General features: G+C 65.2%; 52 protein-coding genes, 1 pseudogene and 1 riboswitch (1 of these 54 cut by a window edge). Of the genes and pseudogenes, 28 read left to right on the forward strand and 25 right to left on the reverse strand.

The features are described 5' to 3' along the window. Positions 1 to 233 precede the first annotated feature (233 nt). Positions 234 to 782, reverse strand: a complete 549-nt coding sequence (locus tag PVZ72_RS12025) for an adenine phosphoribosyltransferase (protein ID WP_273862013.1) — start codon at positions 780 to 782, stop codon at positions 234 to 236. Positions 783 to 990: 208 nt separating this feature from the next. Here PVZ72_RS12025 and PVZ72_RS12030 point away from each other — a divergent pair, with 208 nt between their 5' ends. From PVZ72_RS12030 to rbsD, 6 genes are read left to right on the forward strand one after another with little or no spacing between them, the layout of a single operon-like run. Further along, positions 991 to 1,947 (forward strand): sugar ABC transporter substrate-binding protein, encoded by a 957-nt coding sequence (locus tag PVZ72_RS12030; RefSeq protein ID WP_133860613.1) that lies wholly within the window; start codon positions 991 to 993, stop codon positions 1,945 to 1,947. Between the two features lie 16 nt (positions 1,948 to 1,963). Further along, positions 1,964 to 3,520, forward strand: coding sequence for a sugar ABC transporter ATP-binding protein (locus PVZ72_RS12035; RefSeq protein ID WP_273862014.1), 1,557 nt, complete (start codon positions 1,964 to 1,966; stop codon positions 3,518 to 3,520). Further along, positions 3,517 to 4,494 (forward strand): ABC transporter permease, encoded by a 978-nt coding sequence (locus PVZ72_RS12040; RefSeq protein WP_273862015.1) that lies wholly within the window; start codon positions 3,517 to 3,519, stop codon positions 4,492 to 4,494. The genes PVZ72_RS12035 and PVZ72_RS12040 overlap by 4 nt, the downstream gene beginning before the upstream one ends. Then, complete coding sequence (locus tag PVZ72_RS12045; protein WP_187979350.1) at positions 4,494 to 5,513, forward strand: LacI family DNA-binding transcriptional regulator; 1,020 nt, start codon at positions 4,494 to 4,496, stop codon at positions 5,511 to 5,513. Before PVZ72_RS12040 ends, PVZ72_RS12045 begins: the two co-directional genes overlap by 1 nt. Then, on the forward strand, positions 5,503 to 6,411 hold the full coding sequence (gene rbsK, locus PVZ72_RS12050) for a ribokinase (protein ID WP_273862016.1): 909 nt from the start codon (positions 5,503 to 5,505) through the stop codon (positions 6,409 to 6,411). Before PVZ72_RS12045 ends, rbsK begins: the two co-directional genes overlap by 11 nt. Next, the gene (rbsD, locus tag PVZ72_RS12055; RefSeq protein WP_273862017.1) at positions 6,408 to 6,812 is read left to right on the forward strand and encodes a D-ribose pyranase; all 405 of its coding nucleotides are present in this window, start codon (positions 6,408 to 6,410) and stop codon (positions 6,810 to 6,812) included. The genes rbsK and rbsD overlap by 4 nt, the downstream gene beginning before the upstream one ends. Here rbsD and PVZ72_RS12060 read toward each other — a convergent pair. Next, positions 6,809 to 9,673, reverse strand: coding sequence for a sensor domain-containing phosphodiesterase (locus PVZ72_RS12060; protein WP_273862018.1), 2,865 nt, complete (start codon positions 9,671 to 9,673; stop codon positions 6,809 to 6,811). The genes rbsD and PVZ72_RS12060 overlap by 4 nt on opposite strands. A 352-nt stretch (positions 9,674 to 10,025) precedes the next feature. Between PVZ72_RS12060 and PVZ72_RS12065 the strand changes: the two genes are divergently transcribed. The 3 genes from PVZ72_RS12065 to PVZ72_RS12075 all read left to right on the forward strand — a co-directional run bounded on the left by PVZ72_RS12065 (position 10,026) and on the right by PVZ72_RS12075 (position 12,239). Further along, positions 10,026 to 10,538, forward strand: a complete 513-nt coding sequence (locus PVZ72_RS12065) for a ferritin-like domain-containing protein (protein WP_187979352.1) — start codon at positions 10,026 to 10,028, stop codon at positions 10,536 to 10,538. A gap of 39 nt (positions 10,539 to 10,577) precedes the next feature. Then, entirely contained in the window at positions 10,578 to 11,477 is a 900-nt protein-coding gene (locus tag PVZ72_RS12070) for a manganese catalase family protein (protein ID WP_273862019.1), read from the forward strand. Positions 11,478 to 11,816: 339 nt separating this feature from the next. Continuing rightward, the gene (locus PVZ72_RS12075) at positions 11,817 to 12,239 is read left to right on the forward strand and encodes a hypothetical protein (RefSeq protein WP_273862020.1); all 423 of its coding nucleotides are present in this window, start codon (positions 11,817 to 11,819) and stop codon (positions 12,237 to 12,239) included. 46 nt (positions 12,240 to 12,285) lie between these two features. On the opposite strand, the gene PVZ72_RS12080 is transcribed toward PVZ72_RS12075, so the two are convergent. After that, complete coding sequence (locus PVZ72_RS12080; RefSeq protein WP_273862021.1) at positions 12,286 to 12,885, reverse strand: glutathione S-transferase family protein; 600 nt, start codon at positions 12,883 to 12,885, stop codon at positions 12,286 to 12,288. A gap of 1 nt (position 12,886) precedes the next feature. Continuing rightward, positions 12,887 to 14,056, reverse strand: a complete 1,170-nt coding sequence (locus PVZ72_RS12085) for an aminotransferase-like domain-containing protein (protein ID WP_273862022.1) — start codon at positions 14,054 to 14,056, stop codon at positions 12,887 to 12,889. 80 nt (positions 14,057 to 14,136) lie between these two features. On the opposite strand from PVZ72_RS12085, the gene PVZ72_RS12090 reads away from it, so the two are divergent. The 5 genes from PVZ72_RS12090 to PVZ72_RS12110 all read left to right on the forward strand — a co-directional run bounded on the left by PVZ72_RS12090 (position 14,137) and on the right by PVZ72_RS12110 (position 18,660). After that, positions 14,137 to 14,616: a MarR family winged helix-turn-helix transcriptional regulator gene (locus PVZ72_RS12090; RefSeq protein ID WP_273862023.1), complete on the forward strand. Its 480-nt coding sequence runs from the start codon at positions 14,137 to 14,139 to the stop codon at positions 14,614 to 14,616. 87 nt (positions 14,617 to 14,703) lie between these two features. After that, positions 14,704 to 15,309 carry a LysE family translocator gene (locus PVZ72_RS12095; RefSeq protein WP_133860624.1) on the forward strand — a complete coding sequence of 202 codons (606 nt, stop codon included), beginning with the start codon at positions 14,704 to 14,706 and terminating at the stop codon, positions 15,307 to 15,309. Between the two features lie 9 nt (positions 15,310 to 15,318). Further along, positions 15,319 to 16,506, forward strand: a complete 1,188-nt coding sequence (locus PVZ72_RS12100) for a benzoate/H(+) symporter BenE family transporter (protein WP_273862024.1) — start codon at positions 15,319 to 15,321, stop codon at positions 16,504 to 16,506. Positions 16,507 to 16,561: 55 nt separating this feature from the next. Beyond that, positions 16,562 to 17,563 carry an NADP-dependent oxidoreductase gene (locus tag PVZ72_RS12105; RefSeq protein ID WP_273862025.1) on the forward strand — a complete coding sequence of 334 codons (1,002 nt, stop codon included), beginning with the start codon at positions 16,562 to 16,564 and terminating at the stop codon, positions 17,561 to 17,563. Between the two features lie 173 nt (positions 17,564 to 17,736). Beyond that, a complete protein-coding gene (locus PVZ72_RS12110; RefSeq protein WP_187979358.1) occupies positions 17,737 to 18,660 on the forward strand; it encodes a GGDEF domain-containing protein in 924 nt (307 codons plus the stop codon). Positions 18,661 to 18,690: 30 nt separating this feature from the next. Here the strand turns inward: PVZ72_RS12110 and rluB are convergent, their stop codons facing one another. The 4 genes from rluB to zwf form a co-directional block, all read right to left on the reverse strand. After that, the gene (gene rluB / locus PVZ72_RS12115) at positions 18,691 to 19,752 is read right to left on the reverse strand and encodes a 23S rRNA pseudouridine(2605) synthase RluB (RefSeq protein WP_133860628.1); all 1,062 of its coding nucleotides are present in this window, start codon (positions 19,750 to 19,752) and stop codon (positions 18,691 to 18,693) included. A 294-nt stretch (positions 19,753 to 20,046) separates the two neighbouring features. After that, positions 20,047 to 20,685, reverse strand: a complete 639-nt coding sequence (locus tag PVZ72_RS12120) for a bifunctional 4-hydroxy-2-oxoglutarate aldolase/2-dehydro-3-deoxy-phosphogluconate aldolase (protein ID WP_187979359.1) — start codon at positions 20,683 to 20,685, stop codon at positions 20,047 to 20,049. A gap of 20 nt (positions 20,686 to 20,705) precedes the next feature. Then, a complete protein-coding gene (gene pgl, locus PVZ72_RS12125) occupies positions 20,706 to 21,416 on the reverse strand; it encodes a 6-phosphogluconolactonase (protein WP_273862026.1) in 711 nt (236 codons plus the stop codon). Next, the gene (zwf, locus tag PVZ72_RS12130; protein ID WP_027602213.1) at positions 21,403 to 22,872 is read right to left on the reverse strand and encodes a glucose-6-phosphate dehydrogenase; all 1,470 of its coding nucleotides are present in this window, start codon (positions 22,870 to 22,872) and stop codon (positions 21,403 to 21,405) included. Before zwf ends, pgl begins: the two co-directional genes overlap by 14 nt. A 164-nt stretch (positions 22,873 to 23,036) precedes the next feature. Between zwf and PVZ72_RS12135 the strand changes: the two genes are divergently transcribed. Beyond that, a complete protein-coding gene (locus PVZ72_RS12135; RefSeq protein ID WP_133860632.1) occupies positions 23,037 to 23,906 on the forward strand; it encodes a MurR/RpiR family transcriptional regulator in 870 nt (289 codons plus the stop codon). 36 nt (positions 23,907 to 23,942) lie between these two features. On the opposite strand, the gene PVZ72_RS12140 is transcribed toward PVZ72_RS12135, so the two are convergent. The 8 genes and pseudogenes from PVZ72_RS12140 to PVZ72_RS12170 form a co-directional block, all read right to left on the reverse strand. Then, complete coding sequence (locus PVZ72_RS12140) at positions 23,943 to 24,992, reverse strand: AI-2E family transporter (RefSeq protein ID WP_017640512.1); 1,050 nt, start codon at positions 24,990 to 24,992, stop codon at positions 23,943 to 23,945. Between the two features lie 106 nt (positions 24,993 to 25,098). Then, positions 25,099 to 25,854: a methyl-accepting chemotaxis protein gene (locus PVZ72_RS24230; RefSeq protein ID WP_410003733.1), complete on the reverse strand. Its 756-nt coding sequence runs from the start codon at positions 25,852 to 25,854 to the stop codon at positions 25,099 to 25,101. Between the two features lie 102 nt (positions 25,855 to 25,956). Then, a pseudogene (locus tag PVZ72_RS24235) lies at positions 25,957 to 26,901 on the reverse strand (cache domain-containing protein); the annotation flags it as partial. Continuing rightward, positions 26,843 to 28,180, reverse strand: a complete 1,338-nt coding sequence (locus tag PVZ72_RS12150; protein ID WP_273862028.1) for an ATP-binding protein — start codon at positions 28,178 to 28,180, stop codon at positions 26,843 to 26,845. The gene PVZ72_RS12150 and the pseudogene PVZ72_RS24235, both read right to left, overlap by 59 nt. After that, positions 28,177 to 28,842, reverse strand: coding sequence for a response regulator transcription factor (locus PVZ72_RS12155; protein WP_133860635.1), 666 nt, complete (start codon positions 28,840 to 28,842; stop codon positions 28,177 to 28,179). Before PVZ72_RS12155 ends, PVZ72_RS12150 begins: the two co-directional genes overlap by 4 nt. Beyond that, entirely contained in the window at positions 28,843 to 29,118 is a 276-nt protein-coding gene (locus PVZ72_RS12160) for a PepSY domain-containing protein (RefSeq protein ID WP_133860636.1), read from the reverse strand. A gap of 20 nt (positions 29,119 to 29,138) precedes the next feature. Next, entirely contained in the window at positions 29,139 to 29,447 is a 309-nt protein-coding gene (locus PVZ72_RS12165; protein WP_158896648.1) for a PepSY domain-containing protein, read from the reverse strand. Positions 29,448 to 29,521: 74 nt separating this feature from the next. Next, complete coding sequence (locus tag PVZ72_RS12170; protein WP_187979363.1) at positions 29,522 to 29,779, reverse strand: DUF3253 domain-containing protein; 258 nt, start codon at positions 29,777 to 29,779, stop codon at positions 29,522 to 29,524. Between the two features lie 90 nt (positions 29,780 to 29,869). Between PVZ72_RS12170 and PVZ72_RS12175 the strand changes: the two genes are divergently transcribed. The 4 genes from PVZ72_RS12175 to PVZ72_RS12190 all read left to right on the forward strand — a co-directional run bounded on the left by PVZ72_RS12175 (position 29,870) and on the right by PVZ72_RS12190 (position 33,777). After that, positions 29,870 to 30,967, forward strand: coding sequence for a DNA topoisomerase IB (locus PVZ72_RS12175; protein ID WP_273862029.1), 1,098 nt, complete (start codon positions 29,870 to 29,872; stop codon positions 30,965 to 30,967). 277 nt (positions 30,968 to 31,244) lie between these two features. Then, the gene (aztA, locus tag PVZ72_RS12180; RefSeq protein WP_187979365.1) at positions 31,245 to 31,979 is read left to right on the forward strand and encodes a zinc ABC transporter ATP-binding protein AztA; all 735 of its coding nucleotides are present in this window, start codon (positions 31,245 to 31,247) and stop codon (positions 31,977 to 31,979) included. Continuing rightward, positions 31,976 to 32,845 (forward strand): metal ABC transporter permease, encoded by an 870-nt coding sequence (locus tag PVZ72_RS12185; protein WP_064308864.1) that lies wholly within the window; start codon positions 31,976 to 31,978, stop codon positions 32,843 to 32,845. Before aztA ends, PVZ72_RS12185 begins: the two co-directional genes overlap by 4 nt. Positions 32,846 to 32,856: 11 nt before the next feature. Beyond that, positions 32,857 to 33,777, forward strand: a complete 921-nt coding sequence (locus tag PVZ72_RS12190) for a metal ABC transporter substrate-binding protein (RefSeq protein ID WP_273862030.1) — start codon at positions 32,857 to 32,859, stop codon at positions 33,775 to 33,777. A 129-nt stretch (positions 33,778 to 33,906) separates the two neighbouring features. Here the strand turns inward: PVZ72_RS12190 and PVZ72_RS12195 are convergent, their stop codons facing one another. The 4 genes from PVZ72_RS12195 to cobW are packed head-to-tail and all read right to left on the reverse strand — an operon-like array spanning position 33,907 to position 40,425. Further along, positions 33,907 to 34,551 carry a vWA domain-containing protein gene (locus PVZ72_RS12195; RefSeq protein ID WP_443218252.1) on the reverse strand — a complete coding sequence of 215 codons (645 nt, stop codon included), beginning with the start codon at positions 34,549 to 34,551 and terminating at the stop codon, positions 33,907 to 33,909. Between the two features lie 20 nt (positions 34,552 to 34,571). Then, positions 34,572 to 35,615 (reverse strand): ATP-binding protein, encoded by a 1,044-nt coding sequence (locus tag PVZ72_RS12200; RefSeq protein ID WP_273862032.1) that lies wholly within the window; start codon positions 35,613 to 35,615, stop codon positions 34,572 to 34,574. A 1-nt stretch (position 35,616) separates the two neighbouring features. Further along, positions 35,617 to 39,366 carry a cobaltochelatase subunit CobN gene (gene cobN / locus PVZ72_RS12205; RefSeq protein WP_273862033.1) on the reverse strand — a complete coding sequence of 1,250 codons (3,750 nt, stop codon included), beginning with the start codon at positions 39,364 to 39,366 and terminating at the stop codon, positions 35,617 to 35,619. A 6-nt stretch (positions 39,367 to 39,372) separates the two neighbouring features. Beyond that, positions 39,373 to 40,425 carry a cobalamin biosynthesis protein CobW gene (gene cobW, locus PVZ72_RS12210; protein WP_273862034.1) on the reverse strand — a complete coding sequence of 351 codons (1,053 nt, stop codon included), beginning with the start codon at positions 40,423 to 40,425 and terminating at the stop codon, positions 39,373 to 39,375. A gap of 103 nt (positions 40,426 to 40,528) precedes the next feature. Beyond that, positions 40,529 to 40,711: riboswitch (cobalamin riboswitch) on the reverse strand. Between the two features lie 256 nt (positions 40,712 to 40,967). Here cobW and PVZ72_RS12215 point away from each other — a divergent pair. After that, complete coding sequence (locus PVZ72_RS12215) at positions 40,968 to 41,342, forward strand: cobalamin biosynthesis protein (protein ID WP_273862035.1); 375 nt, start codon at positions 40,968 to 40,970, stop codon at positions 41,340 to 41,342. Here the strand turns inward: PVZ72_RS12215 and PVZ72_RS12220 are convergent. From PVZ72_RS12220 to PVZ72_RS12230, 3 genes are all read right to left on the reverse strand, one after another. Beyond that, positions 41,333 to 42,061, reverse strand: a complete 729-nt coding sequence (locus tag PVZ72_RS12220; RefSeq protein ID WP_273862332.1) for a segregation and condensation protein A — start codon at positions 42,059 to 42,061, stop codon at positions 41,333 to 41,335. The two genes, PVZ72_RS12215 and PVZ72_RS12220, sit on opposite strands and share 10 nt — an antisense overlap. Positions 42,062 to 42,171: 110 nt before the next feature. Next, the gene (locus PVZ72_RS12225; protein WP_158893925.1) at positions 42,172 to 42,801 is read right to left on the reverse strand and encodes an L-threonylcarbamoyladenylate synthase; all 630 of its coding nucleotides are present in this window, start codon (positions 42,799 to 42,801) and stop codon (positions 42,172 to 42,174) included. Beyond that, entirely contained in the window at positions 42,798 to 43,670 is an 873-nt protein-coding gene (locus PVZ72_RS12230) for a PHP domain-containing protein (RefSeq protein WP_208691337.1), read from the reverse strand. Before PVZ72_RS12230 ends, PVZ72_RS12225 begins: the two co-directional genes overlap by 4 nt. A gap of 60 nt (positions 43,671 to 43,730) precedes the next feature. On the opposite strand from PVZ72_RS12230, the gene PVZ72_RS12235 reads away from it, so the two are divergent. From PVZ72_RS12235 to PVZ72_RS12250, 4 genes are all read left to right on the forward strand, one after another. Next, complete coding sequence (locus PVZ72_RS12235) at positions 43,731 to 44,315, forward strand: septation protein A (protein ID WP_183629893.1); 585 nt, start codon at positions 43,731 to 43,733, stop codon at positions 44,313 to 44,315. A 4-nt stretch (positions 44,316 to 44,319) separates the two neighbouring features. Next, entirely contained in the window at positions 44,320 to 44,997 is a 678-nt protein-coding gene (locus PVZ72_RS12240; protein ID WP_133860652.1) for a response regulator transcription factor, read from the forward strand. Between the two features lie 111 nt (positions 44,998 to 45,108). Then, positions 45,109 to 45,543, forward strand: coding sequence for a Spy/CpxP family protein refolding chaperone (locus PVZ72_RS12245; protein WP_187979372.1), 435 nt, complete (start codon positions 45,109 to 45,111; stop codon positions 45,541 to 45,543). 243 nt (positions 45,544 to 45,786) lie between these two features. Further along, entirely contained in the window at positions 45,787 to 47,160 is a 1,374-nt protein-coding gene (locus tag PVZ72_RS12250; RefSeq protein WP_187979373.1) for a sensor histidine kinase, read from the forward strand. On the opposite strand, the gene PVZ72_RS12255 is transcribed toward PVZ72_RS12250, so the two are convergent. After that, entirely contained in the window at positions 47,135 to 47,701 is a 567-nt protein-coding gene (locus PVZ72_RS12255) for a nitroreductase family protein (protein ID WP_187979374.1), read from the reverse strand. The two genes, PVZ72_RS12250 and PVZ72_RS12255, sit on opposite strands and share 26 nt — an antisense overlap. A 200-nt stretch (positions 47,702 to 47,901) precedes the next feature. Between PVZ72_RS12255 and PVZ72_RS12260 the strand changes: the two genes are divergently transcribed. The 4 genes from PVZ72_RS12260 to PVZ72_RS12275 all read left to right on the forward strand — a co-directional run bounded on the left by PVZ72_RS12260 (position 47,902) and on the right by PVZ72_RS12275 (position 54,099). Continuing rightward, positions 47,902 to 49,284, forward strand: coding sequence for an adenylate/guanylate cyclase domain-containing protein (locus PVZ72_RS12260; protein ID WP_187979375.1), 1,383 nt, complete (start codon positions 47,902 to 47,904; stop codon positions 49,282 to 49,284). A gap of 1,013 nt (positions 49,285 to 50,297) precedes the next feature. Beyond that, positions 50,298 to 51,398 (forward strand): amidinotransferase, encoded by a 1,101-nt coding sequence (locus PVZ72_RS12265; RefSeq protein ID WP_273862036.1) that lies wholly within the window; start codon positions 50,298 to 50,300, stop codon positions 51,396 to 51,398. A gap of 169 nt (positions 51,399 to 51,567) precedes the next feature. After that, entirely contained in the window at positions 51,568 to 52,791 is a 1,224-nt protein-coding gene (locus PVZ72_RS12270) for an ATP-grasp domain-containing protein (RefSeq protein WP_273862037.1), read from the forward strand. A 63-nt stretch (positions 52,792 to 52,854) separates the two neighbouring features. After that, positions 52,855 to 54,099 (forward strand): ATP-grasp domain-containing protein, encoded by a 1,245-nt coding sequence (locus tag PVZ72_RS12275; RefSeq protein ID WP_187979378.1) that lies wholly within the window; start codon positions 52,855 to 52,857, stop codon positions 54,097 to 54,099. 309 nt (positions 54,100 to 54,408) lie between these two features. On the opposite strand, the gene PVZ72_RS12280 is transcribed toward PVZ72_RS12275, so the two are convergent. After that, positions 54,409 to 55,828 carry the 3' portion of a DEAD/DEAH box helicase gene (locus PVZ72_RS12280; protein WP_133860657.1) on the reverse strand. It continues 275 nt past the right edge of the window, so only the last 1,420 of its 1,695 coding nucleotides appear in the window; its start codon lies beyond the right edge, outside the window; it ends in the stop codon at positions 54,409 to 54,411.

Here is a 55,828-nt window from a genome sequence, read left to right on the forward strand (position 1 = left end):
AGGAGGCTGTCGTCGAGATACAAGGGTGGACAACGGCGCAGCCTTGTCCACGAACGGGCATCGGCATCAGGTGGAAAACGCTACGCGGTTTTCCACGCTACGGGCTGGACGCAATCGCGGCCATGGGCCGCTCCTACATTTGTTCGGTGTACCTGTAGGAGCGGCCCATGGCCGCGATAAACGAGAGTAAAGGCACAGCAGTGCGGACCGCGATGGTCGCGATCGACTGCAACTCAATACTCGGACAGCGCGAAGCTCGTCAGGGCGAAGGCGGGGATGCCGGCGGCTTCTAGGCGCTTGGAGCCGCCCAGTTCGGGCAGGTCGACGATGGCGGCGGCTTCGTGGACTTCGGCGCCCAGGCGGCGGATCAGGTTGCCGGCGGCGACGAGGGTACCGCCGGTGGCGATGAGATCGTCGACCAGCAGCACCGAATCACCGGCACCGACGCTGTCCTTGTGTACCTCGATCACCGAATCGCCGTATTCGGTGCTGTAGACCTCGGTCAGCAGCTCGGCGGGCAGCTTGCCCTGCTTGCGGAACAGCACCAGCGGCTTGCCCAGTTCGTAGGCCAGGATCGGGCCGATGAGGAATCCGCGCGCATCCAGCGCCCCGACGTGGGTGAAGGTCGCCGAACGATAGCGCTCCAGCAGCTCCGCCATGACGGCGCGCAGCCCCTCGGGCGACTGGAACAGTGGCGTGATGTCCCGGAAGATCACCCCCGGCTTGGGAAAATCGGGCACGGCACGGATGAGGGACTTCAGGGCGGATTCGGAAAAGGACATGGCAGAGACTCTTGGGCGCCGGGCGCCTGGTTGAATACGATTGCCCAGTATACCGGTGCCCGCCCGGCCAGGGCCAACCCGCCATCCCTGCGCGCTGAATCGATTCATGTAGTGAGTCGCGTTGACAGCTACCAGCGAAGCGGACATCCTCGATAACGCGCAAACGTTTGCGCGACCACAAGAACCATAAGAATTCGGAGATTCCCCTATGCTGGCCTTTCGCCCTGCCCGCCTGCTGGCGGCTATCGCTCTCGCCTCCGCTTCGCTGATCCTGCCGCTCACCGCCAGTCATGCCACGGCCGCCGAAAAGCCCAAGGTCGCGCTGGTCATGAAGTCCCTGGCCAACGAATTCTTCCTGACCATGGAAGACGGCGCCAAGACCTACCAGAAAGAGCATTCCGCCGACTTCGATCTGATCTCGAACGGGATCAAGGACGAGACCGACACCTCCAGCCAGATCCGTATCGTCGAGCAGATGATCGTGTCCAAGGTCGACGCCCTGGTCATCGCCCCGGCCGACTCCAAGGCGCTGGTCCCGGTGCTGAAGAAAGCCAGCGACGCCGGCATCAAGGTGGTCAACATCGACAATCGCCTGGATCCCGAGGTGCTCAAGTCCAAGTCCCTGGACATTCCCTTCGTCGGCCCCGACAACCGCAAGGGCGCACGCCTGGTGGGCGAGTACCTCGCCAAGCAGCTCAAGCAGGGTGATCAGGTCGGCATCATCGAGGGCGTCTCCACCACCACCAACGCCCAGCAGCGCACCGCAGGCTTCAAGGACGCCATGGAAGCGGCCGGCATGAAGATCGTCGGCGTGCAGTCCGGCAACTGGGAAATCGACAAGGGCAACGCCGTCGCCGCAGCCATGCTCAACGAATACCCCGACCTGAAGGCCCTGCTGGCCGGCAACGACAGCATGGCGCTGGGCGCCGTCTCCGCCGTACGGGCCGCGGGCAAGAAAGGTCAGGTGCAGATCGTCGGCTACGACAACATCAAGGCCATCCACCCGATGCTGAAAGACGGTCGCGTCCTCGCCACCGCCGACCAGTTCGCCGCCAAGCAGGCCGTGTTCGGTATCGACGCCGCGCTCAAGCTGGTCAAGGGCGAGCCCACCGGTGCCAAGGACGGCGTGATCGAGACGCCGGTCGAACTCGTCACCCAGCCCTGAGCCAAGGAGAGCCCCCATGTCGTCCGAGGTCATCCTCAGCGCCCGTGGCATCGGCAAGACCTATGCCCAGCCGGTACTCGGCGGCGTGGACCTGGAGTTGCGCGCCGGCCAGGTGCTGGCGCTCACCGGGGAAAACGGCGCCGGCAAGAGCACCCTGTCCAAGATCCTCTGTGGCCTGGTGCAACCCACCACCGGCGAGCTGAGCTTCCTCGGCCGACCCTATGCCCCGGGCAGCCGCCGTGAGGCGGAAGCCCAGGGCGTGCGGATGGTCATGCAGGAACTCAATCTGCTGCCCACCCTCACCGTGGCGGAAAATCTCTTTCTCGATCGCCTGCCCCGGCGACTGGGCTGGATCGACCGCCGCCAGTTGCGCGAGCAGGCGCGGCTGGCCATGGCCCAGGTCGGCCTGGAGGCCATAGATCCGGATACCCCCATCGCCGAACTGGGTGTAGGTCACCAGCAGATGGTGGAAATCGCCCGCAACCTGATCGGCGATTGCCGGGTGCTGATTCTCGACGAGCCGACCGCCATGCTTACCTCGCGCGAGGTGGATTTGCTGTTCGAGCAGATCGAGCGCCTGCGCGCCCGGGGCGTGGCCCTGGTCTACATCTCCCATCGCCTGGAAGAACTCAAGCGCATCGCCCAGCAACTGGTGGTGCTGCGTGATGGTCGGCAGGTGGCCGATGCGCCCATGGCCGAGTACGGCACCGACCAGATCGTCAGCCTCATGGTCGGCCGCGATCTCGGCGAGCACCTCGACATGGGCGAACGCCGCTTCGGCCCGCCCCTGCTGGAGGTCAAGGGTCTCTCGCGCGCCGACAAGGTCCAGGATGTCTCCTTCAGCGTCCGCGCGGGCGAGATCTATGGTATCTCCGGCCTGATCGGTGCCGGACGGACCGAACTCCTGCGCCTGATCTTCGGCGCCGATCGCGCCGATTCCGGCACGGTGCACCTGGCCGGCAAGCCGGTCGACCTGGGTTCGCCGGCCAAGGTAGTGCGCCAGGGCATCGCCCTCATCACCGAGGATCGCAAGGGCGAAGGCCTGCTGCTCAGCCAGCCGATCAGCGCCAACATCGCCCTGGGCAACATGGCCAAGGTCGCTCGACAGGGCCTGGTCAGCGGCACACGCGAAGCGGCCCTGGCCGAGCGCCATATCAAGGGCATGCGCATCCGCTGCAACGACAGCACCCAGCCCGTGGGCGAACTCTCCGGTGGCAACCAGCAGAAGGTGGTGATCGGACGCTGGCTGGAACGCGATTGCCAGGTGATGCTGTTCGACGAACCCACGCGCGGCATCGACGTCGGCGCCAAGTTCGAGATCTATGGCCTGCTGGCCGAACTCACCCGCCAGGGCAAGGCCCTGGTCGTGGTCTCCAGCGACCTGCGCGAGCTGATGCTGATCTGCGATCGGATCGGCGTGATCTCCGCCGGCCGCCTGGAAGCCACCTTCGAACGCCATGACTGGGATCAGGAGCGGCTGCTGGCCGCCGCCTTCGCCGGCTATCGCTCCCGCGAAGCCCTGCTGGAAGAACCTGTCCCGCCGCAAACCCTTTCTCAGGAAGCCATTCGATGAGCAGCCTTCCCGTCACCTCTTCCCGGCGCGCCTTCGGCCTGGGCCTGGGCACCTACATCGGCCTGGCCGCTGCCCTGCTGGCCATGATCGTGCTGTTCTCCCTGATGAGCAGCCACTTTCTCTCCTACGCCACCTTCACCACCCTGGCCAACCAGATCCCCGATCTGATGGTGCTGGCGACCGGGATGACCTTCATCCTGATCATCGGCGGCATCGATCTCTCGGTGGGTTCGGTGGTCGCCCTGGCCGCCGCCGTGGTCAGCGTCGCCACCCTGGAATGGGGCTGGGGCATCCTGCCGGCAGCCGCCCTGGGCATGTTCTGCGCGGCCCTGACCGGCACCCTCACCGGCAGTGTGACCGTGGCCTGGCGCATCCCCTCCTTCATCGTCTCCCTCGGCGTGCTGGAAATGGCCCGTGGCGCCGCCTACCAGCTGACCAATTCGCGCACCGCCTATATCGGCGATGCCTACGCCTGGCTGTCCACGCCCTTCGCCTTCGGCATCTCGCCCTCCTTCGTCATCGCCCTGCTGGTGATCGTGGTCGCGCAACTGCTGCTGACCCGCTCGGTGCTCGGGCGCTACCTGATCGCCATCGGCACCAACGAGGAAGCGGTGCGCCTGGCCGGGATCAATCCCAAGCCCTACAAGGTCATCGTCTTCGCCCTCATGGGCCTGCTGGCGGGCCTGGCCGCACTGTTCCAGATCTCCCGCCTGGAAGCCGCCGACCCCAACGCCGGCGTCGGCCTGGAACTGCAGGTGATCGCCGCCGTGGTGATTGGCGGGACCAGCCTCATGGGTGGGCGCGGCTCGGTGATCAGCACCTTCTTCGGCGTGCTGATCATCTCGGTACTGGCCGCAGGCCTGGCCCAGATCGGCGCCAGCGAGCCGACCAAGCGCATCATCACCGGCGCGGTCATCGTGGTTGCCGTGATCCTCGACACCTATCGCAGCCAGCACGCCAAGAGCAAGGGCTGATGGCGACCATCAAGGATGTCGCCGCCCGCGCCGGCATCTCCTACACCACCGTCTCCCACGTGGTGAACAACAGTCGCCCGGTCAGTCCGGGCGTCCGCAAAAAGGTCGAGGCGGCCATCGCCGAGCTGGGCTACGTGCCCAGTGGCGTGGCCCGCTCCCTGCGCAGTCGCGCCACCGGCACCTTCGGCGTGCTGGTGCCCAATGCGGTCAACCCCTACTTCGCCGAACTGGCGCGGGGGATCGAGGATCACTGCGAGCGCCAGGGTTACAGCGTCATCCTCTGCAATTCCGATGACGATGCCGACAAGCAGCTGCGCTATCTGCGGGTGCTCAAGGAGCGCCGCATCGACGGCCTGGTGGTCGCCACCGTGGACGGCGATCCGCGCTTTGCCCGCGCCCTCGCCGGCCTGCGCATCCCGCTGGTGCTGGCCGACCGGCCGCTGGACGGCGTCCAGGCCGCGCATATCCGCATCGATCACCACCAGGGCGGCCTGCTCGCCACCCGCCATCTGCTGGAGCTCGGCCATCGGCGGATCGCCTGCATCGGTGGCCCGGCCGACTCGCCCGTCGCCAGCGAGCGGATCACCGGCTACCAGGAGGCCCTGGCGGACGCCGGCATCGCGCCTGGCGCCATCCAGCGCTGTCCCTTCACCGCCGCCGCCGGTCATGCCGCGGCCCGCGAATTGCTGGCCTCGGGGGAGCGTCCGACCGCGATCTTCGCCGGCAACGACACCATCGCCCTTGGCGTGTTGCGCGCCGCCGCCGAGCTGGGCCTGGACGTCCCCGGCCAGCTCTCGGTGGTGGGCTTCGACGACATCGAACTCAGCCGCTATCTCTATCCGGCCCTGACCACCATCGGCCAGTCGATCCGCGACCTTGGCGAGCGCGCCGCCCAGCTCCTGCTGGCGCGCCGCGAGACGGTCGGCAGCCCCTCCACCCACGACATCGCCGTACCCCGGCTGGTGCTGCGCGAATCCACCGCGGCGCCCTCTGCTCTGGAGACCTCCCATGCACCCTGACGTCGTCGTCATCGGCAGCCTGAACATGGACCTGGTGGTGCGCACCCCGCGCCTGCCCAAGGGCGGCGAGACCCTCGCCGGCCATACCTTCACCACCGCACCCGGCGGCAAGGGCGCGAATCAGGCCGTCGCCGCGGCACGCCTGGGCGCCCGGGTCGCCATGATCGGCTGCGTCGGCGCCGATCCCTACGGTGACTTCCTCACCCGCAGCCTGGTGCAGGAAGGCATCGACTGCCAGGGTGTCTCGGTGGCGGCCGATGTCCCCACCGGCATCGCGTCCATCCTGGTGGATGACCAGGGCCAGAACGCCATCGTCATCGTCGCCGGCGGCAACGGCGAACTGTCCGCCGCGCACCTGCAGGCCCAGGAGCGCGTGCTCGACCAGGCCAAGCTGGTGATCGCCCAGCTGGAGGTGCCGCTGGCCACCGTGGGCGACGCCCTCGCCCGCGCCCATGCGCTGGGCAGGACGGTGATCCTCAATCCGGCGCCGGCCACCGGTCCGCTGCCGGCCGAATGGTACGCCCATATCGACTACCTGGTGCCCAATGAAAGCGAAGCCAGCCTGCTGACCGGGTTGCCGGTGGACACCCTGGAGCAGGCCGAAGCCGCCGCACGCCAGCTGGTCGCCGCCGGCGCCCGCCAGGTGCTGCTGACCCTGGGTGGCCAGGGCCTGCTGCAGGTCACGTCCGACAGCTGCCGCCACCACCCGGCCACGCCGGTGAAGGCAGTGGACACCACCGCCGCCGGCGACACCTTCCTCGGGGGCTTCGCCGCCGGACTGGCAGAAGGTCTGAGCGTGGAGGCCGCCATCGCCCTCGGCCAGCAGGCCGCCGCCATCGCCGTCACCCGCCCGGGCGCCCAGCCGTCCATCCCCACCCGCCAGGAGCTCGCCCGGTGAAAAAGACCTCTCTGCTCAACATCGCCCTGTCCCAGGCCGTCGCCAGTCTCGGTCACGGCGACCTGGTGGTTATCGGTGACGCCGGCATGCCGGTACCGCCGGGCACCCCGCTGGTCGATCTGGCCGTCACCCCGGGCGTGCCGGACTTTCTCAGTGTGCTGCAGGCGCTGCTCAGCGAGATGCAGGTGGAAAGCCATCTGCTCGCCGAGGAAACCCTCAGCGCCCAGCCCCCGGCCCTGGGCGAACTGGAACGCCTGACCGGGAGCGGCGCCCTGGGCAGCCGCCGGCTGGTCTCCCACGACGAGATGAAGGCGCTGTGTCGCCAGGCACGGGTGCAGATCCGCACCGGCGAGTGCCAGCCCTACACCAACCTGATCCTGATGGCCGGCGTCGCCTTCTAGTCGGCGGCCCTGGCCAGCAGCCGCCGGGTCGCCAGCAGATCCAGCGGGCGGGCGAAGAAATAACCCTGGGCGTGGCGGGCACCCATGTCCCTGAGCAGTTGCAACGCCTGGGCGTCCTCGACGCCCTCGGCGACCACATCCAGCCCCAGTGACTCGGCCATGCGCACGATGGCGCGAACGATGGCGACACTGCGTGCGCTCTCGGCCAGACGCAGGACAAAGGACTTGTCGATCTTGAGGCCGCGAAAGCGATACTCGTGGACATAGCCCAGCGACGAGAAGCCCGCGCCGAAATCGTCCAGCACCACCGAGACGCCATGGCGATCCAGGGCCTCCATGGCCGCCTTGGCGCGTTCCGGTTCGGCGACCAGGGCGCCTTCGGTCAACTCCAGGCAGATCCGCGACGGCGCCACGCCATACGCGGCCAGGATGCTCAGCACCTCGTCGGCGAACTCCGGGCGCACGATGCTGTAGCTGGAGCAATTGACGTGCACCACCGGCCAGTGCGCCTGGGCCGGTTCGGCCAGGGTGGCGGCGATGCGCGTCAGCATGTAGGTATCCAGGCGTCCGATCAGCCGCAGGCCTTCCAGCTCGGGTAGAAAGGCCCCTGGCGCCAGGACGCTACCGTCCGGCTGACGCCAGCGGATCAGCGCCTCCAGCGCCGCCACGCGGCCGCTGGTGACGTCAATGATCGGCTGGAAGAAGGGCTCCAGTTCGTTGCCATTCTTCAGCGCCTTGCGCAGCGCGCCTTCACGGACCACCTGATCGGACACCACCTGGCGCAGTTCCTGGTTGAAGACCGCGAAGTTGTCGCGCCCACCCTGCTTGACCCGATACATCGCCGTATCGGCGTCGCGCAGCAGGTCATCCGGCTGGCGATGCAGGCTGGGATCGGCCAGCACGATGCCGATGCTGCAGGAGGTGAACAGGCTGTGGTCGTCGATCACCAGTGGCCGGTCGAAGGCTTCGATAATGCGCTGGCCGATGGCTACCGGTGAATCCAGGCCGCCACCGGGCACCAGGATGGCGAATTCGTCACCGCCCAGTCGTGCCAGCAGGTCGGTCTCGCGCAGGCAGCTCGACAATCGCTCACCGGCCGCCACCAGCAGCAGGTCGCCGAAGGGATGGCCGAACTGGTCGTTGATGCGCTTGAATCTGTCCAGGTCGAGAAACATCACCGCCAGACCGGCCCCGTCACGCTCCAGCGCGGCCCAGAGCTCGCCCAGGCGTTGCTGGAAGAAGCTGCGATTGGGCAGCCGGGTCAGGGCATCGTGGTTGTTCTCGTACAGCAGTCGGGCGTTGGCGGCGTCCAGCGCCCGGGTGCGCTCCTGCACCCTGACCTCCAGGGCCTGGCGCGACTGCTGGATGGCTTCCGCGGCGCTGCGCCGGGACAGCGCGGTATCGATATGGCGCGAGACGAAGGTGAGCAGCTCCTGGTCGCGCCGGCTGTAGTAGACGTCTTCGCGATAGCTCTGTACCGCCAGCACGCCGCGGACGTGCTTGCCGTCGTAGAGGGGGATACCCAGCCAGGAGCAGGCTTCCGGGGTGCCCTCGACCGGGGTGATCTCGCCCTGCTCGATCAGCAGCCGGGCCTTGTGCCGATCGATGATGCAGGGTCGCCGTTGGCGGATGGTGTACTCGGTATAGCCGCGGGTGCCGCGTCGGGCGACGGGTGCGCTGGTACGGCGCTCATCGGCGAAATAGGGGAAGCTCACCTCCCCCGAGGCATCGTCGTAGAGGGCGATATAGAAGTTGTGGGCATAGAGCAGCTCACCCACGACGCGGTGCAGACCGCCCAGGAGGTCTGGCATGTCGGTACTGGCGCTGGACAGCTCGGCAATGCGAAACAGCGCCGCCTGCAGCTGCTCGGCGCGTTCGCGCTCGGCGATCTGCTCGCGTAGCCGGGCATTGACCTCCGAAAGCTCCTGGGTCCGCTGGCCCACGGTGGCTTCCAGGGATTCACGCCGGAGGATGCGATCCAGGGCCATGGCCACGTCGCGAGCGATCACCTGGAACAGCGCCTGGTCCTCGGGGCCGTAGCGACGCTCGCGATCGTAGACCTGCAGGCTGAGCACGCCGAAGGTGCGATCGGCGCCGTCCTTGAGCGGGATGCCCATCCAGAACTCGGGGACCGAGCCCTGGCAATAGTAGGGCCCTGACACCTGCGCCGCTTCGATGGCTTCCTTGGGCAGCAGCAGCGGTGTGCCGTGCATGAGCACATAGGCGGTCAGGCACGGCCGCTCGCGATCCAGCAATTCGAAGGAGCCGGGCTCGGGCGGACTCTCGTCGCGCTGGTCGAAATAATAGGGATAGTGGATCTGGTCCGAGTCGGCATCCTGCAGCGCCAGGAAGAAATTCTCGGCATCGATCAGCGAGACCAGCAGCTCGTGGGTACGCTGCATGAACAGCTGGCGATCCAGGGTCGAACTCGCCAGGTAGGTGATGTCGTAAAGCACCTGCTGGATCGCCTGCGCCCGCTGCAGCTGCAGGCGCTGCAGGACGAAGCCGAATCTCAGGGCCAGGGCGGCGAAATCGGTGTGGTCATCGGGGCGGGCGAGCAGCCAGCCCAGCGGGGTCGGGCCGCTGCCGGTGGGATGGCAGCTGAGCCCGGTCTTGGCCGACAGCTGCGCCAGTTCCTCGTCGTCGAGCAATTCCGGCCAGGCACTGGCGCCATTGCCGGTGGCCATGCACGACCAGTTGCCACGGCGCTGATACCAGGCCCAGTCGGCATCGGCAGCGGCTGCACGCAGTTGCGCGATGATCTGCTCCGCCGCCAACCCCGGCGCATTCGGATCCGGCCAGCGTGTCTCCGACGGCCTGGCCAGGCGTGCACCTGGCGACTGTTCCTCAGGCCCTTTCATGCTGACTCCTTCCCGTGCATTCCCCGAATCCTGACACAGATGCCCCGGGCTTCGGCAACTACCGAATGAACGGTTTCCCTAGGGGCGCGAACGGCAAAGATATGACTAAAGGCCCGGATTGACTGGGACAAGAGTTGTACAGCCACGAGCCCCCTGTCCAATAACCCGACCTGCCAGACAACGCCCTGCCGCTGGGCTTGTAAAACAAAGCGCACGGGGTTTGCCCATCGATCCGAAAGACTGTCGCGACGCGAATCTCTCGCTAAGCCAGGACCACTAATAAGCAGACAGAACGCAATCTGGCGGGGCACTCCAAGCCGTTGTCGCCCCTCTCCACGAGCAGGAGTTTTCCATGACCGCTTCCAAGCAGGACAACCTCATAGACTGGCTGCGCGATGCCCATGCCATGGAGGAACAGGCCGAGAAGATGCTCTCCGCTCAGTCCGCCCGGCTGGAGCACTATCCGCAATTGCGCCAGCGCATCGAACAGCACATCAGGGAAACCCAGGAGCAGCGCCAGCTCATCGAAGGCTGCCTGAGCCGTCATGGCAGCAGCGCCTCGACCCTCAAGGACATGGGCGGCAAGTTGATGGCGCTGGGCCAGGCCCTTGGCGGCGCGCCCATGAGCGATGAGGTCATCAAGGGCGCCATCGCCGGCTATGTCTTCGAGAACATCGAGATTGCCACCTACACCACGCTGATCGCGGCAGCTGCGGAGATCGGCGACACCGAAACGCAGCAGGCCTGCGAACGCATCCTCGAACAGGAGAAGGCCATGGCGGCCTGGTTGCTGGAAGACCTGCCCGCCACCACCCGTGCCTTCCTCGAACGCTCCGCCGATCCCGATCTGACCGCGAAGCGCTGAACCGCCCGAGTTATACCGTGACTAGCCCCTGGAGGTTACATGTTCGTCCATAACAAGCGACTGCAATACACCGTGCGCGTGTCCGAGCCCAATCCCGGCCTGGCCAACCTGATGCTGGAGCAATTCGGCGGCCCCCAAGGCGAACTCGCCGCCGCCATGCGCTACTTCACCCAGGCGATAGCCGAGCTCGACCCGGGCCGCAAGGACATGCTGTTCGACATCGCCACCGAAGAGCTCAGCCACCTGGAAATCATCGGCTCGATGATCGCCATGCTGAACAAGGGTGCCAAGGGCGACCTGGCGGAAAAGACCCAGGACGAAGCGGACCTGTACCGCTCGCTGACCGGTGCCGGCAACGACTCCCACCTCACCCAGATTCTCTATGGTGGTGGTCCGGCCCTGACCAATTCGGCTGGCGTACCCTGGACCGCGGCCTACATCGACACCATTGGTGAACCGACCATCGACCTCAGGTCCAACATCGCTGCCGAAGCCCGGGCCAAGATTGTCTACGAGCGCCTCATCAATGTCACCGACGACGCCGGCATCAAGGACACCCTGAGCTTTTTGATGACCCGCGAGATCGCGCACCAGAAATCCTTCGAAAACGCGCTGCATTCCATTCAGCCCAACTTCCCCCAGGGCAAGGTGCCACCCCGCCCCGAATTCGCCAGCGTCTACTACAATATGTCGCAAGGCGAAGGCGACACGCGTGGACCCTGGAATCAGGGTCAGGACTGGGAGTTCGTCGAACAGCCCGGACCGGCCGTGGACGGCGGCGATGGCCTGGCCAGCGTCAAGCTGCCTCCGATGCAGGCCAAGGCGATCGAACAGCTCGCCACCCGCACGATGTCAGATCCGAATGCTGCGCCGGTGACGGGTGCCGACCTGGGCGCCGGCCTGGCCAAGCAACTCGACAAGAACCGTCTGGAAGAGTGATGCCACGGCGACGACGTCCATCGGGCGTCGTCGCCCTCCCCCGGCCTGACGACCTTTCGTCGGCCAGCCGCTCTCGCTCTCGACCTCGCCAGAACCTGGCCATTTGCCATCGGTCCTACTGCCGTCATCGTAGTAGGGAAAGCCCTGATGGAAGATTATCTCCTGGCGTTCGCCATGGTCGCTCTGACCGCCCTGTTCATAGGTCTCACTACCGTCGGTCTGGTGGAATTCACCTGATGGCGCTTTGCCGCCTTGCGCGCTGAACATTCGCTCGGCGGCGCAGTCTGCCGCTGTGCATTGATGCAACCACGTTGTACCGACGTAGTCAGGGACGCCACCATGAAACGCCACCTTTACGCCTTTGCCCTCGTTGCCGCCGCCGTCTGTAGCGCACCCGCCTTCGCCATGGATCAGAATGCCCTGCAATTCGAGCAGGCCAGCATGATTGCCTTCAAGAGCTGCGCGAACAAGGCGGTGATCGCCGGAACGCGCATTGGCGACACTGCCCGCTTCTCCGATACCGACACCTGCGTCGTCCAGGCGCTGTCGCAGATCGAGCCGGCCTATCAGCGAGCCCTCACCTCCCTGCAGAACAACGGCACCGCCCGACGTTGTCTGCAGACCTACTACAGCAACTGGCTGACGCTGATGAAATCCCTGCCTGAGCTGCAGTCCAAGCCGCCATCCTCGGTGCTGCTGACCGCCAATGGTGGCGAGCGCCGGCTCAACCAGTACTGGCAATTCGTGGTCAGCGCCCGCTGATCACGCCCTGGCATCCCGTGGGGAGCCCGGCTCCCCTGTTCGCCTTTCAGCCGATGGCGACATGCCCCGGCTGCGCTGCCACGCGCGCCAGCCAGGCCTGGATCGCCGGATAGTCGTCCAGTCCGAAGCCACCTTCATGAGCAACGTGGGTATAGGCATAGAGCGCAATGTCGGCGATCGAGTACTGCTCCCCGACCAGGAAGGGCGTGCGTTGCAGCTGCTGCTCCATCACCCGCAAGGCCTTGTAGCCGCGTACCTGGCAGACCTCGTACTCCTCCAGGCGCTCCGCCGGCAGCCCCTGGTAGAGCCGGATGAAACGCGCCACCGCCACATAGGGCTCGTGGCTGTATTGCTCGAAGAATTGCCATTGCAGCACCTGGGTCCGCAGGCGCGGCTCGCTGGGCAAAAAGCGCGTGCCGTCGGCGAGGAAGTTGAGGATGGCGTTGGACTCCCACAGGCAGGTACCGTCTTCCAGCTCCAGCACCGGAATCTTGCCGTTGGGATTCTTCGCCAGGAAGGCTTCGCTCCGGGTCTCGCCGGCGAGGATATCGACCTCGTGCCAGCGATACTCCACGCCGAGCAGGTGCAGCATCAGCACCACCTTGTAGCAGTTGCCGGAACGACGATCGCCATAGACCTGATACATCTCACAGCTCCTTGTTAGAGGGGGTGGCTTCCCGGATCACGCCGGCCAGGCGGGCGAGGCCCGTGTCCAGCCGCTCGGGCAGTACGTGGCTGAAATTGAGCCGCAGCAGACCGCGGTGACGCTCCGGCTCGGCGAAGAACGGCTCGCCCGGCATGAAGGCGACATCCTGCGCCAGGGCGGCGTCCAGCAGCGTACGGGTATCCAGGGGCGTTTTCAGCCGTAACCAGAAGAACAGACCGCCCTGCGGAATCTGCCAATCGGCGATATCGCCGAAATGTCGTGTCAGCGCCAGGGCGAAGCCATCGCGGCGTTCACGGTAGAAGGCCCGCACCTCCTCTAGGTGCTGGGCGTAGCGCTCGCTGCCCAGCCATTGCTGTACCTGCCACTGGCTCATGCGACAGGTATGCAGATCGGCGGCCTGCTTGAGCGCCCGCAGGGGCTTGAGCAGGTCGGGCGAGGCGATCAGATAGCCCACGCGCAGACCGGGCAGCAGCGTCTTCGACAGGCTGCCGGTGTGGATCCAGGCGCTGCGTCGGAGCTGGGCGCAGAGCGGTCGCGCCGGCGCGCCGTCATAGCTAAGCTCCCGGTAGGGCTCGTCCTCGACCAGGGTCACAGCGTACTCGTCCAGCAGGGCCGCCACCGCCGCTCGGTTGGCCGCGGAATAGCGCACGCCGGAAGGATTCTGGAAGGTCGGGATCAGATAGGCGAAGGCCGGACGCCGCCGTTCCAGCTGCAGACGCAAGGCAGCCAGATCCAGCCCCTCCGGGGCCAGACTGACTTCAAGGCAATCCGCACCAAAGAACTGGAAGCTCTGCAGCGCCGCGAGATAGGTGGGGCCTTCCACCAGCACCGGCGTGCCGACGTCGAGATAGAGTTTGGCGATCAAGTCCAAGGCCTGCTGCGAACCCGTGGTCACCAGCACCTGGTCCGCCGTGCAGTCCAGACCGTAGCCGCGCGCCTGAGCGGCGATGGCTTCGCGCAGCGCCGGCTCGCCCTCGCTCATGCCGTACTGACCCAGGCTGGCCGGCATCCGGCTCCAGTCCACCGCCGGCAGACAGCGCTCGGCGGGCAGGCCGCCGGCGAAGGACATCACCTCCGGACGCTGCGCTGCCGCCAGGATGTCGCGGATCAGGCTGCTCTTGAGTCGGCTTACCCGTTCGGAAAATGCCATCTGCCCTCCTGTGGCCCGTGGCCGGCTAATGAGTCAAACTACTTGACCGACCCTAATGCACTCCGGAAAGACAAGTCAATATGCTTGACCTAAATCAGACCACCCAGCAGCGCCTGGTCATGGAGACCTTCTTCTTCGGCTATCAGGCGTTCACCGCCAAGGCCGACGACATGCTGGCGCGGCGCGGCCTGAGCCGGGTCCACCAGCGCATCCTGTTCTTCATCGCTCGCGAACCGGGACTGAGCAACAAGGCCCTGCTGGACGTGCTCAACGTCAGCAAGCAGGCGCTGAACATTCCGCTGCGGCAGTTGCTGGAGATGCAACTGGTGGCCATGGCGACGGACGCGGCGGACAAGCGCAAGCGACGGCTGTCGCTCACCCGCGGCGGCGCCGCACTGGAGCAGACCCTTAGACGCGAGCAGATGCGTCTGGTGCAGGCCGCCCTGGCCATGGCCGGAGCGGACGCCGCCGAAGGCTGGCTGGCCTTCAACCAGGCGCTGGCCGGGCGCCATGAGGCCGAAGGTAGCCAGGACAGTTCGCTACCCTCGGTCGACTCCTGAAAACTGTACCGCTGGTTCGCGACCTCGGTGTACGGATACCCGCCAGGGACGCCTGGCTAAGCTGGCGCAAAGCCCAGGGATGCCCTCATGACCGTCGAACTGCTCACCGCCTTCATGCTCTTCGCTTTCGTCTCCTCCGCCACGCCCGGCCCCAACAACATGATGCTGCTGGCGTCAGGGGTCAATTTCGGCTTTCGGCGGACCCTGCCGCACATGTTCGGCATCAGCCTGGGCCACATGCTGCTGGTCATCTGCACCGGTCTCGGCCTGGGTCAGCTGTTCGTGCTCTATCCACCGCTGCAGATCGCCTTGCGGGTCATCGGCGGCGGCTATCTGCTGTATCTGGCCTGGAAACTGGCCACCGCCGCTGCCCCGACGCCGCGGGAGTCGGGCAGCGGCAAGCCCTTCGGCTTCTTCCAGGCAGCGGCCTTCCAGTGGGTGAACCCCAAGGCCTGGGTGATGGCCATCGGTGCGGTCACCGCCTATATTCCGGCCGAGAACTTCACCGCCAATCTGCTGCTGGTCGCCCTGCTCTTCGCCCTGATCAACCTGCCCAGCGTCAGCCTCTGGACGCTGTTCGGCATGGGCCTGCGCCGTCTGCTCAGCAGTCCGGCACGCCTGCGGCTGTTCAACTGGAGCATGGCGCTGCTGCTGGTGCTGTCCCTCTACCCCATCCTGTTCGGCCATCACTGAGGTTTTTCGATGCACGCGGCTCCACAACGCCTTACCCCGCTGGCCGATACCTCCCCCGCCGCCGTGGTCGCCGGCTTCGTCGCCATGCTGGTGGGCTACACCAGCTCCCTGGTGCTGATGTTCCAGGCGGGCCAGAATGCCGGCCTCAGCACCGGGCAGATCTCCTCATGGATCTGGGCGCTGTCCATCGGCATGGCCCTGACCACCATCGGCCTGTCGCTTAAATACCGCACTCCCATCGTCATCGCCTGGTCGACCCCCGGCGCTGCGCTGCTGGTCACCAGCCTGCCGTCGGTACCCTACAGCGACGCCATCGGCGCCTTTGTCATCTGCGCCGTACTGCTCGCCCTCTGCGGTCTCACCGGCAGCGTCGACCGTCTGCTGCGCCGGGTACCGCCAGCACTCGCCGCCGCCCTGCTGGCCGGCATCCTCTTCCGCATCGGTATCGAGATCTGCGCCGCGGCCCAGCACCAGACCGCACTGGTCCTGGGCATGGCCGTGGCCTATCTGGTGGCCAAGCGGCTGTGGCCGCGCTACTGCGTACTGGTCGCCCTGGTAGTCGGCCTGCTGCTGGCCGCCGGGCTGGGGTTGCTGGACTTCCACAGTCTGCGGCTGGAGTTGGCGGTGCCGGTGTGGACCACCCCGACCTTTTCCCTGGCGGCCACCATCGGCATCGCCATCCCGCTGTTCGTGGTGGCCATGGCCTCGCAGAACATGCCGGGTATCGCCGTGCTGCGTACCGATGGCTATGCGGTTCCGGCTTCGCCGCTGATCGCCACCACCGGCCTCGCCTCGCTGCTGCTGGCGCCCTTCGGCTCCCATGGCATCAACCTGGCGGCCATCAGCGCGGCGATCTGCACCGGCCCCCAGGCCCATGAAGATGCCAGCAAACGCTATACAGCGGCGGTCTGGTGCGGACTCTTCTACGGTATCGCCGGGCTGTTCGGCGCCACCCTGGCGGCGCTGTTCGCCTCCCTGCCGAGCGAGCTGGTGATCTCGGTGGCTGCCCTGGCGCTGCTCGGCTCCATCATGAATGGCCTGCACGGCGCCCTGGCCGACCCTGGCCAGCGCGAGCCGGCGCTCATCACCTTCCTGGTCACCGCCTCGGGCCTGACCCTGGCCGGGATCGGCTCGGCCTTCTGGGGCCTGGTCGCCGGCCTTTTGGCCAGTTTGCTACTCACCGCACGCCGCCGTTAGAACCCGCGCCCCTCCTGACGGGTCGGAACTGGATCCTTCACGTCAGGAGAACACCATGTCCCGTACCAATCGCCAGTTCCTGCTCGCCAAGCGCCCGTCCGGCGAACCCACCGCCGACACCTTCGAGCGTGTCGAGCAGCCGATCGGCGAACCCGGCGCCGGTCAGGTGCTGATCAAGAATCTCTATCTCTCCCTCGACCCGGCCATGCGCGGCTGGATGAACGAGGGCAAGTCCTATATCAAGCCCATCGGCCTAGGCGAAGTCATTCGTGCCCTGGGCGTGGGCGAGGTAGTGGCATCCAACCACCCGGAATTCAAGGTCGGCGACACGATCAACGGCATGCTCGGCATCCAGGATTACTACCTGGGCGAGCCCCAGGGCTTCTACAAGGTGGACCCCAGCAAGGCCAGCCTGCCCCAGTATCTCTCGGTACTCGGCATGACCGGTCTGACCGCCTACTTCGGCCTGCTGGAAGTCGGCGAGCCCAAGGCCGGCCAGACCATCGTGGTTTCCGGCGCTGCCGGCGCGGTCGGCAGCATGGTCGGCCAGATCGGCAAGCTCAAGGCCTGCCATGTGGTAGGTATCGCCGGTGGCGCGGAAAAATGCCGCTATCTGATCGAGGAACTGGGTTTCGACGCCGCCATCGACTACAAGGCCGAACCTGACCTCGCGGCCGCCCTGCACCGCGAAGGTCCCAACGGCATCGACGTCTATTTCGACAACGTCGGTGGTCCGACCCTGGACGCGGTGCTGGCGCAGATCAATTTCCGTGCACGGGTAGTGCTCTGCGGCGCCATCAGCCAGTACAACAGTGACAGGGTGCAGGGCCCGCAGAACTACCTGGCGCTGCTCAGCAATCGCGCGCGCATGGAAGGCTTTATCGTGCTGGACCACGCCGCGCGCTACGCCGAGGCCCAGCAGCAGCTGGCGATCTGGCTGGCCGACGGCCAGCTCAAATCCCGCGAGCACGTGGTGGAAGGCCTCGATACCTTCCCCGAGACCCTGATGAAGCTGTTCTCCGGCGAGAACTTCGGCAAGCTGGTGCTCAAGGTCTAGGTCGCGCGTCGGAAAGTCGTCACCAGCGGGCCGCAATGGCGGCCCGTCTGGGCTTCAGGCGTCAAGTTACAGACGGCCAATCGCCACCATCGTGCTAAGCCATTGATTTGATTGACACTATAAGACTGGCACGCTTCTCGCTGTAGGGGGACTATCCGCCAAGGAGAACAGGCATGGTCCCGCCCTCGTCCAACACCATCAATCTCGATCGCGCTCGCCAGCAGCGCAACGCCAACCTGGCTGGCCCCGCCCGCGACAGCGATCCGGCGGTGCTGGGCGCCCTGCGCCAGCGCCTGCTCGGCGTCCTGCAGACATCGCTGGATCTCGAGCGGGTCCTGCAACTCTTCCGGCAGGAGGTGGATACGCTGGTGGACCTGCCCGGCCTCGCCTACCGCAATGCCGCGGAGGACGTGGCCATCGACCTGGGTGAAGACCAGGGTCATCAGGTGCACTATCACCTGAGCCAGGGAGACCTGCGCCTGGGTGATCTGACGTTCTACCGCCAGGAGCGCTTCCAGGACAGCGAACTCGGCGCGCTGGAATACCTGCTCGGCAGCCTGCTGTTTCCCCTGCGCAATGCCCTGCTCTATCGCGAGGCCCAGAACAATGCCCTGCGCGATGCCCTGACCGGTGTCGGCAATCGCAGCGCCCTGGATCGTGCCCTGGTGCGTGAGCTGGAACTGGCCCGGCGGACCCAGCAGCCGCTGTCGCTGCTGATGCTGGACCTGGACCACTTCAAGCGCATCAACGACCGCTTCGGCCACAGCGTCGGCGACGACGTGCTGCGCCAGACTGCCCGCACCCTTGGCAACAGCCTGAGAAGCATGGACATGGTCTTTCGCTTTGGCGGCGAGGAATTCTGTGTGCTGCTGTCGGCCACCGGCCATGAAGCGGCGCATATCGTGGCGGAACGCCTGAGAGCGGCGGTGGAGGCCCAGTCGGAGACGGCCGGCGCCATCCCGTTGCCAGTCACCCTGAGCCTGGGTCTGGCGACCCTGCGCGACGTCGAGTCACCGCGTTGTCTGCTGCTGCGCGCGGATCGGGCCCTCTATCAGGCCAAGGCCGAAGGCCGCAATCGATTCTGCAGCCTGGCCTGAGGGTCGCCTGGGGCCAGGCGACCGCTCTGCTTAGCGGCGACCGCCCTTGCCGGTACCGCCACCGCTCGGCCCGCGACGCGGCGCGATGCCCGGCGAGGTACGGCCCTTGCTGACCGGCTTGCGGCCCATTTCGCTGGGACGCTCGGCCACGGCCGACCCCTGGGGCTTGCTGGCCTTGCCCGTCTTGTTGAGCTTGTTGCGCGAACCCCGACCGGCATCGATCGGCCGCGCGGTCTTGCGCTGCTGACGCTCGAGCTTTTCCTTGGTCTTGCCGCCCATGGCCGGCAGCGCCACCGGCGGCAGGCCGACTTCACCCGCGAGGATGTCGATCTCCCCCTGGGTCATCTCGCGCCAACGGCCGACCGGCAGATCGCTGGTCATGAACACCGGACCGAAACGTACGCGCTTCAAGCGGCTCACCACCAGGCCCTGGGATTCCCACAGCCGCCGGACTTCGCGGTTGCGGCCTTCCATCACCACGCAATGGAACCAGTGGTTGAAGCCGTCGCCTTCCGGCGCCTGCTGGACGTCGGTGAAGCGCGCCGGGCCGTCTTCGAGGATCACCCCGTTCTTCAGGCGCAGCAGCATCTCTTCGGTCACCTCGCCCCGTACCCGTACCGCGTACTCGCGATCCATCTGGTAGGACGGGTGCATCAGCCGGTTGGCCAGTTCGCCATCGGTGGTGAACAGCAGCAGGCCGGTGGTGTTGATGTCCAGGCGACCGACATTGATCCAGCGGCCCTGCTTGGGCTTTGGCAGGCGGTCGAAGACGGTGGGTCGGCCCTCGGGATCGTCACGGGTGCAGATCTCGCCTTCGGGCTTGTTGTAGATCAGCACGCGCCGCACCACTTCCTCGGCCTGGTCGCGCTTGAGCAGACGTCCGTCCACCGCGATGGCGTCCTTGGGCATGACCCTCAGACCCAGGGGCGCGACCACGCCGTTGACCTTGATACGGCCTTCGCCGATCCAGGCTTCGACGTCACGCCGCGAGCCGACGCCCAGGCGCGACAGCACCTTCTGCAGCTTTTCGCCCGCCGGCGCGGGGACGGTTTCATCGAGGGATTCGTTTGGGGGATTCTTGTCGAGGGTCATCAGGCACCTCCCGGTGTAGTGGACGACAAAGGCGCCGCGGAACGGGCGCCAGGAAAAAGACAGGGGCGCATGATAGCGCCCCTGCTCGCGCCAGCCTAGCGAGTGTGGTGTCTCAGCAGTTGACTGCACAATCCTGGCGGCGCTTTTTCGGCTCTGGCGGCGTTGCCACTCCTCGCCATAGCCCTGCTATGACTCGTACCGGCGCCTGGCCAAAGTCAAAAAAATCACCCGCCAATTCTTGTGCGAACTTCAGAGACACCGCACTAGCCCGACGGGTGACGGATGGCCGCAGGCTTAGTCCAGCGTGGCCAGGGCTTCGCGGCAGAGCTGCTCGACGCGCGTCCAGTCCTTGGCCTTCACCACGTCGCCGGGCAGCATCCAGCTGCCGCCGACGCACAGCAGGTTGGGCTGCTGGAAATAGTTCTTCACATTGCCCGGGTTGACGCCACCGGTGGGGCAGAACTTGAGTTCGGCGAAGGGACCTGCGAACGCCTTGAGCGCATCCACGCCGCCATAGACGTTGGCAGGGAACAGCTTGAAGCGCCGATAACCCAGGCGGTAGGCCTGCATGATCTCCGAGGGCGTGGCGATGCCCGGCAGCAGCGGGATGGGCGCCGATACCCCGGCCTGGAGAATTTCCTCGGTGGTGCCCGGAGTGACGATGAACTGGGCGCCCGCCTCGACCGCAGCGTCGAACATCCGCACGTCAAGCACGGTGCCCACGCCAACATCCAGCTCGGGACGTTCCTGCCGCAGCAGGCGCACCGCGTCAAGCCCGTGGGCCGATCTCAGGGTGATTTCCAGGGCGGTGAGCCCCGCCGCGGCCATGGCGTCGGCGAAGGGCAGCACGTCGGCGGGATCGTTGATCACGATCACCGGCAGGATCCGCGCGCGGGCGCACAGGGCATCTAGGGTCGCGATCTTGTTCTGCATGTCCAAAACTCAACTCCTCGTCAGGGGCACCAATAGACGACCAGGGGTTCGCGCAGGAACGCCTTGATCGGAGTGGCCAGCTCATCGCCCTCGGCCAGAGCGGTTTCCAGCACCTGTCGCTTGCCCGCGCCCTGGATGGCGAGGATCTGCTGCCGCGCGCGACTCAGGTAGGCACGGCTCAGGGTGATGCGGGTCTGGGGCGCGGACGGTGCCACGCCAGGAAAACTCAGGCGCTCGCTGGCCGGATCCAGAGCCTCTTCCAGGCCGGGACTACCGGGGAACAGCGAGGCGGTATGGGCGTCGTCGCCCATGCCCAGCACCAGCACATCGGGGGTTGCCAGGGTGTCGCGCAGCCGGGCCTCGGTCTGGGCCATACCCTCTTCCGTGGAAGCGGCCGGGCTATAGAGATCGACGAAACCTGCGGCGGCAGCGGGTCCCTGGAACAGGTGCTGGCGCAACAGGCCGGCATTGCTGTCCGGATGGTCACCGGGTACCCAGCGCTCGTCCGCCAGGGTGACCAGCACCTTGGACCAATCCAGCTCGGCCTGCGCCAGGCGCTCCAGGAAGGGCACCGGACTGCGGCCGCCGGAAACGATCAGCAGCGCCTCGCCGCGGGCCGCCAGGGCCTCGCGCAGCGCCGCCGTGACCGTTTCGGCCAGCGCCGTGGCGTGGGCCTCGCGGTCGGGCAATTCGCGCAGGGTCACACCCTGCCCCAGATCAGACGTCGCCATACCAGGATCTCCCGTCTCGTGCGATCAGTGCGATGGAGGTCAGCGGACCCCAGCTGCCGGCGGCATAGGACTTGGGCGAGTCGCCCATTTTCGACCAGCCATCCATCAGCTGATCGCACCACTTCCAGGCCGCTTCGATCTCGTCCTTGCGAACGAACAGCGACTGATTGCCCTGCATGACTTCCAGCAGCAGTCGCTCGTAGGCATCCGGCGTGCGCAGGTGCTTGAAGGTCTCGGAGAAATTGAGCTGCAGCGGACCGCTGCGCAGCTGCATGCCTTTGCGCAAGCCCTGGTCCTTGCTCATCACCTGCAGCGAAATGCCTTCGTCCGGCTGGATGCGGATGATCAGGCGGTTGCTGATCAGGCTGCGCTGCTCGGGGGCGAAGATGTAGTGCGGTGGTTCCTTGAAGTGGATGACGATCTGCGACAGCTTCTGCGGCATGCGCTTGCCCGTACGCAGATAGAAAGGCACGCCCGACCAGCGCCAGTTGCGGATGTCCGCGCGGATGGCGACAAAGGTCTCGGTGCGGCTTTCGGTGTTGGAATTGGGTTCTTCCAGATAACCCGGCACCGGCTTGCCGTCGCTGTAGCCGGAGGTGTACTGACCCAGGACCACGCGGCTGGCGAGCTGGTCGGCGGTAATGGGCTCCAGCGCCTTGAGGACCTTGACCTTCTCGTCACGGATGCTGTCGGCCGACAGATCCGCCGGCGGGTCCATGGCGGTCAGGCAGAGCAGCTGCAGCAGGTGGTTCTGCACCATGTCGCGCAACTGGCCAGCCTGGTCGAAATAGCCCCAGCGACCTTCGATACCGACCTTCTCGGCCACGGTGATTTCCACGTGGGAAATGTAGTTCTGGTTCCACTGGGTCTCGAACAGGCTATTGGCAAATCTCAGGGCGATGAGGTTCTGCACGGTCTCCTTGCCCAGGTAATGGTCGATGCGGTAGACGCGGTCTTCCGGGAAGAAGCGCGCCACGGCGTCGTTGACCACCTTGGAGGATTCCAGGTCGTAGCCGATGGGCTTTTCCATCACCACTCGGGTGCGCTCGCACAGGCCGACGGCGGCAAGGTTTTCGCAGATGGCACTGTAGACCAGTGCCGGAGTGGCGAAATAGGCGATCAGTGGCGAGGTCTCGCCCACATCCTCGGCAAGTCCCGTATAGTCTTCGCGATTGCGAAAATCGATGGCGCGATAGCCCAGGCGACCGCGCATCCGGGTCCATACCGCTTCGTCCCAATCGGCCTTGGGCACATAGTGGCGCAGGCGCTCCTCGATGTGCTCCAGCTGCTTGACCCCATCGCCCTGGTCACGCGCCAGCGCCATGATGCGGGTATCCTCGTGCAGCAGACCTTCGCGATCCAGCTGATACAGGGCAGGGAAAAGTTTGCGCAGGGCCAGGTCGCCCAACGCGCCGAAGATTGCCAGGGTACAGGGTAGAACTCGGACGCCAGCCATAAATATTCGTTCTTTTACTTAAAGTTTGAGATATTCCAGCACCATCATAGGGGAGCCGGGGCGATTCGCGTAGTCTTTATATTAAAAAATACGGCGCAGGGGTAAGCCCAGCCCATACCTTTTATAGCCTTAGGATAGAGGCACAACAACCACTAGGAGTTCTCATGGATCGTGCCAGCACCCTGCTGCAAACCATCCAGAACCGCATCGGCGAACTCAACCGCGCGGAACGCAAGGTCGCCGAGGTCATCCTGCAGAATCCCCGGCAGGCCACGCGCTACACCATCGCGGCCCTGGCCCAGGCGGCCCAGGTCAGTGAGCCCACCGTCAATCGCTTCTGCCGTTCCCTGGGCGTGAGCGGCTACCCGGAGATGAAGATCCAGCTGGCGCAGAGCATCGCCAGCGGCGCGGTCTATGTCAGCCAGGCGGTGGAAGCCAACGACGAATCCGAAGCCTACGCGGAAAAGATCTTCAGCAGCACCATCGCCTCGCTGGACAGCGCCCGCCAGCGACTGGACGCCCGCACGGTGGATCGCGCGGTGGACCTGATGATCCAGGCGCGACAGATCCACTTCTTCGGCCTGGGCGCCTCGGCCCCCGTCGCCCTGGACGCCCAGCACAAGTTCTTCCGCTTCAACATGGCGGTGTCGGCGCATTCGGACGTGCTGATGCAGCGGATGCTCGCCTCCATCGCCAGGACCGGCGATCTCTTCGTGATCATCTCCTACACCGGCCGCACCCGCGAACTGGTGGACGTGGCCAAGCTGGCGCGGGACAACGGCGCCTCGGTGCTTGGCCTCACTGCCAGCAACACCCCGCTGGCCAAGGTCTGCACCCACAGCCTGGACATCCCGCTGCCGGAAGACACCGACATCTACATGCCCATGACCTCGCGGATCATCCAGCTCACCGTGCTGGACATCCTGGCTACCGGGGTCACGCTCAAGCGCGGCGTGGATTTCCAGCCGCACCTGCGCAAGGTCAAGGAAAGCCTGGTCGCCACCCGCTATCCCTCTGAGCCCGACCAGGGTTGAGCCTTAGGCTCCGGTATCCCCGGAGCCCCTACGTCTCTAGATGTCGTCGCGATGGCTGAACAGATCCCAGGTCGACATGAACAGCGCGGCGATCAGCGGGCCGATCACGAAGCCATTCAGGCCGAACAGCGACATGCCACCAATGGTGGAGATCAGTACCACGTAGTCGGGCATCTTGGTGTCCTTGCCGACCAGGATGGGGCGCAGCAAGTTGTCCACCAGGCCGATCACCACCACGGCGAAGACGATCAGGATGACCCCTTTGATCACCGAACCGGTGGCCAGGAAGTAGATGGCCACCGGTACCCAGATCAGCGCCGAGCCGACCGCGGGCAGCAGCGACAGGAAGGCCATCAGGGTGCCCCAGAGCACCGCGCCCTGGACACCCAGCACGCCGAGGATGAAGCCGCCGAGGGCACCCTGCACCACGGCGACGATGATATTGCCCTTGACCGTGGCACGCACCACGGCGGTGAACTTGGCCATCAGGCTGCGCTTGTGCATGTCGCTCAGCGGAATGGCCTTGCGGATCAGCGCCACCAGCTGCGAACCATCGCGCAGCAGGAAGAACAGCAGATAGAGCATCACACCGAAGCCGATCAGGAACTGGAAGGTGCCCTGACCGAAGCTGAAGGCCTGGGTAGCGACGAACTGGCTGCCCTGCATGGCTCCTTCGGAGAGCTTCTGGCGAATGCCATCCAGGTCACCGGCACCGAAGCGCTCCAGCACGCCACGCACCGAACCCGGCAAGGCGCCCCAGATCTGCTGATAGTACTGGCCGAAGTTGAGCTGACCGCTGCTGACCTGCTGGTACAGCAGCGAGCCTTCCTGCACCAGGGAAATGGCGATGAACACCACCGGCAGGATGACGATGAGCAGGATCACGAACAGGGTGCAGAGCGCCCCGAGGTTGCGTCTGTTGTTGAAGCGCCGGACGAACCAGCGCTGCAGCGGGGCGAACAGGATGGCGAGGATGGCGCCCCAGAACACCGCCCCCAGGAAGGGCGTGAGGATCCAGACGAAGGCCAGCGAGACCACCACCAGCAGGATCAGGAACGTCTTGTTTTCCAGCCGAGCACTTTTCATTGGCTTTCGCGATTCCAAACAAGGATGACAGGCCTTGCTTAGAGCCTCGGAAGCCGTGGGGTTCCCATAAGCACCCCCAACTTGGCCCGAAGNGGCGCGCCCGGGATCATACGCGAAACTGACGTACCAGGCCGTCCAGGCGCTCACCGAGGCCAACCATGCCGGCGGTGTTGCGCGCGCCTTGCTGGGCGCCTTGGGCCATGCTGTCGACGGCACTGGCGATGGTGTGGACGCTGCGATTGACCTCCTCGGCCACCGCCGTCTGCTCCTCGGCGGCACTGGCGATCTGGCTGTTCATGGCGTTGATGGTGGCGATCAGCTCGCTGATCGCGGCCAGGGCGGTACCGGCCTGCTCGGCCTGGGCCGTAGTGGCCTCGCCCATGCCGCCCGAGCGTTCCATGGCCCCGACCGCGCGGCCGGTGGCCTGTTGCAGGCGATCGATCATGCCCTGGATTTCCTGGGTGCTCTGCTGGGTCCGGCTGGCCAGGGCGCGTACCTCGTCGGCGACCACGGCGAAACCGCGACCGGCCTCGCCCGCCCGGGCCGCTTCGATGGCGGCATTGAGCGCCAGCAGATTGGTCTGCTCGGCAATGGCGCGAATCACGTCGAGCACGCCGACGATGGCGCCCACGTCCTGCTTGAGGCCATCCAGGGACACGCTGCTCTGGCGTACCTCCTCGACCAGTTCGTGAATGCGCGCCACGCTGGTGGCAACCGTCTCGCGGGCCAGCCGACCTTTCTCCTCGGTCTGACGGGTGGCTTCGGAGGCCTGCAGGGCACTGCTCGCCACCTCCTGGGCCGCCGCGGACATCTGGTTGATGGCGGTGGCCACCTGGTCGGTTTCGCTGCGCTGGCGCTGCATGTCGCGATCGGTGCGCTGGGCCTGCTGGGCGACGTCGTCAAGCAGACCGGTGAACTGGTGGGTGATGTCGACGACCTGGGCGATGGTGCCCTGGATGCGATCGACGAAGCGATTGAAGGCGGCGGCGAGCTCACCGATCTCGTCGCGCCCGTTGACCGGCAGGCGGCGGGTCAGATCGCCCTCCCCGGCCGCGATGTCGTCGAGATTCTCCCGGATCTGCGCCAGGGGTCTGAGGGTGCGGGCGGCAAACAGCTGCGCGGCGATGCCGATCACCACCAGCAGCACGCCGGCCACGCCGAAGATCAGCCAGAGCTGGTCCTGGGTGCGTTTGGCGACCTGCTGGGCCACGGCCGCGACCTCGGCCTCCACGCCATCCAGATTCACCGCCGAGCCGATCACCAGATCCCATTTGGGCAGGTAGTCGGTGTAGGCGAGTTTGGGCACCAGCACGTCCTTGTTGCCGGGCAGCGAAGAGCTGTAACGACTGAAATGCGAGCCATCCTTGCCGACCCGGACCAGTTCCTGGTTGAGGTAGAGGCCACTGGGATCGCGATTGTCCTTGAAGCTCTTGCCGATACCGGCCGGATCGTTGCCCTTGAACAGGCGGACCACGTTGGAATCGTAGCCGAAGATGTAGCCGTCCTTGCCGTAGCTGATGGCCGACAGCAGGCCGATGGCCTCCTTGCGCGCCTCGGAATCGCCCGCAGCGGCCTTGTCGTACAGCGGCTTGACCACGGTCATGGCCGCTTCCACGCTGTTCTGCAGGGCGTTGCGACTCTGGACCATCAGCCGCTCGCGAGCGTCGGCGACGTCCCTGGCGGCCTGCTCGTGCAAAACCCAATAGGACAGTCCACCCAGCACCAGCGTGAACAGGCAGACGGGCAGGACGGCCAGTAAGGTGACTTTGAATTTGAGGCTCACGAGGTTCTCCTTGGTCGCAAGAGCTTGGGCGGTTATCGGCGCCCTGCCCGATAACTTGACCAGGGAGTCACTTGAGTGACGGTATACGCGCTGGCGCCGGCAGCCGGATGACCACTGCCAGCCCACCCAGCCCGGAGGTTTCGAGAACGAGGGTTCCGCCGCAGCTGTCGACGATGTCCTTGGCGATCCCCAGCCCCAGGCCGTGACCGCTGACCGCTTCATCCAGCCGGGCACCCCGATCGAGGATCGTCTCGCGCTGGGCTTCCGGCACACCGGGCCCGTCGTCCTCGACCTGGATCAGATAGCCCTCTGCACCCTGCGCCACCTCAAGCCGGACCTGCTGATCCGCCCATTTGCCGGCGTTGTCCAGCAGGGTGCCGAACAGTTCCAGCAGGTCTTCCCGGTCCCAGGGCAGCCGCAGCCCCGCGGGCAGCCGACACTCGAACTGCAGGTGCTCGCCATGCAGCCGATTGAGCAGCGTGCAGAGCTCGCGAAGCTCGGCGCCGTCCAGGTGTGCGCCCGGCAGGGCCTCGCCGGCCAGCCGGGCACGGCGCAATTCCCGCTCCAGGCGCTGGCGGATACGGTCCAGTTGTTCGCGCAACACCTCGCGCTGTTCGGGCAAAGCCTGCAATTCGGGACGCTCGGCCAGGCTGGTCAGCACCGCCAGCGGGGTCTTGAGCGCATGACCCAGATTGCCGATGCCATGCCGCGCGCGCTTGAGGCCGTCTTCGGTGTGGCGCAGCAGGGCATTCATTTCTCCCACCAGCGGCTCGAGTTCAGCCGGCACGCTGGCGTCCAGCGTCGAACGGCGTCCCTGATGCAGCTGGGCGATCTGCTCGCGCACCTGCTCCAGCGGGCGCAGCGCCCGGCGCACGATCAGCCGTTGCAGCAGCAGGACCAGCAGCAGGGTCGCCAGCCCCAGCAAGCCACCGAACGCGAGGATGCGCGTCAGGTTGCCCAGCAGGGGGTTGTAGTCGTCGGCGACCGTTACCTGCACTGCCTGGCCGTAGCGCTGGTAATCGGCGCGATAGGCGAGCAGTCGCTGGCCACTGGGGCCGTCCGCCAGGCTCTCGCTCAGGCCGGTGCCCGGTGGCGCTTCCAGTTGTGCGTCCCACAGCGAGCGCGAGCGCCAGCGAATGTCCAGCGCCGGGATCTCGATAAGGAAATAGCGGCCGGACAGCGGGCGGGTATAGAGACTGCCCAGCCGGCCCTCATCCAGTTGCAGGCCATGGGGACCGCGCACCAGGGCGGCGAGCAGGTTCTCCGTCTCGCCGCGCAGACCGGTTTCCAGATAACGGCGCAAGGCATGGTCCACCAGCCAGGCTCCCCCCAGCACCAGCACCAGACCGGCCACCAGCAGGATGGCCACCAGCCCGACCCTGAGCCGGGCCTGGATGGATTTCAATCGACACCGCCCAGGCGATAGCCTTGGCCGCGCCGCGTCTCGATGACCGCGCGCCCCAGCTTGCGCCGCAGATGATTGACGTGGACCTCGATGACATTGGAGTCGCGCTCGCTCTCGCCGTCGTAGAGATGGTCGTTGAGCCGCGTCTTCGACAGGATCTGCCCGGGATGCAGCAGGAAGCAGCGCAGCAGGCGAAACTCCGCCGCGCTCAGGGCGATGGTTTCACTGCCACGCACCACGCATTGGCGCGCCTCGTCGAGCGCGAGTCCGGCAGCCTGCAGCAACGGCTGGTTGGCCACGCCGCGCACCCGCCGCAGCAATGCGGCAATGCGCAGGCCCAGTTCTTCGGGGTGGAAGGGTTTGGTGAGGTAGTCATCGGCCCCGGCCTTGAGGCCGTCGATGCGCTCCGCCCAGCTGTCGCGGGCGGTCAGGATCAGTACCGGAGTCGCCAGCGCCTTTGCACGCCACTCCCCAAGCACCTCCAGCCCGGGCCGGCCGGGCAGACCCAGGTCGAGCACGATGAGGTCATAGGGTTCCTGGGCGCCCTGCCAGGCGGCATCGCGGCCATCGGCCAGCCAGTCGATGGCGTAGCCCTGCCGAGTGAGGAACGCCGTGATCTCGTCGGCCAGAGCCACATCGTCTTCCACCAGCAACAGGCGCATCTAGTCGTCCACCTCATCCTTCATGATGGCGCCATCCATTGCGCCGATTTCCAGTTCGCGGACGACATCGCCGACGAGGATCTCGATCTCGTAGCGATACTGGCCGTCCTCCTCTTCCAGTTCGGCTTCCAGCAGCCGCGCCTGGGGATAGCGTTCGTTGACTCGCTGCAGCAGGCTTTCCAGCGGACGGATCACGCCTTCCTTGCGCAGCTTGAGCGCCTCGTCCTGATCCAGGTCACGGGCCTGGATCAGGGGCGAGAGGCTGCCGAGCAGCACCAGCCCGGCGAGCCCGACGGTCAGTCGTCGCGCTGGTCTTTCAGGACTTCGCCAGTGGTGGCGTCGAGTTCCAGATCCCATTTCACACCTTTGGGGTCACGCAGTTCCAGTTGGTAGATGTAGCGGCCGTACTCTTCTTCCAGTTCGGTCTCGTGGGTCGTCGAGCCCGGATGCTTGGCGATGGCAGCCTGGTTGAGCACCTCGAAGCTCTTGATCTTGCCGCTGTCACGCAGCTTGAGGGCCTCGTCGGGGCCGAGATCCCGGGCCTGGGCGACGCCCATACCGGTGAGCAGGAGGGCGGCAGTCGCGAGGGCGGTCAGCTTTTTCATGATGATTCTCTCTGGTTGCTGTTTGATCTGGGTCCAGAGTAGCGATCCGCCATTAATCGAAACTTAAACGCCGATTAAGCCAGGCTTAAGCGGATCGGACCACGCCAGGGTGCTTCGGCATCCAGGGCTTCGCCCTTCTGCGTCACCTGCAGCCGGCCCTCGCGAGCCAGCTCACGCGCCATAGCGCGCAGGGGCTCCATCAGCGGCCGCCAGTCCGCAGCCAGGTCACGCGCCACCTCCGACGGACAGAAGGTCGTCCCTGGACGGCGCGCCTGTGCCTTGGCCAGCAAGGCTTCGCGCAATTGTGCGTCGGTCGGCTTGAGCGCTGTCATGAGAACCGGGTCCCTTCTCCAAGAGTCCACCGTTTCGACCAGGAAATTGTCGGTGCAGTCATGACCTCTCGCTCGAAAGTCTCGAAAGTAATGCAACGCCTCGCCCAGACCGACCTGCCCATCCCCGCCGATGAGCGTGACGACACTGGTACCGCCCTCTGCACGCCCTTGCCGCCCGACCTCAATTATGTCGATGACTGCCAGGCGGGCCTGAGCCGACGCAAGCTGCGCGGCAAATGGGCTTATTTCACCCCAGATGGCGAACGCATCTGCGATCAGGCGGAAGTCGAGCGCATCAACAAGCTGGCCATCCCGCCGGCCTATACCGATGTCTGGATCTGCCCGGACGCCAATGGCCATCTGCAGGCTACCGGACGCGACGCCCGCGGCCGCAAGCAGTACCGCTACCACCCGCGCTGGCGCGAGATCCGCGATACCGACAAGTACGAGCGGATGCTGGCGTTCGGGCAGGCCCTGCCCAAGTTGCGGCAGCGGGTGGAAGAGGATCTCGCCCGGCGCGGCCTGTGTCGGGAAAAGGTCATGGCCACGGTCATCAGCCTGCTCGACGCGACCCTGATCCGGGTCGGCAACGCCCAGTACGCCAAGAGCAACAAGTCCTATGGCCTCACCACGCTGCGCAACCGACATGCCGAGGTGCATGGCAACACCATAGCCTTCCACTTCCGCGGCAAGAGTGGGGTGGAGCATGACATCAAGGTCAGCGATCCGCGGCTGGCGCGTACCGTGAAGAAATGCCTGGAGTTGCCTGGCCAGCACCTCTTCCAGTACGTGGATACCGATGGCGATCGCCATACCGTTACCTCGTCCGACGTGAACGCCTACCTGCATGAACTCACGGGCGCCGATTTCACCGCCAAGGACTACCGCACGTGGGCCGGCAGTGCCCTGGCGCTGGAAGCCCTGCGCGAGTTGCGGTGTGAAACCCAGACCGATGCCAAGAAGGAGCTGGTGGACATGGTCAAGGCGGTATCCCGCACCCTGGGCAACACCCCGGCGGTCTGCCGCAAGTGCTATATCCATCCGGGCGTGCTGGATGCCTTCCTCGCCGGCGACCTCTGCACCTTGCCCAAACCGCGCAAGCGCAAGGGGCTCAAGGAGGAAGAGGTGCTGCTACTCAACTTCCTGCAACGGCTGGAACAGCGGATGGCGGAGACCCAGGCGGCCTGACCACGTCGCACGCTACCCTGCCCCCTGTGCGGGGCGGGACGGGGCGGGGAGCATTCTGCGCCAGGCGCCAGTCATGCTCGCCTGGCGTGACTCCTTCCCGACGCCCAGATGACGACGCCGCATTTGTTATGTTATAACTTTTGCACGTCATTCAAGGCTCCGTCATGGCATCCCCTCGCGCTTCCCTTCTCCTCCTTTCCGTGCCCGTTCGGCTGTCGCTCGCCGCCATCCCATTGGTCGCGCTTTGGCTGGCCGTGCTCTGGGCGGTCGCCCTGCCATGAGCGCCGCCATCGAACTTCAGGACCTGACCCTGGCCTATCAGCGGCATCCGGCCATCCATCATCTCAGTGGTCGCTTCCGGACCGGCAGTCTGACGGCCATCGTCGGCCCCAACGGGGCGGGCAAGTCCACCCTGCTCAAGGCCATCGCCGGCACCCTGAGACCGGTCAGTGGTCGCGTGGACCGGGCCGTGCCCCAGCGCCGGCTGGGCTATCTGCCGCAAGCCGCGGAGATCGACCGCAGCTTTCCCTTGAGCGTGCTGGAAACCGTGATACTGGGCGCCTGGCGCGGCTTGGGCGTCTGGCGCGGGGTCACCGCCGCCCATCGCGAGGAAGCGTCCCGGGCGTTGCAGGCGGTCGGCCTCGAAGGCCTCGAGGATCGCTTGGTCGGCGCCCTGTCCTCCGGGCAATTCCAGCGAGTGCTGTTCGCCCGGCTGCTGTTGCAGGATGCGCCGGTGCTGCTGCTGGACGAGCCTTTCACCGCCATCGATGCTCGCACCACCGCGGACCTGCTGACCATCGTCCGTCGCTGGCATGGTCAGGGTCGCACGGTGATAGCCGTGCTGCACGACCTGGAGCAGGTCCGCCAGCACTTCCCCGAGACCCTGTTGCTGGCTCGGGAAGCCATCGCCTGGGGCGCCACCGATCAGGTGCTGGTCAGCGAGCATCTGGCCCGCGCGCGCAATCTCGCCGAGCACTGGGACGCCAATGCGGCGGTCTGTGAGCGCGCATGACCCTCTATCAACTCCTGTTCGAACCCTTCGTCGAATTCGGCTTCATGCGTCGCGCCCTGGTGGCCTGCCTGGCCCTGGCGCTGGGCGCCGGTCCGGTGGGCGTCCTGCTGATGCTCAGGCGCATGAGTCTGGTGGGCGATGCCATGAGTCACGCCGTGCTACCAGGCGCGGCCCTGGGCTTCATGGTCGCCGGCCTGTCGCTACCGGCCATGGGCATCGGCGGGATGCTTGCCGGACTCTTGGTGGCCGGACTCGCCGGCCTGGTCAGCCGCTTCACCAGTCAGCGTGAAGATGCCAGTTTCGCCAGCTTCTATCTGATCTCCCTGGCCGCCGGGGTGCTGATCGTTTCGCTGCACGGCTCCAGTGTGGATCTGCTGCATGTGCTGTTCGGCACCATCCTGGCCATCGACGCCACGGCGCTCTATCTGGTCGCCGGCATCGCCACCCTGTCGCTGGTGGTGCTGGCGGTGATCTACCGACCGCTGGCGCTGGAGTGCTTCGATCCGGGCTTCCTGCGCGCCGTAGGCGGGCGCGGCTCGCTCTATCACCTGCTGTTCCTGCTGCTGGTAGTGCTCAACCTGGTCGCCGGTTTCCAGGCGCTGGGTACGCTGATGGCGGTGGGCCTGATGATGCTGCCGGCCACCGCGGCGCGCTTCTGGGCCAACAGCCTCCCCGGACTGATGGCGGTGGCCAGCCTGATCGCCAGTCTCAGCGGCCTGATCGGCCTGGTGCTGTCCTATCACCTCGGCTGCGCCTCGGGTCCGGCCATCGTCCTGACCGCGGGCGGCTGCTACCTCCTCTCCCTGCTGTTCGGTCGCCTGGGACTCTACCGGCGGCTGCGCCCTCGCCCTCACCTCACCCACTGAAAGGAGTCATCATGAAATCCCTGTTTTCCCTGGGCGCTGCCCTGCTGCTCGCCGCTGCCGGCCAGGCCCAGGCCGCACCGGTCAAGGCTGTCGCCACCTTTACCGTGATCGCCGACGTGGTCAAACAGGTCGGTGGCGACCAGGTTCAGGTTTTCTCCCTGGTCGGTCCCAATGGCGATCCCCATGCCTACGAACCGACGCCCACCGATGCCCAGGCGCTGAAACAGGCCGATGTGGTGTTCATGAGCGGCCTGCACCTGGAAGGCTGGATGGATCGCCTGATCAAGGCCTCCGGCCAGGCGCGCCCGCCGGTAGTGCTCAGCGAAGGGATCAAGACCCGCGAGCTGGCTGACGACGAGGATGAACACGGCCACGCCGACCACGATCACGACCATGGCGGCATCGATCCCCATGTCTGGAACAACCCGCTCAACGTGGTCGTCTACACCCGCAATGTGGTGAAGGCGCTGTCCGCGGTGGATCCGGCGCAGGCTGCCACCTTCAAGGCCAACGGTGATCGCTACATCGCCGAACTGGAAGCCCTGGATCGCTATGCCCGCGAACAGATCGGTCAGGTCCCCCAGGCCAAGCGCAAGGTGCTGACCTCCCACGATGCCTTTGGCTACTTCGCCGACGCCTATGGCGTGACCTTCATCTCGCCGCTGGGTCTGTCGACCGAGGCCGAAGCCTCCGCCCAGGACGTCGCCAAGCTGATCCGCCAGATCAAGCAGGAGCATGTCGCCACCTACTTCTTCGAGAACTCCAACGATCCGCGCCTGGTGCAGCAGATCGCCAAGGCCAGTGGCGCCCAACCGGGTGGTGAGCTGTACGTCGAGGCGCTATCCCCGGCAGACGGCCCGGCTGCGACCTATGCGGCCATGTTCCGCTACAACGTGGACACCCTGGTCAAGGCGATGAAGAGCGGGCATTGAGGTTAAAGGTCTTCTGGTAGGTTGGCGCTGAGCGCAGCGAAGCCCAACAGCGTGAGGGTCCAGCACCTTCACGTTGGGCTTCGACGGTGGAACCGTCTCAACCCAACCTCCGCCAGAAAGGCTGGGTGGCTAGACCACCGGCACCTCTTCCAGGTGCCGGTATTCCGCGCCCAGGCGCCGGGCGAGCTCCCCGGCCCGTCCCAGGCGCAGCGGTCCCAGTTCGATATCCAGCACCTGGACAGGACAGTCCGGTACTGCCAGCTCTTCCAGGTTGCGCAGGCGCCCGTCAGTGACCAGGAGCAGCTGGCATTCCTCGCCAGGGCGCTGCCGCCGACGACTTCGCAGCCATGCTTGAGCTTCGGACAGGCCCGCCAGCAGAGGCGTTCCGCCTCCCGCTCCCAACTGCTCCAGCCAGGCCTGCAATGCCTGACCGCTGCGCTGACCCTGGAACGACCATTCCGGTCGCTCCCCTGCCGTCTGCAGGACCGCGACCCTGACCCGTTGGCGATAGGCCTGTTCGAACCAGTCGGCCAGCAGGCCCTTGGCCTGGGCCAGGGCGCCGTGGCGGCGGGTGGACGCGGAGTGATCGACGATCACCAGCCAGAGCTGCGCCGGGCGCTGCCGGCGCGGGTGCCGCAAGAGATCGTCAGCGCGACGCGGACGCCCCAGGAGCAGCGTCGGCACCCAGGCGATGGGGCCTGCCGTGCCCGGCGAACGGGCGCCCTGACGCCCGCCCAGGGCCTTGGCCGTCCCGCTTCGGGCATCACGATCCAGGGCATGAGGTGATCGGATGCCTAGGGCTTTTTTGCGCCGCCAAGGCGGCGCCTGGGTCCTGTCGCGGTGGGCTCCGGCGCCAGGGCGCCCCAGCTATCGCCCTCACCCGCCGCAAGCTCGGTATCACCCTGTCGCTGTTGATTGCCAGGCCCCTGCTCCGGAGTATCAGTAGCTGAATTATCTTTCATGGGTGGTATTACTGCCGGAGTGTCCGGTAACGCGCGGCGCCGGTGGCGCAGGGCGAATTCGGCCACGGCGGCGATATCGGGGTTTTCGATCGCCCGTGCGCCGCGCCAGGCGGCATGGGCGCGAGCCGCGCGCAACCAGACCAGATCGGCGCGCAGGCCGTCCACCCCGGCCTGGTGACAGCCTGCGGTGATGGCTTCCAGCGCGGCATCGTCCAGCGGGATGTCCGCCAGCCGCGCACGGGCCGCGGCGCAGCGCTGCCGCAGTTCCGCCTGCGCCGGCTCCCACTGGGCATTGAAGGCTAGCGGATCGCTGTCGAAGGCCAGGCGGCGGCGCAGGATCTCGGCCCGCTCCCGGGGTGCCGGCCGGCTGTCCAGCGCCAGGGCGAAGCCAAAGCGATCCAGCAGCTGCGGACGCAACTCGCCCTCCTCCGGATTCATGGTGCCGACCAGCAGAAAGCGCGCGGCGTGCTCGTGGGAGATGCCGTCGCGCTCCACCCGGTTGACCCCACTGGCCGCCACGTCCAGCAGCAGATCCACCAGGTGATCGGGCAGCAGATTGACCTCGTCCACATAGAGCACGCCGCCATCGGCCGCCGCCAGCACGCCTGGCGCGAAGCGGGCCCGGCCCTCGCCCAGCGCAGCGTCCAGATCCAGCGTGCCGACGATGCGTTCCTCGCTGGCACCCAGCGGCAAGGTCACGAAGGGACCGCCTCCGAGCAGATCGGCGAGACCCCGGGCCAGGGTCGACTTCGCCATACCTCGGGGACCTTCGATCAATACGCCGCCAATACGGGGATCGATGGCATTGAGACACAGCGCCAGTTTCAGGGACTCGGCGCCAACCACGGCAGCGAGGGGAAAGACGGGAGCGGTCATCTCAGGCTTCATCCATATCCATCAGGAGCTGTTCAAGGGCTTCACGGTAGTCGCCTGGCTCCTGCCAGAGGCCGCGTTGCTGGGCTTCCAGCAGGCGCTCGGTCATGTCGCGCAGCGCCTCGGGGTTGTGGCGTTCGACGAAGTCGCGGGTATCGGCATCGAGCAGGTAGGCATCGGCCAGTTGCCGGTATTGATGATCCTCGACCAGCTCGGTGGTGGCGCCGAAGCCGAACAGGTAGTCCACGGTGGCGGCCATCTCGAAGGCGCCCTTGTAGCCGTGGCGCTTCATGCCGGCGATCCACTTGGGATTGGCCGCCCGGGAGCGCACCACGCGGCCCAGTTCTTCCCTGAGGGTACGGATCCTGGGCAGGTCGGCCTGGGCATGGTCACCGAAGTAGCTGGCACGCCGCTGGCCACTCAGGGTCTCGGCAGCGGCCAGCATGCCGCCCTGGAACTGGTAATAGTCGTTGGAATCGAGCAGGTCGTGCTCGCGGTTGTCCTGGTTCTGCAGTACGGCCTGCAGGCGACCCAGGCGGCGCGAGAAGTCGTCGCGGGCAGCGGTGCCGTCATCCTCGGCGCCATAGGCATAGCTGCCCCAGTTGAGATAGGCAGTGGCCAGTTCGCTACGGTCCTGCCACTGTCGCTCTTCCACCGCGCCCTGGACGCCGGCGCCATAGGCGCCGGGCTGGGCGCCGAAGATGCGCCAGCCGGCCTGACGCCGCGCGAGGTCAGCAGCGGTACCGGCGGCTTCCAGGGCAGCGCGCTCGCGGCGCACCTGGGCGGCCAGGGGGTTGAGGTCGTCCGGCTCGTCCAACGCGGCGACCGCCTGGACGGCGGCATCGAACAACCTGACCAGCCCACCGAAGGCATCGCGGAAGAAGCCGGAGATACGCAGGGTGACATCCACCCGCGGGCGATCCAGCAGCGACAGCGGCAGGATCTCGAAGTCCTCGACCCGGGCACTGCCGGTCTGCCATACCGGGCGCACGCCCAGCAGGGCCATCGCCTGGGCGATGTCGTCGCCGCCGGTCCTCATGGTCGCCGTACCCCAGACCGAGAGACCCAGCTGACGTAGGTGGTCGCCCTCCTCCTGCAGATGACGCTCCAAGAGCAGGTTGGCCGACTGCCAGCCGAGCCGCCAGGCGGTCATGCTCGGCAGGTTGCGCACGTCCACCGAAAAGAAGTTGCGCCCGGTGGGCAGCACGTCCAGCCGCCCGCGACTCGGCGCGCCGCTGGGGCCGGCGGGAACGAAACGCCCCTCCAGTGCCCTCAGCAGGCCGCCGATTTCAGCGGGACCGCAGCTGTCCAGGGCCGGCGCGACCTGGCCGACCAGGTGTTCCAGCACCGGGCGGGTGGCAGGCAATTCGTCCAGCGCCAACGGCAGCGGCTCGGCATCGACGGTCGCGGCAACCAGGGCCAGGGCCAGGAGCTCCAGCCGCTCCCGGGTATCGCCCAGGGTGCGCCAGGGTTCGCTCGACAGCCCCACCAGGCACGCCGGACGCGGCCCCTGCCAGGACTCGCCGAGGTCAGCGGCCAGGGGATCGAACCCCAGCTGCAGGTCCTTGGCCAGCACTCGCAGCAGGCTGGCATTGGCGCCCTGGGCATCGCCCCGGGGAATGCGCAGCAAGGCCACCAGGGTATCGCGACGCAGCTGGCCGGTCGGGGATTCACCGAACACATGCAGGCCGTCGCGGATCTGGGACTCCTTGAGGTCGCACAGGTAGGCGTCCAGCTGCGGTAGCCAGCTGTCCGGATCGTCGGTGATCACCAGCCCCAGCTCGCGATCCAAGGCGGTTTCGCGGACCAGCTGCAGGATCTCGCCGCGCAATTCGGTGGCGCGTCGGAGGTCCAGCAGGCTGGCGTCGTAGTATTCGTCGGCCAGGCGCTCCAGGTCGCGCAGCGGCCCGTAGCTCTCCGCGCGGGTCAGCGGCGGCATCAGGTGGTCGATGATCACCGCCTGGGTGCGCCGCTTGGCCTGGGCACCCTCCCCCGGATCGTTGACGATGAAGGGATAGACGTTGGGCAGCGGTCCGAGGATGGCGTCCGGCCAACACTCCGCCGACAGCCCGACGCCCTTGCCCGGCAACCACTCCAGATTGCCGTGCTTGCCCAGATGCACCACGGCTTGGGCGCCATAGGCCTCGCGCAGCCAGAAATAGAAGGCCAGGTAGCCATGGGGCGGCACCAGCGCAGGATCGTGATAGACCGCCGCCGGATCGACGTCGTAGCCGCGCGCCGGCTGGATGCCAACGAAGGTGAGGCCGAAGCGCACCCCGGCCACCATGAGCCGACCCCGACGGTGCATGGGATCGGCCTCGGGCCCGCCCCAGCGCTCGGTCACCGCCTGCTGCAGGCTGAGGGGCAACTGGGCGAATAGCGACTGGTAGTCCTGCAGCGCCAGACTCTGCAGGGCCGGGCGCAGATCGCGCAGGGCGCTGTCGTTGGTCACCCCACCGAGCAGGCGCTCGATCAGGGCGGTACCGCTTTCAGGCAGATTGGCCACCGGGTAGCCGGCCGTCTGCAGCGCCTGCAGCACCTTGAGCGCCGCCGCCGGGGTATCCAGGCCGACGCCATTGCCGATGCGGCCGTCGCGGGTCGGATAGTTGGCCAGGATCAGGGCGATGCGCTTGTCCGCGGCAGGACGCTGCGCCAGTTCGATCCAGCTGCGCGCCAGCCGCGCGACGAAGGCCATGCGCTCGCCATCGGCCTGGTAGTTGACCACGTCGCTCTGGCTGCGCTCGCAGCGCCAGGCCAGGCCCTTGAAACTGATCGGCCGGGTGATGATGCGCCCGTCCAGCTCCGGCAGGGCGATGTGCATGGCCAGGTCGCGGGCGCCCAACCCCTGGGGGTTCTCTTGCCAGCGTTCGCGATTGTCCTGGGCGCAGATGGCCTGGAGGACCGGCACCGGCCGGCGGAACGGCGTCAGATTCGGTCGTTCCGGGCTGGATTGGGCAAAACCTGTGGTATTGAGGATCAGCGCCGTAGCGGTCTCGTCCAGCAGCCGTTCCACCTCTTCCAGGCAGGCCGACTCCTTGAGACTGGCCACGGCGATGGGCAGTGGATTCAGGCCCTGGGCTTCCAGCTGCTGGCAGAAGACATCGACGAAGGCGGTGTTGGCCGACTGCAGGTGGGTGCGGTAGAACAGCAGCGCCACTGCAGGCCAGTCCGGTCGCCAGCGCTGGCGCCAGCCATCCAGGCTCAGGCCTTCAGGGTGATAGACAGCCACCCGCGGCAATTCCCGCGGCGGCTGGTAGCTGTACGGGGCATCCAGGCACTCGCTGGCCAGGCAATGCAGGAAATCCCGGGCATTGCCCAGGCCGCCCTGGCGCAGATAGCGCCACAACCGTTCGGCCAGCTCGGGCGCCACCGTACCCAGGGCCATCAGTTCCGGGTCGGGCCGGTCGCAACCGGGTACCGCGATCAGGGTCAGCCCCCGCGCGGCCAGCTCGGCCAGCCGCTCCATGCCATAGCGCCAGTAACCCTGGCCGCCATGCAGGGAGATGAACACCACCCGCGCCTGGCTCAGCACCTCGTCGACGTAGAGATCCACCGAGGCGTGGTTCTGCAGCTGCATGGGATTGGCCAGCCGCAGACTGGGATAGCGCTCGTCCAGGCTACGGGTCGCCTCGGCCAGCAGCGCCAGGTGCGAATCGCCACTGCAGAGCAGGACGATCTCGCCCGGCGTCTGCGCCAAATGGGCGATGCCATCGTCCGGGACGAAACCGCCCGGCTGGGTACGCAGCAGATGCATCCGGGGTCAGGCCACCGCGGCGCGCAACTGGGCGGTGATGGCCGCCTGGTCCAGCTCCTGACCGATCAGCACCAGCTGGGTGCTGCGGGTCTCGCCGGTCTTCCAGGCACGGTCGAAATGCTTGTCGAAGCGGGTGCCCACGCCCTGCACCAGCAGCCGCAGCGGCTTGCCGGCGATGGCGGCGAAGCCCTTCACCCGCAGGACGCCATGACGCTTGACCACCTCGGTCAGCGCCGCCAGCAGGGTCGCTTCCGCCACCTCGGGCAACTCGACGCCAAAGGAGTCGAATTCGTCGTGGTCATGGTCTTCATGACCTTCGAGGTCATGGTGGGTCGGACGGCTGTCGATATGGGCCTCGGACTCGGCCTGCAGGCCCAGCAGCACCGACAGGGGCAACACGCCACGACTGGCTTCCACCACCTTGACCGCCGGCGGCAACTCTTCGCTCACCTCGGCGCGGACCCGGGCCAGGGCCTCGGCGTCCAGGCCGTCGGCCTTGTTGAGGATCACCAGGTCGGCACTGGCGAGCTGATCTTCGAACAACTCGTGCAGCGGCGATTCATGGTCGAGGTTGGGGTCCTGCCGACGCTGGGCATCCACCTGCTCCGGATGGGCGGCGAAGGTGCCGGCCGCCACCGCCGGGCTGTCGACCACGGTGATCACCGCATCCACGGTGCAGGCGGTGCGGATCTCCGGCCACTGGAAGGCCTGCACCAGGGGCTTGGGTAGGGCCAGGCCGCTGGTTTCGATGAGGATGTGGTCGATGTCGCCCCGCCGCGTCACCAGCTCCTTCATCACCGGAAAGAATTCTTCCTGCACGGTGCAGCACAGGCAGCCATTGGCCAATTCGAAGACGCGGCCCTGGGCCTCTTCCTCGCTACAGCCGATGCTGCACTGGCGCAGGATCTCGCCGTCGATGCCCAGCTCGCCGAATTCATTGACGATCACCGCGATGCGCCGGCCTTCGGCATGGTCGAGCATGTGCCGCAGCAGGGTGGTCTTGCCGGAACCGAGGAAGCCGGTAACGATGGTGACGGGAGTCTTGGCCAGGGTTTTCATGGGCTGCCCTTAGAGAAAAAGCGAAAAAAGACGGGCAGGCATGCCGGACGCCCGCGTGACGGCGAGGCCCTGGTGGCAGCCCGGATCACCCCGCCCGGTTGCATGTTCGAAACGTGACGAGGCAGGTCTCCTGGCTCGCGGCGCCCGGCTCCGGCCTTCCCGCGTGAGCAGTGGCCTGGTGGAGTGGCTGAAGATGCCGCTTACAGTTGCGGGGGCAGCCGCGGTATCGCACCGCGTTCCCTTTCAAGCTCTTGCCGACAAGAGCACCTCGGAACGCGACAGGCTACGAGCGCCCCGCCAGGGTGTCAATCCGCCAGGCTTGACCGGCGGACGAGGCGCGTGGTCTGCTCGAAGCGGTCGCCAAGGGCGAGCCACCGCCTGCCTTCCTCCGCCTCAAGACCTGCCATGATCGCCATAACGCGCCCCTTCGCTACCTTGAGCCAGACCGATACTTCGGCGTGGCGCCCGTTCGTCCTTCGCCCGCTGTGCTGTTCAGGCTCTGGACTGGACTGCCACGCTTCGTCCAAGGGCCTTCAAGGCTGATGGGCCTGGTTCTCGGCCTCGGCTGCCGCCAGGACTGTTCGCTGGACGAACTCGCCGAACTGGCGCTCGGGGTCTTGCAGGAAGCCCAGTGCGATCGCACTGCGCTGACCGCACTGGCTACCGTTGCGAGTCGACTCGAAGAACGCGGACTGCGCGCCCTCGCCCAGCGCTGGCAGCTGCCTCTGCACGGCTTCACCGCCGAGCGTCTGGCGCAGGAGCGCGGCATAACTGCCGCCAGCGATCTGGTGTTGCAGCACACCGGCAGCCCCAGCGTGGCTGAAGCCGCAGCCCTGGCTGCAGCGGGTGAAGGTGCCCGGTTGTTGGTGAGCAAGCGCAAGAGCGCGGCGGCAACGGCAGCCTTGGCCTACGCCTGAGACGCCTCTTCCCCGTCGGCGTCCCTGACCCGGGCGCGGACATGGATGGGGCTGAAGGGCTCATTCTGCACCAGTTCCACCAGGGATTCCTTGACCAGTTCGAGAATGGCCATGAAGGTCACCACCACGCCGAGCCGGCCTTCATCCAGGGTGAACAGCGCCACGAAGGGCACGAAGGCACCCTCCTTGAGGCGCTCCAGCACCTGGCTCATGCGCTCGCGGGTGGACAGCACCTCGCGGGTCACCTGGTGGCTCTCGAACAGGTCGGCGCGGCGCAGGACCTCGCCCATGGCCAGCAGCAACTCGCCCAGGTCCACTTCGGGCAACAGCTTGCGCGCCCGTGCATCCGGCGCCAGCAAGGTAGGCACCACGAAGTTGCGGCCTTCGCGCGGCAGGTCATCGAGATCCTCGGCGGCCTTCTTGAAGCGCTCGTATTCCTGCAGGCGGCGGATCAGTTCGGCGCGCGGGTCCTCTTCCTCATTGTCCAGGCCTTCCGCGCGCGGCAGCAGCATGCGCGACTTGATCTCCGCCAGCATCGCCGCCATCAGCAGGTACTCGGCGGCCAGTTCCAGTTGCACCGCCTTCATCAGCTCGACATAGCTCATGTACTGCCGGGTGATCTCGGCGACCGGGATGTCGAGGATATTGATGTTCTGCTTGCGGATCAGATAGAGCAGCAGGTCGAGGGGGCCTTCGAAGGCTTCGAGAAAGACCTCCAGGGCATCCGGCGGGATATAGAGGTCCTGGGGCAGCTCGGTGAAGGCCTCGCCATAGACCAGCGCCAGGCGCAGCTGCTCGGGTTCGAGCAGCTGGGGGTCCAGGGCTTCGCTCATGCTTCGATCATGAAGGGCGTCGGATCCCCGGCACCGACCCGGATCACTTCCGGTTCGTCATCGGCCAGGCTGATCACGGTGGACGGCTGCAAGCCACCCGGACCGCCTTCGATCACCAGGTCGACGAAATGCTCGAGACGCTCGCGGATCTCCCAGGCATCGCCCAGGGCTTCGTCATCCCCCGGCAGGATCAGGCTCACGCTCATCAAGGGCTCGCCCAGGGCCTCCAGCAGCGCCAGGGTGATGGGATGCTGGGGCACCCGCACGCCGATGGTGCGCCGCTTGGGATGCAGCAGCATGCGCGGCACTTCGCGGGTGGCATTGAGGATGAAGGTGTAGGGCCCGGGGGTATAGGCCTTTAGCAGGCGGAAGGCACTGGTATCCACCTTGGCATAGATGCCCAGCTCGGAAAGATCGCAGCACACCAGGGTGAAGTTGTGCTTGTCGTCGAGCTGGCGGATGCGGCGGATCCGCTCCACCGCGCTCTTCTCGCCGATACGGCAGCCCAGCGCATAGGACGAATCGGTGGGATAGGCGATGACACCGCCGGACCGGATGATTTCCACGGCCTGACGAATCAGCCGCGGCTGGGGATTCTGCGGATGAATTTCGATGAACTGGCTCATTGGGGTTCCCGAATCTGAGGGTATAGCGGTTGACTGAAGCGCGCCCACAGGGGCGGCAGATCTTCGGGCAACGGACGATACATACCCAGCTCCGACCACTCGGCCGGCGCATGGAAATCGCTGCCCGCACTGACCATCAGACCGAATTCCCGCGCCAGAATTGCCAGGGTGCCGACCTGCTCCGCCGGCTGCACGCCGTTGACCACCTCGATGGCATGGCCGCCGCCGCTGACGAATTCGCCGATCAGCTTGCGCAACTTGGTGCGGGTGAAGCCATAGGCCAGCGGATGTGCCAGGCTGATCCAGGCCTTGGCGCCCTTGAGCGTCACCAGGGTCTCGGCCAGGGTCGGCCAATGCTGCTTGACGTCGCCGAGCTTGCCGCCGCCGAGCCACTTGCGAAAGGCATCGCCGCGGTCCGCGACATGGCCGGCCTGCACCAGGTATTCGGCAAAATGCGGCCGGGCCGGTGCATTGCGACTGTCGCCCAGGGCCAGTTGCACCGCGCGAGCCCCTTCCAGGGTGCCGGGCATGCCCTTGGCCGCCAGCCGCCGGTCGATTTCCCGGGCGCGCTCCCAGCGACCTTCGTGCAGGGTTTCCAGGGCGGCATTCAGCTCAGGCGCCTCAGGGGCGAAGTTGTAGCCCAGCACATGCAGCGTGGCGCCGCCCCAGGTACAGGACATCTCGATACCGGGGAGCAGGCGCAGACCCAGGCCGTCCGCAGCTTCCAGGGCTTCGGCGTAGCCGTCCAGGGTGTCGTGATCGGTGATGGCCAGCAGCTGCACCCCGCGCTCATGGGCCCGTCTGACCACCTCGGCGGGCGCGAAGGCGCCGTCCGACGCGGTGGTATGACAGTGCAGGTCGATACGCATGGCTTTCTCCTCCGGCTTCATCAGGTATTATGCCGCGATGCACTGCTATCGGCTGCGTTAATGAAACAATTCATCGATTTCATCCCCCTGCTCCTGTTCTTCCTGGTCTACAAGCTCGATCCGCGTCCGCTGGAATTCGCCGGGCATGCCTTTACCCTGGGCGGCATCTTCAGTGCCACCGCGGTCCTGATCATCGCGTCCCTGGTGGTCTATGGAGCGATCTTCGCGACCCAGCGCCGGCTGGAAAAGAGCCAGTGGCTGACGCTGATCGCCTGTCTGGTGTTTGGCGGCATGACCCTGGCCTTCCATAGCGAGACCTTCCTGAAATGGAAGGCACCGGTGGTGAACTGGCTGTTCGCCGTGGCCTTTCTGGGCAGCCAGTTCATCGGCGACAAGCCGCTGATTCAGCGCATGCTGGGCCACGCGGTGCGTCTGCCGGCGCCGATCTGGACGCGGCTGAACATCGCCTGGATCATCTTCTTCATCGTCTGCGGTTGCGCGAATCTCTATGTGGCCTTCACCTACGAAAGCTTCTGGGTCGACTTCAAGGTCTTCGGCAGCCTGGCGATGACCCTGGTGTTCATGCTCGGCCAGGGCCTCTATCTGGCGCGCCATCTGCAACCCATGGATGAACCGCGAGACTGATCCCATGAGTCAGATACTGCTGATCGACGATGACCAGGAGCTGTGCGAGCTGCTTGGTGCCTGGCTGAAACAGGAAGGCTTCGAAGTCACCGCCTGCCATGCCGGCAGCGATGCCCGCACCCAGTTGCGCGAAGCCACGCCGGACGTGGTGGTACTGGACGTGATGCTGCCGGACGGCAGTGGCCTGGAGCTGCTCAAGCAGTTGCGCAGCGATCATCCGCAACTGCCCGTGCTGATGCTGTCGGGACGTGGCGAGCCGCTGGACCGCATCCTCGGCCTGGAACTGGGTGCCGACGACTATCTGGCCAAACCCTGCGATCCGCGTGAACTCACCGCACGGCTGAGAGCCATCCTCAGGCGCAGCCATCCGGCCCAACCCGCGGCCCGCCTGCAGCTGGGCGATCTGTCGCTGAGTCTGGCGCGGGGCGTCGCCAATATCGGCGAAACCGAGATCACCCTGACCCTCACCGAGAGTCGCATTCTCGAAGCCCTGCTGCGCCAGCCGGGCGAACCCCTGGAAAAGCAGGCGCTGGCCCAGGCAGCCCTCGGACGCAAGCTGACGCTCTACGACCGCAGTCTGGACATGCACGTCAGCAATCTGCGCCGCAAACTCGGCAGCCATGCCGACGGTCGCCCGCGCATCCTCGCCCTGCGCGGCCGCGGCTACTACTACAGCGTTTAGCCCTCCGCGCAGCCTTTACCCCCTCTTTACGCCCGCTGACCGCCACTGACTTCCCCGCTCCTAGACTGGGCTCATCCGGTATTGCACCGGTCATCCCAAGGAGATTTCCCGATGCGCAAACTCATGCCCGCCGTGCTGTTCGCTGCCCTGCTGCCGACCCTGACCCTGGCCGCGACCCAGGACAGCGCCGACATCGCCCCGCCGCCCCACGGCAAGCTGATGGATGGTGGTCCGCGTGGCGATGGCCCCCTGCGCGGTCTCAAGCTGACGCCCGAGCAACGCGAGCAGGTCGGCAAGCTGATGGGCGAGGAACGCCAGCAGCAACGCGAGATCGTCAAGAGCTATCTCGACAAGCTGCCCGAAGATCAGCGCAAGGCCCTGCACGATCAGCTGGATGGCAATCGCGACAAGACTCGTCAGTCCATTCGCGCCCTGCTCAAGCCCGATCAGCAGAAGCGCTTCGACGAAATGGAAAAGAAGCGCGAGGATCGCGCCAAGGAGTGGGCGGAATTCCAGCAGTGGAAGCAGGACCACAAGTCCTCGTAATCCCCGATCGCTGCGCCGACGGTCCTCGGCGCGGCGTCTGACCGAGAACCTGCCCAACGTCTCGCGAGCTGGAGACAAACAAGGCCTAGGCGGCCCCACGAAAATGTCTGAGGAAGCGGATCGGACCCGCGCTCGGGTTTACGAGTAGTAAATGAGCATTCGGACGGGGCTGGCCTTCCAGGGCATTTTCAACGCAGTTTGGCCGACGCGCAGCAGACTTTGAGCAGTTTCTAAGGCGACCGCATGGTTTTTCGTTCCCTTTTCTGGCGCATCTTCGCCACCTTCTGGCTGGCCATCCTCTCCGCGGTCGGCCTGACCATGCTGCTCGGCCACCTGGCCGACCAGGATTCCTGGATCCTCGCGCAGCATCCCGGCTTGCGCGACCTTCCCGAACAATGGGTGCAACGCTATGAAAACGACGGTCCCGCCGCCGCCCAGGGCTTGCTCGAACAGCGCAAGGGCCGCTATGGCATCGATGTGCTGGTGCTGGGCGAAAACGGCTCGCCCCTGGTGCGCGGCACCTTGCCACCGCGCATCTTCGACCAGGATCTCGACCAGCCGCAGCATCAGCAGCGTCCCGGCCCTGGCGCCCGCGATCCCAACCGGCCACTGCCCTGGCGACGCCTGACCGACGAATACACCAGTCCGAGCGGTCAGAACTACCTGTTCATCTACCACCTGCCCACGCCCGAGCTGGGCGCCTGGCGCCGGCAGAGCCTGTTCTGGCCGGTCGGCATGCTGGCCATCGCCACCGTGGTACTGACCCTGTTCAGCCTGCTGCTGACCCTGAGTCTGACCCGCCCGCTCAATCATCTGCGCCGCGCCGTCCACGATCTCGGCCAGACTGCCTATCAGCAGGACACCCTGGCCCGCCTGGCCCGGCGCAAGGACGAACTGGGCGTGCTGGCCGAGGACTTCAATCGCATGGGCGCCCACCTGCAGCGCCTGATCGACAGCCAGCGGCAGCTGCTGCGCGACGTGTCCCACGAATTGCGTTCACCGCTGGCGCGGCTGCGCATCGCCCTGGCGCTGGCCGAACGCTCCGATCCTCGTGACCTGGGCAACATGTGGCCGCGGCTGACCCTGGAATGCGATCGCCTGGAAACCCTGATCGGCGAGATCCTCGCCCTCGCCCGCCAGGAAGCCGACCCGGGCCCACCCGAGCAACTGGAATTGCATCCACTGCTGGAAGGCCTGGTGGAGGATGCCCAGCTCAGCGCACCCCAGCAGCGCGTGGAACTGGCCGTGCCCACCGCCCTGCGGCTGGATGGCTGGCCGGACGTGCTGGAACGCGCGCTGGACAATCTGTTGCGCAATGCGCTGCGCTTCAATCCACCCGCGCAGCCCATTGTCATTTCGGCAACGGCGGCGAAAGGCGAGGTCCGCATCCAGGTGCGCGACCACGGGCCCGGGGTCAAGACAGCCGACCTACCCCGCCTGGGTGAGCCCTTCTTCCGCTCGGATCAACAGCACGCCACTGGCTATGGCCTCGGCCTGGCCATCGCCCGCCGCGCCATCGAGCGCCATGGGGGCGAGCTGCACCTGAGCAATCACCCGGACGGCGGCTTTCTCGCCACCGTCATCCTGCCGCTCAGGCCGGTCCTGGCCAATGGCTGACCTGCGCGCTCAGATCACGCGGCGCCGGGACGCGCGGCGCTACCTCCGGCGTGCCCAGGTAGATGTAGCCCACCAGCTGTTCGTTTTCGGCCAACCCGAGCCCCTGCAGCACCCAGGGGTCGTAGCTGAAGTCACCGGAGCGCCAGACCGCCCCAAGTCCCAGGGCGAAGGCCGCGTTGACCAGGCCGTGGGCAACGCAGCCAGCGGTAATGATCTGCTCCTGGACGGGCACCTTGGGGTGCTCCTGCAGGGTGGCAACGACGGCGATCACCAGGGGGGCTCGCAGTGGCATGCGCCGAGCCTTGTCCAGGGCCGCTGCATCCGCATCGGGCTCGCGACGGCGCAGGGCGTTCGCATAGAGCTCGCCGAGCACAGTACGGCCCTCGCCGGCCACCAGGATCAGCCGCCAGGGGCGCAGCAGCTTGTGGTCCGGCGCCCGGTCCGCGGCGCGCAGCAGGGTCTCGAGTTGCTCGGGGGTCGGGCCTGGCCCGGTCAGGCGACCGACCGAGGCGCGATTGCAAAGGGCTGCGAGGGCATCCATAGCGTCTCTCCTGTAAAGATGCCGCAGTGTAACCCAGGGATGACTGTCGAATTTGGCTGTCACAGCAGCGGAACGGCCGACAATCTTGGCCCTCGCCGGGGCGGTCGGCTAAGATCGCCAATGCAAGAAAACCCGGCCGCTTTCATCGTCGCGAACGGAGTTATCCCGACCTCTCGCCTTTTTCGAAACGGACCCGACAGATGAAGTTTGCGCTCAACCGGTTCCTCGCAGCGTCCGGTGACAGCCTGGGCGTCTACTACGCCCGGGTATTCGCCTATCTGATTGCCGCCGCCAGCGTCACTGCGGGCTACTACGTCCAGGCCGATGCCGTGGGCCTCTGGCTTATCCCCTATGCCCTGCTCTATCCGCACGTGGCCCAGACCCTGAGCCTCAAGCTCCGGCGCGACCGCGGCGCCCAGACCGATATCCTGCTCGCCGCCCTGGACGCCATCCACGTCGGCATGGCCGCGGTGGTGTTGCGCTTCCCACTGATGCCTACCCTGATGCTGCTGTTCATGCTCGGCTACACCAGCATGCTGCGCGGTGGTCCCCGCCTGCTCGGCCTCTGCCTGCTGTTCGCCACCAGTGCCGCGGCGCTGGGCAGTGCCACCTTCTTTCATGGCGTCGACCTCACCAGTCCGCTGCTGGTGGCGGTCACCAGCGTGGTGGGCACCATGCTGCACCTCTGGGGCACCGGCTACTTCCTGCACCGGCAGCGCAAACGCCTCATCCAGATCAACGACGATCTCAAGCGCGAGCAGGAGAAGTCGGCGATCCTGGCGCACAATCTGGCGAAGTACCTTTCGCCCCAGGTCTGGGAATCCATCTTCACCGGCAAACAGCACATCGCCCTGGGCACCCAGCGCAAGAAGATCACGGTGTTCTTCTCCGACATCAAGGGCTTCACCGAGCTGTCCGAAGAACTCGAGGCCGAAGCCCTCACCGACATGCTCAACAACTACCTCAACGAGATGTCGAAGATCGCCGTGAAGTACGGTGGCACCATCGACAAGTTCGTCGGCGACTGCGTGATGGTGTTCTTTGGCGACGCCAACAGCCAGGGCGCCAAGAAGGATGCCGTGGCCGCGGTCTCCATGGCCATCGCCATGCGCAAGCACATGAAGGTCCTGCGCCAGCAGTGGCGCAGCCAGGGCATCAACAAGCCGCTGGAGATCCGCATGGGCCTGAACACCGGTTACTGCACGGTCGGCAACTTCGGTTCCAGCACGCGCATGGACTACACCATCATCGGTCGCGAAGTGAACCTGGCCAGCCGCCTGGAAAACGCTGCCGACGCCGGCGAGATCCTGATCAGCCACGAGACCTACTCGCTGGTCAAGGAAACCATCATGTGCCGCGACAAGAGCTGGATCACCGTCAAGGGTTTCAGCAAGCCGGTGCAGATCTACCAGGTGGTGGACTTCCGCCGCGACCTGGGCGCCTCCCCCAGCTACGTCGAGCACGAACTGCCGGGCTTCTCCATGTACCTGGACACCAACAACATCCAGAACTACGATAAGGACCGGGTCATTCAGGCGCTGCAACTGGCGGCGGAAAAGCTGAAGGACAAGGTGATCCTTTAACGCGACCGCAGACCCTGCGGCCGCATCCAGACGCACCTCGGCACCCTTGGCCGGGCGCAACCAGACCGCTAGCGCAAGCAGCATTCGGGCTGGTGCCTAACCGGGCGCTGATGTATCGCTGAGAGGCCGGAAGCGCAGCAGGCCAGCCCTCCTCCCGGCAATACCCGTTGCCGCCCATTAGATCGCGAGTTAGCCCGGTAAACATACAACCGCGTAGCTGAAGCGAACTCGTCGTTTCGGCCTAGCTGCACAGGCCCAGGCCAACGTTGGACGGCGTGCGCTCATGCGCTTTCGATACCCACGCTGCCCGGCCTCTTCCAGGAGCACGCGAAGCCGAAGGCTTACTTACGACTCCAGGACGGGCAACGCCAGTGATGGGGCCACCTTCCCTTGGGCTGCTGGCGAACCGGCCTATCCCGATTTTCTGAAAGGTAGTCGGGCGACGATCAGTCTTGGCCAGCGAATCTACACGGCGCAAAGTACCGATGCGGGTCAGGTGCAGCCCAACCTCCTAGGCAGCGTTCACGGTGAGCCTTCAATAGCGCCCTGAAGCGCCTCTCCCCATCCTTGAATCGCCCAGAGCGATTTCAATAACCCATGAAGATGCACGCCATCTCCGCCATGACATGCCGGCCGCATGATCTTCAAAGAAGTACTACCAGCATATTAATTTTCGCCCTGCTTATTACATGTACGCCAATACCTATCGTGCAGACCGATGCATCTCCTTTTTATCAAATAGCCTGACCGGATCAAGCCGCCAACCACAGTCCCTCTAAAAAAATACAGCAGCAGTCAGGAAGACGCACTAAAAATCATCACCCCACAAGAAACATCAATTAAGCAGAAGGCGCGCGCACTCACCCGCACTTTTGACCCCAACACTCGACCAACACATAGGAATACCGTTATCTTATAATCCGACAATATATATTTACTTAACCTCCGCTCTTGCCACCCAGTATTTTTTCGCCAAACATAAACTCTTCACTTACTGCCGGAGGCCATTGACCATGGAATTCCAAACAGAAGAGTCGTCATTTTTTTCCAACTTGGAAAGCCCTGTAGAAGTCTATACGGAGTGGGACCCCCTGGAAGAGGTCATAGTTGGAATAATGGATGATATTCGCGTACCTGAATGGGATACCGGCCTGAAGGCCATCATACCCCGGGAATCAAGCGACTTTTTCCAGACCTACTCAGGACGGCGTTTTCCAGAAGAGCTGGTCAGCAAAGCCAGGCAGGAAGTCAATACGCTGGCCAGGATCCTGGAAGCCGAGGGCATAAGAGTAAGACGGCCAAACGAGTCCAATCATCATCAGCCCATAGTGACTCCCCATTTCACGACAGGTGGCACCTTCTACTCCGCCATGCCAAGGGACTGCCTCTTTGCGATCGGCAAGAAGATCATTGAAGTACCCATGGCCTGGCGCAGCCGTTACTTCGAGACCTTCGCTTTTCGTGACATCCTGAACGATTACTTCAGCAGAGGTGCCGACTGGATCTCGGCGCCCAAGCCGATGCTGAAAGACGACATCTGGAAAAAGGATTATGACTTCGATCAAGAGATTCCATTTAATTCCATAATCACTGAAGCGGAACCACTATTTGACGCTGCCGATTTCATGAAAATGGGCCGTGACATCATCGGGCAGCGTAGCCATGTAACCAACAACAAAGGAATCGAATGGCTGCGCAGAACCCTGGGTCCGGACTATCGCATCCACATCTATGAGTTTGAAGAGCCGGGACCCATGCATATCGACACAACGATATTGCCACTGGCACCAGGTCGTGTACTGGTCAACAAAGGCTGGGTACCGCAGATCCCTGACATCTTCAAAGACTGGGAAATTTTAAATCCTCCGCAGTCCAACCTGCCAGATCACCATCCGCTTTACATCACTTCCAAGTGGATTCACATCAATGTGCTGATGTTGGACGAAAGAACTGTTGTTGTTGAACAGGACGAGGAGGCATTGATCAGTGCCTTTCGCAAGTGGGGATTCAAGACCATCCTCTGTCCGTTCAAACACTTCCAAACCTTTGGAGGCTCTTTTCACTGCGCGACGCTGGATGTCAAACGTCGCGGGAGCCTGAAAAGTTATATCTGATGACGGTCGACGCCCTGTTTGCAGCACAGGGATGCTCTTAGCGTGCAGGGACCGGAGACCCTGCGCGCTTGACGGCCCCATCCTGTCGGAAAGGTCTATAAGCGCAGAGCATTTCCAGACAGCGTCCAAGGAGCGATACGGGCAGCCGAACCCAAGCCAGGGAATTGAAATGAACGACAAACCTACTGTACTGATCGCTTCTTCCGACCTCGCTGTCGCCGCGAAGCTGGAAGCGATAAAGGCGCTGCATGACCTGGAGGGCTGGGGGTTCGTCTTCCTGCTGGAGGATTACCTGGGCGAAGCAGGCGCCGAACTGAAACGGCCGGAAAACTTCATCGTTTCCGACTTCGCTAACGCCACTGAGGTAGCGGGTGCGCTGGATAGAATAGCTTGCAACTATAAAATCTCTACGGCGATCGCTTTTGATGAATTTTCGCTCTACGTCGCCGCCTCAGCAAATGATCGCTGGCAACTCCAAGGCATAACTCGAAAAAATGCTCAACGGTTTCGCGACAAAAAGAAGATGAAAGAAATTGCTCAGCGAGCAGGCATCAAGACAGCCAGGGAAATTACCCTTGATGAAATCAAGCGCGCAGAGATCCAGTTCCCCCTCATCATCAAACCGCGTTCACTGGCAGGGTCTCAAGGTGTCCAGATCATTTCCACAGCAGAAGAACTTTCAAGAATAGATATCAATTTCGACCCTGACTACCAGGACATGAGTGAGCGTCAGTATCTTATCGAAGCCTACAATCCAAGCAGTATCTATCATATAGACTGTGTCGTTCTCGAAGGAACGCTGTCATTCATATCGGTCGGCGAATACCTGGGAAAACCCATTGATTTCCTGCAGGAAAAACCTGTCGGCACGGTGTCCGTCCCCGAACGGATGATCGAGGATACCTGGCGCCAATTCACTGAAGGCGTGATAGCCGCATTCGAAGCGCCTGACGGGGTTTATCACATAGAAGCCTTCGCCGGTGCAGAACTGCTGGAAATCGCCTACCGACCTGGCGGGGCAGCCATCGTGGAGATGATAGAGATGGTCTATGGGCTGGACCTGAAGCATATCCATCTTGCCGCACAGCTGGGTTTAGCGCCGTCACTCGATATCCAACGCAAGGAAGAGGCCTTTGGCTACATGACCTTTCCTAAAAAACATCTTGCTACCGAGCCGCTCTACGTCACACAGACCGCCTTTCCGCCCCTCGAAAACATGCCGACTCTGAGAACCTATGCGATGCCCAGAGCAGGCGATCTAGCGTCGGGAAAATTCTACTGCTACAAGGATTCGCTGGGTTCTTTCGTATTTTGTGGCAACCGCAAGCTCGTGCTTCAGGACATCGACTACCTGAATAAAAACTACCGGGTCGACGTGGCCGCTGAACAGTGAAAAGCCGCTTTGGAATAATCCTGCCTCAGAGGATTCTCCACAAAACTGGAGGCTAATTTCGTCATGAGAATAGACCAGCCAAACACCATACTGATTATTTCCTCTGAACTGGATGTCAGTGAAGTAATCGCTAACATCAGCAACACCTACCCAATACCGCATTGGACGTTCGTCTATCTTCTGGAGGATCTGCTGGATCAGGCCGGAGCGGAATTGAATCGCACCGACACCTTTCTGGTTCGTGACTTTGCCGCCCATGCCGAGATTGAAAGAGCCTTTGACCGAATCGCCAGCGAGTACCGGGTAACTGCGGTCCTACCCAATGATGAATTCGCGGTACACATTGCAGCTTGGGCCAATGAGCGCTGGGGACTGCCAGGGCTAACGCTAGAGGTGGCGGCACGGTTTCGCGACAAGAAGCGAATGAAGCAGATCGCCCAGTCGTTCGACATTCCGACGCCCAGAGAACTCACACTCGACCAGATCAAGGGCGGCGCGGCGACATTCCCGATCATCTTGAAACCCCGGTCCCTGGCTGGCGCCGTCGGGGTCAAGATCATCACCAGTGCCCTCGAGCTTTCCGACATTCACAGCGGTGAGGATGACGCCTATCAGGATATGAGCGACCGTCAGTACATCCTTGAAACCTACAACAGCCAGCCGCTGTATCAGCTAGATGCAGTCGTCCTAAGGAAACAGCTGGCATTCCTGTCCGCGGGAGAATACCTGGGAAAACCCATCGACTATCTCGCCGAGCGCCCGTTGGGGTACCTCTCCGTACCCGAAGACGATCTTCAGGCACGCTGGCGACCCTTCATCGAGCGCGTGATGGTTGCGTTTGACGGGCCTGATGGGGTCTACCATATCGAAGCCTTCGGCGACGCCGACGATGGCTTCGAGCTGCTGGAAATTGCCTACCGCCCTGGCGGAGGACCTACGGCCGAAATGATAGAGCTCGCCCATGGAATAGACCTGCGCCTGCTTCACCTGACGCTTCAATTGGGTCTCTGCGAATCCCTACAGGCCCACCACAGTGCCGAAGCCTGGGCCTACCTGATGTTTCCAAAAAGACACCTGTCCCGTGAGACGCTTTATGTCACGCACCTCTCGCTCCCGGATAGCGAGAACCTGCCGACATTGAAAATCAGCACCCTTCCGCGCCCAGGGGACACAGCATCGGGTGAGTTCTTCTGCCACAAGGATGGCCTTGGAACATTCGTATTCTGTGGTGGGCGGCAAAGAGTCGCTGAAGACGTTCACTACGTTCTGGATCATTACCAGGTCCATCTCGAAGCCAGAAGCAGCTAGGCGCCAACAAAGGGGGGGTAAAGGTTCTCCGGCAAGAGGGACGGGCGTGCAGCCCGCCATTAGGGCACGCACCTGCGCTACCATCGCCTGCAGCCTCACTCCCAGCTACCGTGTCTTGTCTGGGCGGCTGCTGCCAGGGCGATCTCGGCGCCCCATGCTTTGTCGCCAGGCACAGGAGGACAGCGACCCCTATGGCTCACTCCAGCGCGGGTAGCGTGTTCATCAGCCGGGCAACGATTCGATCCCAATAAAAAGGCCCCGACGCCTTACAGCGCCGGGGCCTGATTTTCGCCAGCGAAACGCTGGGGATCAATCCTCGCGATAGCGACGCAGGCGCAGGGCCTTGCCGGCTACGCGGGTGTCCTTGAGCTTGGTCAGCAGACGCTCCAGGCCGTCCTCGGGCAGCTCCACCAGGCTGAAGGAGTCACGGATCTGGATGCGGCCGATGGCCTCGCGATCCATGCCGCCTTCATTGATGATGGCACCCAGCAAATTCTTGGCGGCAACGCCGTCACGGGCGCCCAGGGCGGTGCGGCAACGCACGCGGCCTTCCGGCAGCGGCTGCATCGGGCGACGCTCACCACGATCCGGGCGCTCGCCGCGCTCACCACGCTCAGGACGATCGCCACGCTCGGTACGTGGACGGTCGCCACGGCCCGCGCCGGGGGTCAGCGGCTGCTCACGGCGCAACGACTCGATATCGAGGGCGCGGCCGGCGGTCAGCTTGGCCAGCAGCGCAGCGGCCAGGGTCGAAGGATCGCATTGCAGACGCTCGCACAGCTCCTGACGCAGCGCGCCGTGGGTAGCATCGGCATCGGCCAGCAGCGAACCCACGCCATCGGCCAGACGGGAGATACGGGCTTCCAGCACGGCTTCGGCGTCGGGCAGGCGGATCTCGCCAACCCGCTGACCGGTAACGCGCTCGATCACCTGCAGCATGCGCCGCTCGCGCGGGGTGACCAGCAGCAGCGCGCGGCCTTCACGACCGGCACGACCGGTACGACCGATACGGTGCACATAGGACTCGGGATCGTAGGGCATGTCCACGTTGAGCACGTGGGTGATGCGCGCCACGTCCAGACCGCGCGCCGCCACGTCGGTGGCGACCACGATGTCCAGCGAACCGTCCTTGAGGGACTCGATGGTCTTCTCGCGCTGAGCCTGGGGCATGTCGCCGTTCAGGGCGCTGACGCGATAGCCCTGGCGCTCGAGCAGCTCGGCCAGGTCCAGGGTCGCCTGCTTGGTCCGCACGAAGGCGATCAGGGCGTCGAAGTTCTCCACTTCCAGCAGGCGCAACACCGAGGCGGGCTTCTGGTCGGCATGGACCATCAGATGCGCCTGCTCGATACGGGCGACGGTCTGGGTCTTGGCCGCGATGCGGACGTGTTGCGGGTTCTTCAGATGACGTTCGGCGATGGCGCGGATCGACGGCGGCAGGGTCGCCGAGAACAGGACGGTCTGGCGGGTTTCCGGCATGGCTTCGAAGATGAATTCGAGGTCGTCCATGAAGCCCAGCTTGAGCATCTCGTCGGCTTCGTCGAGCACCAGGCGCTGGACGGTGGCCAGCAGATTGTCGTCACGGCGCAGGTGGTCGCACAGACGGCCGGGGGTGGCGACCAGTACCTGGGCACCCATGCGCAGGGACTTCAGCTGCGGACCCATGGGCGCGCCGCCGTAGAGAGCCACGACTTTGACGCCAGGCATCTCGGTGGAATAGGTTTCGCAGGCG

Source organism: Pseudomonas sp. LA5 (assembly GCF_028640825.1).
GTDB classification, from domain to species: Bacteria; Pseudomonadota; Gammaproteobacteria; order Pseudomonadales; family Pseudomonadaceae; genus Chryseomonas; species Chryseomonas aestiva.

Bases quoted from the DNA above. Each gene is read 5' to 3' on its own strand.
- PVZ72_RS12025 (WP_273862013.1), bottom strand. From the start codon at position 782: ATGTCCTTTTCCGAATCCGCCCTGAAGTCCCTCATCCGTGCCGTGCCC.
- PVZ72_RS12030 (WP_133860613.1), top strand. From the start codon at position 991: ATGCTGGCCTTTCGCCCTGCCCGCCTGCTGGCGGCTATCGCTCTCGCC.
- PVZ72_RS12035 (WP_273862014.1), top strand. From the start codon at position 1,964: ATGTCGTCCGAGGTCATCCTCAGCGCCCGTGGCATCGGCAAGACCTAT.
- PVZ72_RS12040 (WP_273862015.1), top strand. From the start codon at position 3,517: ATGAGCAGCCTTCCCGTCACCTCTTCCCGGCGCGCCTTCGGCCTGGGC.
- PVZ72_RS12045 (WP_187979350.1), top strand. From the start codon at position 4,494: ATGGCGACCATCAAGGATGTCGCCGCCCGCGCCGGCATCTCCTACACC.
- rbsK (WP_273862016.1), top strand. From the start codon at position 5,503: ATGCACCCTGACGTCGTCGTCATCGGCAGCCTGAACATGGACCTGGTG.
- PVZ72_RS12060 (WP_273862018.1), bottom strand. From the start codon at position 9,673: ATGAAAGGGCCTGAGGAACAGTCGCCAGGTGCACGCCTGGCCAGGCCG.
- PVZ72_RS12065 (WP_187979352.1), top strand. From the start codon at position 10,026: ATGACCGCTTCCAAGCAGGACAACCTCATAGACTGGCTGCGCGATGCC.
- PVZ72_RS12070 (WP_273862019.1), top strand. From the start codon at position 10,578: ATGTTCGTCCATAACAAGCGACTGCAATACACCGTGCGCGTGTCCGAG.
- PVZ72_RS12075 (WP_273862020.1), top strand. From the start codon at position 11,817: ATGAAACGCCACCTTTACGCCTTTGCCCTCGTTGCCGCCGCCGTCTGT.
- PVZ72_RS12080 (WP_273862021.1), bottom strand. From the start codon at position 12,885: ATGTATCAGGTCTATGGCGATCGTCGTTCCGGCAACTGCTACAAGGTG.
- PVZ72_RS12085 (WP_273862022.1), bottom strand. From the start codon at position 14,056: ATGGCATTTTCCGAACGGGTAAGCCGACTCAAGAGCAGCCTGATCCGC.
- PVZ72_RS12090 (WP_273862023.1), top strand. From the start codon at position 14,137: ATGCTTGACCTAAATCAGACCACCCAGCAGCGCCTGGTCATGGAGACC.
- PVZ72_RS12095 (WP_133860624.1), top strand. From the start codon at position 14,704: ATGACCGTCGAACTGCTCACCGCCTTCATGCTCTTCGCTTTCGTCTCC.
- PVZ72_RS12100 (WP_273862024.1), top strand. From the start codon at position 15,319: ATGCACGCGGCTCCACAACGCCTTACCCCGCTGGCCGATACCTCCCCC.
- PVZ72_RS12105 (WP_273862025.1), top strand. From the start codon at position 16,562: ATGTCCCGTACCAATCGCCAGTTCCTGCTCGCCAAGCGCCCGTCCGGC.
- PVZ72_RS12110 (WP_187979358.1), top strand. From the start codon at position 17,737: ATGGTCCCGCCCTCGTCCAACACCATCAATCTCGATCGCGCTCGCCAG.
- rluB (WP_133860628.1), bottom strand. From the start codon at position 19,752: ATGACCCTCGACAAGAATCCCCCAAACGAATCCCTCGATGAAACCGTC.
- PVZ72_RS12120 (WP_187979359.1), bottom strand. From the start codon at position 20,685: ATGCAGAACAAGATCGCGACCCTAGATGCCCTGTGCGCCCGCGCGCGG.
- pgl (WP_273862026.1), bottom strand. From the start codon at position 21,416: ATGGCGACGTCTGATCTGGGGCAGGGTGTGACCCTGCGCGAATTGCCC.
- zwf (WP_027602213.1), bottom strand. From the start codon at position 22,872: ATGGCTGGCGTCCGAGTTCTACCCTGTACCCTGGCAATCTTCGGCGCG.
- PVZ72_RS12135 (WP_133860632.1), top strand. From the start codon at position 23,037: ATGGATCGTGCCAGCACCCTGCTGCAAACCATCCAGAACCGCATCGGC.
- PVZ72_RS12140 (WP_017640512.1), bottom strand. From the start codon at position 24,992: ATGAAAAGTGCTCGGCTGGAAAACAAGACGTTCCTGATCCTGCTGGTG.
- PVZ72_RS24230 (WP_410003733.1), bottom strand. From the start codon at position 25,854: ATGCAGCGCCAGCGCAGCGAAACCGACCAGGTGGCCACCGCCATCAAC.
- PVZ72_RS12155 (WP_133860635.1), bottom strand. From the start codon at position 28,842: ATGCGCCTGTTGCTGGTGGAAGACGATGTGGCTCTGGCCGACGAGATC.
- PVZ72_RS12165 (WP_158896648.1), bottom strand. From the start codon at position 29,447: ATGAAAAAGCTGACCGCCCTCGCGACTGCCGCCCTCCTGCTCACCGGT.
- PVZ72_RS12170 (WP_187979363.1), bottom strand. From the start codon at position 29,779: ATGACAGCGCTCAAGCCGACCGACGCACAATTGCGCGAAGCCTTGCTG.
- PVZ72_RS12175 (WP_273862029.1), top strand. From the start codon at position 29,870: ATGCAACGCCTCGCCCAGACCGACCTGCCCATCCCCGCCGATGAGCGT.
- aztA (WP_187979365.1), top strand. From the start codon at position 31,245: ATGAGCGCCGCCATCGAACTTCAGGACCTGACCCTGGCCTATCAGCGG.
- PVZ72_RS12185 (WP_064308864.1), top strand. From the start codon at position 31,976: ATGACCCTCTATCAACTCCTGTTCGAACCCTTCGTCGAATTCGGCTTC.
- PVZ72_RS12190 (WP_273862030.1), top strand. From the start codon at position 32,857: ATGAAATCCCTGTTTTCCCTGGGCGCTGCCCTGCTGCTCGCCGCTGCC.
- PVZ72_RS12200 (WP_273862032.1), bottom strand. From the start codon at position 35,615: ATGACCGCTCCCGTCTTTCCCCTCGCTGCCGTGGTTGGCGCCGAGTCC.
- cobN (WP_273862033.1), bottom strand. From the start codon at position 39,366: ATGCATCTGCTGCGTACCCAGCCGGGCGGTTTCGTCCCGGACGATGGC.
- cobW (WP_273862034.1), bottom strand. From the start codon at position 40,425: ATGAAAACCCTGGCCAAGACTCCCGTCACCATCGTTACCGGCTTCCTC.
- PVZ72_RS12215 (WP_273862035.1), top strand. From the start codon at position 40,968: ATGGGCCTGGTTCTCGGCCTCGGCTGCCGCCAGGACTGTTCGCTGGAC.
- PVZ72_RS12225 (WP_158893925.1), bottom strand. From the start codon at position 42,801: ATGAGCCAGTTCATCGAAATTCATCCGCAGAATCCCCAGCCGCGGCTG.
- PVZ72_RS12230 (WP_208691337.1), bottom strand. From the start codon at position 43,670: ATGCGTATCGACCTGCACTGTCATACCACCGCGTCGGACGGCGCCTTC.
- PVZ72_RS12235 (WP_183629893.1), top strand. From the start codon at position 43,731: ATGAAACAATTCATCGATTTCATCCCCCTGCTCCTGTTCTTCCTGGTC.
- PVZ72_RS12240 (WP_133860652.1), top strand. From the start codon at position 44,320: ATGAGTCAGATACTGCTGATCGACGATGACCAGGAGCTGTGCGAGCTG.
- PVZ72_RS12245 (WP_187979372.1), top strand. From the start codon at position 45,109: ATGCGCAAACTCATGCCCGCCGTGCTGTTCGCTGCCCTGCTGCCGACC.
- PVZ72_RS12250 (WP_187979373.1), top strand. From the start codon at position 45,787: ATGGTTTTTCGTTCCCTTTTCTGGCGCATCTTCGCCACCTTCTGGCTG.
- PVZ72_RS12255 (WP_187979374.1), bottom strand. From the start codon at position 47,701: ATGGATGCCCTCGCAGCCCTTTGCAATCGCGCCTCGGTCGGTCGCCTG.
- PVZ72_RS12260 (WP_187979375.1), top strand. From the start codon at position 47,902: ATGAAGTTTGCGCTCAACCGGTTCCTCGCAGCGTCCGGTGACAGCCTG.
- PVZ72_RS12265 (WP_273862036.1), top strand. From the start codon at position 50,298: ATGGAATTCCAAACAGAAGAGTCGTCATTTTTTTCCAACTTGGAAAGC.
- PVZ72_RS12270 (WP_273862037.1), top strand. From the start codon at position 51,568: ATGAACGACAAACCTACTGTACTGATCGCTTCTTCCGACCTCGCTGTC.
- PVZ72_RS12275 (WP_187979378.1), top strand. From the start codon at position 52,855: ATGAGAATAGACCAGCCAAACACCATACTGATTATTTCCTCTGAACTG.